The organism is Dehalococcoidia bacterium (genome assembly GCA_041653995.1).
Taxonomy (GTDB): Bacteria; Chloroflexota; Dehalococcoidia; order GIF9; family UBA5629; genus CAIMUM01.
In genome coordinates, this window is record JBAZEK010000001.1 from 346,030 (window position 1) to 403,700 (window position 57,671).

59 protein-coding genes and 3 tRNA genes (2 of these 62 only partly in view) are annotated in these 57,671 nt (G+C 52.6%); 37 read left to right on the plus strand and 25 right to left on the minus strand.

The window, feature by feature from the left end; genetic code table 11:
* A protein-coding gene (locus WC359_01630; protein ID MFA5399132.1) for a glycosyltransferase crosses the window boundary here: on the plus strand, positions 1–250 show its 3' end. Its footprint begins 914 nt before the window's first position; only the last 250 of its 1,164 coding nucleotides appear in the window; its start codon lies off the left edge, out of view; the stop codon is at positions 248–250.
* 22 nt (positions 251–272) lie between these two features.
* Here WC359_01630 and WC359_01635 read toward each other — a convergent pair whose 3' ends face one another.
* Complete coding sequence (locus tag WC359_01635) at positions 273–911, minus strand: TetR/AcrR family transcriptional regulator (protein ID MFA5399133.1); 639 nt, start codon at positions 909–911, stop codon at positions 273–275.
* Between the two features lie 293 nt (positions 912–1,204).
* Here WC359_01635 and WC359_01640 point away from each other — a divergent pair, with 293 nt between their 5' ends.
* The 8 genes from WC359_01640 (at position 1,205) to WC359_01675 (ending at position 8,730) form a co-directional block, all read left to right on the plus strand.
* Complete coding sequence (locus tag WC359_01640) at positions 1,205–2,410, plus strand: acyl-CoA dehydrogenase family protein (GenBank protein ID MFA5399134.1); 1,206 nt, start codon at positions 1,205–1,207, stop codon at positions 2,408–2,410.
* Between the two features lie 17 nt (positions 2,411–2,427).
* The gene (locus tag WC359_01645) at positions 2,428–3,561 is read left to right on the plus strand and encodes an acyl-CoA dehydrogenase family protein (protein ID MFA5399135.1); all 1,134 of its coding nucleotides are present in this window, start codon (positions 2,428–2,430) and stop codon (positions 3,559–3,561) included.
* Positions 3,562–3,719: 158 nt separating this feature from the next.
* On the plus strand, positions 3,720–5,162 hold the full coding sequence (locus WC359_01650; GenBank protein ID MFA5399136.1) for an OB-fold domain-containing protein: 1,443 nt from the start codon (positions 3,720–3,722) through the stop codon (positions 5,160–5,162).
* 28 nt (positions 5,163–5,190) lie between these two features.
* Positions 5,191–6,384, plus strand: coding sequence for an acetyl-CoA acetyltransferase (locus WC359_01655; GenBank protein MFA5399137.1), 1,194 nt, complete (start codon positions 5,191–5,193; stop codon positions 6,382–6,384).
* Between the two features lie 25 nt (positions 6,385–6,409).
* Complete coding sequence (locus tag WC359_01660; protein ID MFA5399138.1) at positions 6,410–6,880, plus strand: MaoC family dehydratase N-terminal domain-containing protein; 471 nt, start codon at positions 6,410–6,412, stop codon at positions 6,878–6,880.
* Between the two features lie 30 nt (positions 6,881–6,910).
* Positions 6,911–7,372 carry a MaoC/PaaZ C-terminal domain-containing protein gene (locus tag WC359_01665; protein MFA5399139.1) on the plus strand — a complete coding sequence of 154 codons (462 nt, stop codon included), beginning with the start codon at positions 6,911–6,913 and terminating at the stop codon, positions 7,370–7,372.
* Positions 7,373–7,488: 116 nt separating this feature from the next.
* Positions 7,489–7,959 (plus strand): MaoC family dehydratase N-terminal domain-containing protein, encoded by a 471-nt coding sequence (locus tag WC359_01670; GenBank protein ID MFA5399140.1) that lies wholly within the window; start codon positions 7,489–7,491, stop codon positions 7,957–7,959.
* 72 nt (positions 7,960–8,031) lie between these two features.
* Positions 8,032–8,730 carry a glycerol-3-phosphate acyltransferase gene (locus WC359_01675; protein ID MFA5399141.1) on the plus strand — a complete coding sequence of 233 codons (699 nt, stop codon included), beginning with the start codon at positions 8,032–8,034 and terminating at the stop codon, positions 8,728–8,730.
* Between the two features lie 8 nt (positions 8,731–8,738).
* On the opposite strand, the gene WC359_01680 is transcribed toward WC359_01675, so the two are convergent.
* Entirely contained in the window at positions 8,739–9,821 is a 1,083-nt protein-coding gene (locus tag WC359_01680) for a radical SAM protein (protein ID MFA5399142.1), read from the minus strand.
* Between the two features lie 68 nt (positions 9,822–9,889).
* Between WC359_01680 and WC359_01685 the strand changes: the two genes are divergently transcribed.
* From WC359_01685 to WC359_01710, 6 genes are all read left to right on the plus strand, one after another.
* Positions 9,890–11,425, plus strand: coding sequence for an FGGY-family carbohydrate kinase (locus WC359_01685; GenBank protein ID MFA5399143.1), 1,536 nt, complete (start codon positions 9,890–9,892; stop codon positions 11,423–11,425).
* A 15-nt stretch (positions 11,426–11,440) separates the two neighbouring features.
* Positions 11,441–12,745 carry a RuBisCO large subunit C-terminal-like domain-containing protein gene (locus tag WC359_01690; GenBank protein ID MFA5399144.1) on the plus strand — a complete coding sequence of 435 codons (1,305 nt, stop codon included), beginning with the start codon at positions 11,441–11,443 and terminating at the stop codon, positions 12,743–12,745.
* Positions 12,746–12,804: 59 nt separating this feature from the next.
* A complete protein-coding gene (locus WC359_01695) occupies positions 12,805–14,262 on the plus strand; it encodes an aminotransferase class III-fold pyridoxal phosphate-dependent enzyme (protein ID MFA5399145.1) in 1,458 nt (485 codons plus the stop codon).
* Positions 14,263–14,290: 28 nt separating this feature from the next.
* On the plus strand, positions 14,291–14,629 hold the full coding sequence (locus WC359_01700; GenBank protein ID MFA5399146.1) for an STAS domain-containing protein: 339 nt from the start codon (positions 14,291–14,293) through the stop codon (positions 14,627–14,629).
* Positions 14,630–14,631: 2 nt separating this feature from the next.
* A complete protein-coding gene (locus WC359_01705) occupies positions 14,632–15,939 on the plus strand; it encodes an acetyl-CoA hydrolase/transferase C-terminal domain-containing protein (protein MFA5399147.1) in 1,308 nt (435 codons plus the stop codon).
* A gap of 495 nt (positions 15,940–16,434) precedes the next feature.
* Positions 16,435–16,845, plus strand: coding sequence for a rhodanese-like domain-containing protein (locus WC359_01710; GenBank protein ID MFA5399148.1), 411 nt, complete (start codon positions 16,435–16,437; stop codon positions 16,843–16,845).
* A gap of 6 nt (positions 16,846–16,851) precedes the next feature.
* On the opposite strand, the gene WC359_01715 is transcribed toward WC359_01710, so the two are convergent.
* The gene (locus tag WC359_01715; protein MFA5399149.1) at positions 16,852–17,229 is read right to left on the minus strand and encodes a hypothetical protein; all 378 of its coding nucleotides are present in this window, start codon (positions 17,227–17,229) and stop codon (positions 16,852–16,854) included.
* A gap of 301 nt (positions 17,230–17,530) precedes the next feature.
* Positions 17,531–17,752 carry a hypothetical protein gene (locus WC359_01720; GenBank protein MFA5399150.1) on the minus strand — a complete coding sequence of 74 codons (222 nt, stop codon included), beginning with the start codon at positions 17,750–17,752 and terminating at the stop codon, positions 17,531–17,533.
* A 118-nt stretch (positions 17,753–17,870) separates the two neighbouring features.
* Between WC359_01720 and WC359_01725 the strand changes: the two genes are divergently transcribed.
* The 3 genes from WC359_01725 (at position 17,871) to gmd (ending at position 20,689) form a co-directional block, all read left to right on the plus strand.
* Positions 17,871–18,452, plus strand: coding sequence for a helix-turn-helix domain-containing protein (locus WC359_01725; GenBank protein MFA5399151.1), 582 nt, complete (start codon positions 17,871–17,873; stop codon positions 18,450–18,452).
* Between the two features lie 116 nt (positions 18,453–18,568).
* On the plus strand, positions 18,569–19,579 hold the full coding sequence (locus WC359_01730) for a GDP-mannose 4,6-dehydratase (GenBank protein MFA5399152.1): 1,011 nt from the start codon (positions 18,569–18,571) through the stop codon (positions 19,577–19,579).
* A 60-nt stretch (positions 19,580–19,639) separates the two neighbouring features.
* On the plus strand, positions 19,640–20,689 hold the full coding sequence (gene gmd / locus WC359_01735) for a GDP-mannose 4,6-dehydratase (protein ID MFA5399153.1): 1,050 nt from the start codon (positions 19,640–19,642) through the stop codon (positions 20,687–20,689).
* A gap of 74 nt (positions 20,690–20,763) precedes the next feature.
* Here gmd and WC359_01740 read toward each other — a convergent pair.
* Positions 20,764–20,840, minus strand: a tRNA-Pro gene (locus WC359_01740).
* 92 nt (positions 20,841–20,932) lie between these two features.
* On the opposite strand from WC359_01740, the gene WC359_01745 reads away from it, so the two are divergent.
* The 5 genes from WC359_01745 to folE are packed head-to-tail and all read left to right on the plus strand — an operon-like array spanning position 20,933 to position 25,754.
* Positions 20,933–22,198 (plus strand): peptidylprolyl isomerase, encoded by a 1,266-nt coding sequence (locus WC359_01745; protein MFA5399154.1) that lies wholly within the window; start codon positions 20,933–20,935, stop codon positions 22,196–22,198.
* Positions 22,199–22,200: 2 nt separating this feature from the next.
* The gene (locus tag WC359_01750; GenBank protein MFA5399155.1) at positions 22,201–23,502 is read left to right on the plus strand and encodes a homoserine dehydrogenase; all 1,302 of its coding nucleotides are present in this window, start codon (positions 22,201–22,203) and stop codon (positions 23,500–23,502) included.
* Position 23,503: 1 nt separating this feature from the next.
* A complete protein-coding gene (thrC, locus tag WC359_01755) occupies positions 23,504–24,559 on the plus strand; it encodes a threonine synthase (GenBank protein MFA5399156.1) in 1,056 nt (351 codons plus the stop codon).
* 29 nt (positions 24,560–24,588) lie between these two features.
* Positions 24,589–25,167: a flavin reductase family protein gene (locus tag WC359_01760; protein MFA5399157.1), complete on the plus strand. Its 579-nt coding sequence runs from the start codon at positions 24,589–24,591 to the stop codon at positions 25,165–25,167.
* A 20-nt stretch (positions 25,168–25,187) separates the two neighbouring features.
* Complete coding sequence (gene folE, locus WC359_01765; protein MFA5399158.1) at positions 25,188–25,754, plus strand: GTP cyclohydrolase I FolE; 567 nt, start codon at positions 25,188–25,190, stop codon at positions 25,752–25,754.
* 1 nt (position 25,755) lies between these two features.
* Here folE and WC359_01770 read toward each other — a convergent pair whose 3' ends face one another.
* From WC359_01770 to pyrR, 13 genes are all read right to left on the minus strand, one after another.
* Positions 25,756–26,994, minus strand: a complete 1,239-nt coding sequence (locus tag WC359_01770; protein MFA5399159.1) for an ABC transporter permease — start codon at positions 26,992–26,994, stop codon at positions 25,756–25,758.
* Positions 26,991–27,659, minus strand: a complete 669-nt coding sequence (locus WC359_01775; protein ID MFA5399160.1) for an ABC transporter ATP-binding protein — start codon at positions 27,657–27,659, stop codon at positions 26,991–26,993. The genes WC359_01770 and WC359_01775 overlap by 4 nt, the downstream gene beginning before the upstream one ends.
* A gap of 35 nt (positions 27,660–27,694) precedes the next feature.
* Positions 27,695–29,317 (minus strand): efflux RND transporter periplasmic adaptor subunit, encoded by a 1,623-nt coding sequence (locus WC359_01780; protein MFA5399161.1) that lies wholly within the window; start codon positions 29,315–29,317, stop codon positions 27,695–27,697.
* Positions 29,318–29,412: 95 nt separating this feature from the next.
* Complete coding sequence (locus tag WC359_01785) at positions 29,413–29,805, minus strand: carbonic anhydrase (GenBank protein MFA5399162.1); 393 nt, start codon at positions 29,803–29,805, stop codon at positions 29,413–29,415.
* Positions 29,806–29,835: 30 nt separating this feature from the next.
* Entirely contained in the window at positions 29,836–30,030 is a 195-nt protein-coding gene (locus WC359_01790; GenBank protein ID MFA5399163.1) for a hypothetical protein, read from the minus strand.
* Between the two features lie 13 nt (positions 30,031–30,043).
* Complete coding sequence (locus tag WC359_01795; protein ID MFA5399164.1) at positions 30,044–30,424, minus strand: hypothetical protein; 381 nt, start codon at positions 30,422–30,424, stop codon at positions 30,044–30,046.
* 33 nt (positions 30,425–30,457) lie between these two features.
* Positions 30,458–30,652, minus strand: a complete 195-nt coding sequence (locus tag WC359_01800) for a hypothetical protein (protein MFA5399165.1) — start codon at positions 30,650–30,652, stop codon at positions 30,458–30,460.
* 38 nt (positions 30,653–30,690) lie between these two features.
* A complete protein-coding gene (locus tag WC359_01805; protein MFA5399166.1) occupies positions 30,691–31,110 on the minus strand; it encodes a secondary thiamine-phosphate synthase enzyme YjbQ in 420 nt (139 codons plus the stop codon).
* Positions 31,107–31,910, minus strand: coding sequence for a dihydroorotate dehydrogenase electron transfer subunit (locus WC359_01810; GenBank protein ID MFA5399167.1), 804 nt, complete (start codon positions 31,908–31,910; stop codon positions 31,107–31,109). Before WC359_01810 ends, WC359_01805 begins: the two co-directional genes overlap by 4 nt.
* A gap of 92 nt (positions 31,911–32,002) precedes the next feature.
* Positions 32,003–35,203 carry a carbamoyl-phosphate synthase large subunit gene (gene carB, locus WC359_01815; protein ID MFA5399168.1) on the minus strand — a complete coding sequence of 1,067 codons (3,201 nt, stop codon included), beginning with the start codon at positions 35,201–35,203 and terminating at the stop codon, positions 32,003–32,005.
* A 112-nt stretch (positions 35,204–35,315) separates the two neighbouring features.
* A complete protein-coding gene (locus WC359_01820; protein MFA5399169.1) occupies positions 35,316–36,647 on the minus strand; it encodes a dihydroorotase in 1,332 nt (443 codons plus the stop codon).
* Positions 36,644–37,654, minus strand: coding sequence for an aspartate carbamoyltransferase catalytic subunit (locus WC359_01825; GenBank protein MFA5399170.1), 1,011 nt, complete (start codon positions 37,652–37,654; stop codon positions 36,644–36,646). The genes WC359_01820 and WC359_01825 overlap by 4 nt, the downstream gene beginning before the upstream one ends.
* Positions 37,641–38,198, minus strand: a complete 558-nt coding sequence (gene pyrR / locus WC359_01830; GenBank protein MFA5399171.1) for a bifunctional pyr operon transcriptional regulator/uracil phosphoribosyltransferase PyrR — start codon at positions 38,196–38,198, stop codon at positions 37,641–37,643. The genes WC359_01825 and pyrR overlap by 14 nt, the downstream gene beginning before the upstream one ends.
* 290 nt (positions 38,199–38,488) lie before the next feature.
* Here pyrR and WC359_01835 point away from each other — a divergent pair, with 290 nt between their 5' ends.
* Positions 38,489–39,991 carry a leucyl aminopeptidase gene (locus tag WC359_01835; protein ID MFA5399172.1) on the plus strand — a complete coding sequence of 501 codons (1,503 nt, stop codon included), beginning with the start codon at positions 38,489–38,491 and terminating at the stop codon, positions 39,989–39,991.
* 10 nt (positions 39,992–40,001) lie between these two features.
* The gene (locus WC359_01840) at positions 40,002–40,649 is read left to right on the plus strand and encodes an MBL fold metallo-hydrolase (protein ID MFA5399173.1); all 648 of its coding nucleotides are present in this window, start codon (positions 40,002–40,004) and stop codon (positions 40,647–40,649) included.
* Here WC359_01840 and rnc read toward each other — a convergent pair.
* Both rnc and WC359_01850 read right to left on the minus strand, forming a co-directional pair.
* Entirely contained in the window at positions 40,646–41,353 is a 708-nt protein-coding gene (rnc, locus tag WC359_01845; protein MFA5399174.1) for a ribonuclease III, read from the minus strand. The genes WC359_01840 and rnc overlap by 4 nt on opposite strands.
* A 22-nt stretch (positions 41,354–41,375) precedes the next feature.
* Entirely contained in the window at positions 41,376–41,735 is a 360-nt protein-coding gene (locus WC359_01850; protein ID MFA5399175.1) for a hypothetical protein, read from the minus strand.
* Between the two features lie 140 nt (positions 41,736–41,875).
* On the opposite strand from WC359_01850, the gene WC359_01855 reads away from it, so the two are divergent.
* From WC359_01855 to WC359_01890, 8 genes are all read left to right on the plus strand, one after another.
* A complete protein-coding gene (locus WC359_01855) occupies positions 41,876–42,793 on the plus strand; it encodes an MBL fold metallo-hydrolase (GenBank protein MFA5399176.1) in 918 nt (305 codons plus the stop codon).
* 58 nt (positions 42,794–42,851) lie between these two features.
* A tRNA-Gln gene (locus tag WC359_01860) sits at positions 42,852–42,925 on the plus strand.
* A 7-nt stretch (positions 42,926–42,932) separates the two neighbouring features.
* Positions 42,933–43,009: transfer RNA gene (locus tag WC359_01865), tRNA-Glu, on the plus strand.
* Between the two features lie 78 nt (positions 43,010–43,087).
* A complete protein-coding gene (locus tag WC359_01870) occupies positions 43,088–43,732 on the plus strand; it encodes a nitroreductase family protein (protein MFA5399177.1) in 645 nt (214 codons plus the stop codon).
* 222 nt (positions 43,733–43,954) lie between these two features.
* Positions 43,955–45,604, plus strand: coding sequence for a diguanylate cyclase (locus WC359_01875; protein ID MFA5399178.1), 1,650 nt, complete (start codon positions 43,955–43,957; stop codon positions 45,602–45,604).
* A gap of 139 nt (positions 45,605–45,743) precedes the next feature.
* Complete coding sequence (locus WC359_01880) at positions 45,744–46,553, plus strand: alpha/beta fold hydrolase (GenBank protein ID MFA5399179.1); 810 nt, start codon at positions 45,744–45,746, stop codon at positions 46,551–46,553.
* 28 nt (positions 46,554–46,581) lie between these two features.
* Positions 46,582–47,187, plus strand: coding sequence for a MarC family protein (locus tag WC359_01885; GenBank protein ID MFA5399180.1), 606 nt, complete (start codon positions 46,582–46,584; stop codon positions 47,185–47,187).
* A gap of 22 nt (positions 47,188–47,209) precedes the next feature.
* Complete coding sequence (locus WC359_01890; GenBank protein ID MFA5399181.1) at positions 47,210–47,818, plus strand: ferritin family protein; 609 nt, start codon at positions 47,210–47,212, stop codon at positions 47,816–47,818.
* A 33-nt stretch (positions 47,819–47,851) separates the two neighbouring features.
* On the opposite strand, the gene WC359_01895 is transcribed toward WC359_01890, so the two are convergent.
* Positions 47,852–49,840, minus strand: a complete 1,989-nt coding sequence (locus WC359_01895; GenBank protein MFA5399182.1) for an NAD(+) synthase — start codon at positions 49,838–49,840, stop codon at positions 47,852–47,854.
* 114 nt (positions 49,841–49,954) lie between these two features.
* Here WC359_01895 and gpmA point away from each other — a divergent pair, with 114 nt between their 5' ends.
* Positions 49,955–50,701 carry a 2,3-diphosphoglycerate-dependent phosphoglycerate mutase gene (gene gpmA, locus WC359_01900; GenBank protein MFA5399183.1) on the plus strand — a complete coding sequence of 249 codons (747 nt, stop codon included), beginning with the start codon at positions 49,955–49,957 and terminating at the stop codon, positions 50,699–50,701.
* Positions 50,702–50,810: 109 nt separating this feature from the next.
* Here gpmA and WC359_01905 read toward each other — a convergent pair whose 3' ends face one another.
* Positions 50,811–51,560 (minus strand): ABC transporter ATP-binding protein, encoded by a 750-nt coding sequence (locus tag WC359_01905; protein MFA5399184.1) that lies wholly within the window; start codon positions 51,558–51,560, stop codon positions 50,811–50,813.
* Between the two features lie 7 nt (positions 51,561–51,567).
* Entirely contained in the window at positions 51,568–52,791 is a 1,224-nt protein-coding gene (locus tag WC359_01910; GenBank protein MFA5399185.1) for an FtsX-like permease family protein, read from the minus strand.
* A 100-nt stretch (positions 52,792–52,891) separates the two neighbouring features.
* Here WC359_01910 and WC359_01915 point away from each other — a divergent pair, with 100 nt between their 5' ends.
* From WC359_01915 to WC359_01925, 3 genes are all read left to right on the plus strand, one after another.
* Positions 52,892–54,130 (plus strand): glycosyltransferase family 4 protein, encoded by a 1,239-nt coding sequence (locus tag WC359_01915; GenBank protein ID MFA5399186.1) that lies wholly within the window; start codon positions 52,892–52,894, stop codon positions 54,128–54,130.
* Positions 54,131–54,239: 109 nt separating this feature from the next.
* Positions 54,240–55,490 (plus strand): glycosyltransferase family 4 protein, encoded by a 1,251-nt coding sequence (locus WC359_01920; GenBank protein ID MFA5399187.1) that lies wholly within the window; start codon positions 54,240–54,242, stop codon positions 55,488–55,490.
* 4 nt (positions 55,491–55,494) lie between these two features.
* Positions 55,495–56,559, plus strand: coding sequence for a hypothetical protein (locus tag WC359_01925; protein MFA5399188.1), 1,065 nt, complete (start codon positions 55,495–55,497; stop codon positions 56,557–56,559).
* Here the strand turns inward: WC359_01925 and WC359_01930 are convergent.
* Both WC359_01930 and WC359_01935 read right to left on the minus strand, forming a co-directional pair.
* On the minus strand, positions 56,512–57,174 hold the full coding sequence (locus WC359_01930) for a class I SAM-dependent methyltransferase (protein ID MFA5399189.1): 663 nt from the start codon (positions 57,172–57,174) through the stop codon (positions 56,512–56,514). The genes WC359_01925 and WC359_01930 overlap by 48 nt on opposite strands.
* A gap of 142 nt (positions 57,175–57,316) precedes the next feature.
* On the minus strand, positions 57,317–57,671 hold the 3' end of the coding sequence (locus WC359_01935; protein MFA5399190.1) for a hypothetical protein. Its footprint extends 2,981 nt past the window's final position; 355 of the gene's 3,336 nt are visible here — the last part of the coding sequence; the start codon falls outside the window, past its right edge; its stop codon occupies positions 57,317–57,319.

The following is a 57,671-nucleotide window of genomic DNA, read 5'->3' on the forward strand; positions in this document are numbered from 1 at the left end:
CAATGCACTGATTGCAGAAGGCTTCGTTATGGATTGGGGTGTCATTGTGCAGGTGCAGGTGGTGGTCATACTGCTGATGAGGGTTATTACGGACATATACTTCAGGGGATCAAAGATCTCGTTTCTATTTCACCCGCTGGGCATCAGCTTCCTTATCCTTGCGGTGATCGTCGGAGCCTCACGCCGGGCCCTGGGTGCGGGCGTGGCCTGGAAAGATAGGGTTTACCAGAGCATTTCGAATATAAAGTAGAAGTTGCAGCCGATATTACCTGCTAAGGATTATCACGTTTCATAAATGGGCAAACGAAGGTTTCATTGCCCGTCTCTTTCACCCTGCTGGCTTCGTAAATAGCCTGGGCGAAACCATCGGCCAGATCCGACAGCCTGTATCTGTCCTGACTATACAGCCAGTGAACTACCATGTGGCGCAGCGCGCCGTGATAAATATGCCCGAGCATATTAAGGTCGAGGTCGCTGCGCAGTTCCCCCTTACGCTGTCCCTCTTCCATGATCCTTAAGAACAGCGAACCGGACGTCCTGGCGGTTTTATACGCCTTTTCAAACTCATACCAGTAGCTCAGGTTTGTCCTCGCATATACCAACCGGGCGATGTGGATATTATCCTGGAAATAATTGAGATAGTAGTGTGTCATTCGATAGATCTTGTTTCGGGTATCGGCCAGGCCGGTCAAATGCATGTCCAGCTCCCTGCTGGTCCTCTCGATTATGGTGCTGATCAACTGCACGTAAAGATCGTCCTTGTTCTTAAAATGCTTGTAGATGATGGATGTGGTGACGTTCGCCTTCTCAGCGATATAGCGCATGGTGGCCTTCTCAAAATCTTCCTTACTGAAGATATCGAGTGCCGCATGCATGATCAGCGCTTTGGTCGATTTCCCTTCAACTTTCATACTGACTTTCTCACTTAAGAAATAGAACGGCCGCTGCCTTTGTTTTCCGTCAGTTTGACAGATTACTATTTCATGTGATATAAAGTGAACGTTGTTCCGACAGATATAATTCCATTATAAGGTACAAGCCCATTTATATAACATTGTTCACTAATAATTAGGTTATACCATTTTGCTCGGGCACAGGTCAATGGGCAGAGGCAGGTAAAGAGAAAAATATAGGACATGCGATAGAAACAGCGGTTATCAGTGCCACTTAGATTACATAATCTTTATTTGTTTAAGGAGCGGGTATGGATTTTAAGTTCGGCGAAAAAGAGGAGAAATTAAGGGCGGAGATCAGGGCTTTTGCCCGGGCGGAATTGTCGGGACACTCCGTCATCAGCGGCCTGGAGGAGGAGGGCAGGGATGAGGATTGGGAATTCACAATGCAGATATCCAGGAAACTATCGCAAAAAGGGTGGCTGACCATGGCCTGGCCTAAAGAGTACGGGGGCCAGGGCGCATCTCCCTTTGAGCAGCTTGTGTACATTGATGAAGCCAGCTACCAGGGTATCCCGGGCACCACCATGGGGGTGAGCGGCATAGGTTGGGTAGGGCAATCACTCATGCTTTTCGGCAGCGAGGAGCAGCGTAAGAAGTATATACCCTCCATTGCGGCCGGTGAGCCGGATGGTGTATGGTGCACCGCCTACAGCGAGCCCAATGCCGGCTCGGATTTTGCCAATATTCAGACTAAGGCGCTAAAAAGCGGCGATGAATATATTCTAAACGGGCAGAAGATATGGACCAGCTGCGCTCATAGAGCCAGGTGGTGCTGGATAGCGGTGAGGACCGACCCCGGCGCCCAGAAAAAGCAGCATGGCATAAGCCTGCTGATACTCGATATGAAGAGTCCGGGCATCACCATTAAACCTATCATAAACTTTGCCGGCGTGCACATCTTCAACGAGTTATTTTTCGACAATGTTAAGGTCCCGGCGGCCAATTTAGTAGGGACGGAGAACCGCGGTTGGTACCATCTCATGCAGTCCCTGGCTTTCGAACGGCACAGCATCGCCCCGCAGTTCGGAGGCATGTCAAGGAAGATACTTGAGGCAATTATTAAGTATAGTCGTGAAATACGTTATAATGGCACGACGCTGGCCAAGGACCCGGTGGTCAGGCACAAGCTGGCTGAGAGGGCGCTGGAGCTGGAGACGCTCAAAATGTTCAGCTATGAGATTACATGGAAGATGAGCAAGGGGGAAATACCCATTTACGAGGCGGCCAGGAACAAGGCTTATTGTGATCTCGTGATGCAGCGCCTCGCCACCACCGGTTCGGAGATTATCGGCGCTTATTCTCAGGTTGATATGTGGTCCAAATGGGCTAAAGTCATGGGCAATGTCACTCGCCTTTACATGATGTTCCCCGGCATCGCCATCGCGGGCGGCACCGACGAGGTGCAGAAGAATATCGTGGGGCAGTTCAAGCTGGGTCTGCCCAGGGCATATTAATACTTAAGGGGTTCGAGATGGATTTTGATTTTAACGAACAGCAAAATATGTTGAAGACCATGGCCAGGGATTTCCTGGTCAATGAGTGTCCCAAAGCCAGGGTCAGGGAGCTGGAGACCGATCAGAAGGGCTACGATCCTGACATGTGGGCCAAGATGGTCGAGCTGGGTTGGCTGGGGTTGATATTCCCTGAGCAGTACAACGGGACCGGCGCTGACTTCCTTGACCTGGTCGTACTGATGGAAGAGATGGGCAGGAACATAACGCCCGGCCCGTTCTTTTCAACCGTTGCGCTGTGTTCCATCCCCATCTTGAAATTCGGCACTGCCACGCAAAAAGCGAAATATCTCACACCCATCGCAGATGGTAAAAGCATCTGGTCGCTGGCCCTTACAGAGAAGTCGGGGCGATTTGAAGCTGCCGACATTACGGCTCACGCAGAATTTGACGGTAAAAACTATATTCTAAATGGCGAAAAATGGTTTGTGCCCTATGCACATGTTGCGGATCATCTGCTGGTGTTATGCAGGACGGAAAAGGCGGAATCGCCCGAGAGTGGCCTGACCCTGTTTGTGGTAAAAACGGCCGGCCGCGGTGTGAAAATAGAGTTGATACCCACGATCGCCGGCGATGGGCAGTGCAGAGTGAGGTTTAAGAACGTGAAGGCCGCCAGGTCCGATACTATCGGTAAAAAGGGAGATGGTTGGAAAGTAATCTCCTATATGGCTCAGCGAGCTACGGTGCTCAAATGTGCCGAAGTAGCCGGCGCCTGCCAGGCGGTGCTGGAGATGACGCAGGCATATGCCAAGGACAGGACACAATTCGATAAGCCGATCGGCTCTTTCATGGCCATACAGCATAAGCTTGTCGATATGCTCACCGACGTCGAGGGTTTACAGTATCTGGTGCACTATGCAGCCTGGATGCTGTCTATCGGCGTAAAGGCCGACATGTACATCTCCCAGGCCAAGGCCAAGGCTAATGATGTATATCAGAGGGTTTGCGTCGACGGCATCAAGATACACGGGGCCATCGGGTTTACCATGGACCACGATATAGGTTGTTATTTCCGCCGCGTGAAATCGTCCGAATTCATGCTGGGAGATACCGACCTGCACCTGGAGAAGATCGCTGCAGGCATCGGCCTTTAATGGACGGGTTGTCAGAAATGATTGATTACGGATCGTGACTGGGGACGCATTTCTTGAACATACCTGATATTGAGATGAAATATGATATGGTGTAAAATCAATCGCTGATGGGTTGGCTGGCACTCTTAAAATAATTAAATCAGATTTAAGGAGGAAAAATGGTAGGTATCAAGTCGTACGGTGCACACATACCCAGGTTTCGTTTGGATCGAAATATCATGCAGATGTCCCTCTTGTTCCTGGGGTTTGCCCCTTTGAGGGGCGAGAAAGCCGTGGCCAACTGGGACGAGGACAGCATAACCATGTCGGTGGCCGCTGCCACGGACTGTTTGCAGGGGGAAGACGCCTCAAAAGTGGACGGGATTTACTTTGCCACTACTTCTCAGACGTATGCCCTGAGACAGAACGCCGGCATTATCGCGGCTGCGCTGGACCTCAATACAGATACCAGGGCGGCGGATTTTACTGATTCCACCAAGTCAGGCACCAGCGCGCTGCTGGCAGCTGCCGATGCGATCGCAGCGGGCTCTCTCAATAGCTGCCTGGTCTGCGCCGCTGACATGCGTGTCAGCAAGGTCGGCGGCAACGGCGATTACACTTATGGCGACGGAGGCGCGGCCTTCTTGATGGGTAAGGATGATGTAATAGCTACTATCGACGGATCTTACTCGACCACGCATGATTTCGTGGACAGACGGCGCCTGGAGGGAGAGCGCCTGGAGCATATGTGGGAGGAACGCTTCATCCGCGATGCCGGCTATATGAAATTTATCCCCGAGGCGTTGGCGGGCCTGACCAAGAAATATAAACTGAACGTGAAGGATTTCTCCAAGGTCATTTACGCTTGCGCCTTCGGCGGCGCGCATGCTGCCCTGGGCAGGACATTCGGGCTTACTCCCGAGCAGATACAGGATCCCATGCTGACAACGGTCGGCGATACCGGCGTAGCCCAGACACTTCTGATGCTGGTAGCCGCGCTGGAAGATGCCAAGGCGGGAGACAAGATTCTGGTGATCAGCTTCGGCCAGGGCTGTGACGCTTTCTACCTGACCGTTACCGACAAGATCTCCAAAGTCAAGGGAAAGAAGGCTGTTAAAAGGAACATGGCCAACAAAGTCGCTCTGGGCAGCTATGAGAAATACCTTGCTTTCCGCAAGCAGATGCCCTGCGAGATAGGCATCAGGGGAGAAGAAGCATTATTCACCTCGTTCTCCGTAGTATCCAGGGACAACAGGGAGCTCTACGGCATGGTCGGATTCAAATGCAAGAAATGCGGCACACCGAGCTATCCGCCACAGAGGATTTGCCCCAATCCGGACTGTGGGGCGGTGGATCAGTATGAGCCGTACCGCTTTACCGACAAGAAGGCCACGCTTTTCACCTATACCAGTGACTTCCTGGCCCCCAGCATCGATCCGCCCGCATCTTACGGTTTCATCGACTTCGATGGTGGTGGACGGGCCGGTGTAGACCTCACCGATTGCGATGCCAATGCCCTGAAAGTCGGCATGCCGGTGGAGTTGACCTTCAGGATTAAATATTCCGATGAGAAGCGCGCTGCTGTAAACTACGGCTGGAAAGCGATGCCCATCGTCGCCTAAGAAAGTAGAAAACAAGGAGGATAATTAGATGGCAGAAGGAATTAAAGATAAAGTAGCCATAATCGGTATGGGCTGCACCAAGTTTGGTGAGCGCTTCGATGCCGGACCGCAGGACCTCATCGTTGAGGCCTTTGTAGAATGCCTGGCTGATGCGGGAATAGAGAAGAATGCCATACAGGCAGCCTGGTGGGGTTGCCACATGCCTGATATCAGCGTTGGCCGTGGCGCTACCGTACTGGGCATGGCCCTCAAGCTCCCCTTTATACCGGTCACCAGGGTGGAGAATTTCTGCGCGACGGGTTCTGAGGCTCTGCGTGGGGCGGTCTATGGAGTTGCCTCCGGTGCCTACGACATCTGCCTGGCGCTGGGCATGGAGAAGCTGAAGGACTGCGGTTACGGCGGGCTTCCCCTGGCTGGCGGGATGGGCTACAAGGCCCCTTTATTCATGTTTAACATGACCGCGCCGGGCGGTTTCGCCATGATGGCGACCAAGTATTTCTCTCAGTACAATATCAGCCCACAGGACGGCAAGATGATGCTGGCCAAGGTCTCGGCCAAGAGCCATGTGAATGGCGCACTCAATCCCAAGGCACACCTGCGCAAAGAAGTTACCGTTGAGCAGATCGTTAATGCTCCCATCATCGCCTGGCCGCTGGGCCTATTCGACTGCTGCGGCGTGAGCGATGGCGCTGCTGCCGCTATAGTCTGCAGGGCGGACATGGCCAAGAAGTTCAGGCAGGACCCGGTACTGGTGAAATCCATGCAGATATCGGTTTCTTCGGGTGAAGAGATGTATTACACCAAGTGGGACGGATCGCACGTGGAGCCGGCTTACCGGGCAGGTGTCATGGCCTATAAAGAGGCCGGCATCAAGAACCCGCGCGACGAGGTCAGCATGGCCGAGGTACACGATTGCTTCTCCATCACAGAGGCCACAGCCATGGAGGATCTGCAGTTCAGTCCCCGGGGTAAAGTTAAGGATGATATAGATGCCGGACGTTTTAATCGTGATGGCGCGCAACCAATCCAGATTGATGGCGGCCTGAAGTGCTTCGGACATCCCATCGGCGCCAGCGGCCTGAGGATGATGTACGAGATGTACAAGCAGCTGCAGGGCAAGGCCGACAAGCGGCAGTTAAAGGATCCGAAGATTGGCCTCACGCACAATATGGGCGGTTTCCCCTCGATGAACGTTGTCAGCGTCTGCATAGTCGGCAAATAAAGGTATATTCGGGAGGTTTTGTTAGATGGCAGTATTTACTGTTACAGATAGTCTGAAACAGCTGATCGGGCAAAAAGAGCCTCCGGTCGTTTTCAAGGTCGAGGAGGGCGCTATCCAGAGATATGCCCAGGCGGTCGGCGATAAAAACCCACAGCATTCAGATGTCGAATGGGCAGCCAACAGCAAATGGGGCCGCGTGATGGCCCCGCCCGGCTTCATGGGGTGGCCTATCTCGACCGGGTTCAATTTATTCAAGCTCTTCGAAAAACTGATGAAGGCCGGTGCCCCCATGGGACTGCTGGACGGTGGCGTTGAGTATGATTTCCTGGCGCCCATCGGCGCGGGCGATATCCTGATTGCGGAGATCATGGTCGCCAGCATTGAGGGTCGCGAGACCAAAATGGGCCCCACCATGGTAACCACGCTTCAATCCACCTATACCAACCAGAGGGGAGCTGTTGTGCTGGTTGTGCGCAATACCTTCCTCAACTTCTAAGACAGCCTGTTATTAATATGTGGAGGAACTATGGCCAAACAGATTTTTTATGAAGATATACAGGTAGGCAGTGAAGTAACGACACTTGAGAAAATAGCTACCACCAGGATGCTGGTACAGTATGCCGGCGCATCGGGCGACTTCAATCCGCTTCATTACGAGGAGGATTTCGCCAAGAACCTGGGCGTGGGCAGGCCCATCGTCCACGGACTGCTCAAGAGGGCATGGCTGGTGAACCTGATGACCGACTGGATCGGCCAGGACGGGACACTCAGGAAGCTGTCGTGTAGATATCGCGGTATGGATTACCCGCGCAAGATGAAGGGCTTCGAAGATCCGGTGGATGGCGACACCTGGTACTGCAAGGGTAAAGTCACTAAAAAGAACGATGCAGACCATACGGTGGAATGTGAGATCTGGGTCGAGAACAGCAAGGGTGAGAAAAATACCACCGGCGCTGCGACCGTGATACTGCCATCCAAGGCAAAATAGTCTCGCGGCTCTAAACAAAACGAAATTGAACATCGCCGGCAGTGCATCGATATTAGATCGTGGCCGGCGATGTTCCGTAATTAATGGGCATATCGCATTGTTCAGGAGAGGGCAAAATGGCTGAATTTGTTTTGACCGAAGCGCTGAAGAAGATGATCGGCAAGGAAGAGCCGCTCCTTATATATAAGGTAGAGGAAGGCTCTATCCATAGGTACGCACAGGCGGTAGGAGACTCAAATCCCATGCACAGCGATGTGGAGTACGCCGCATTCAGCACTTTCGGCCGGCTCAAAGCGCCGCCGGGTTTTGTCGGGTGGCCGGTGACCAGCGGATTTGATATGTTCCAGTTTGTCGAAAAGCTCATCGCTGCGGGCGCCCCCAGGGGCAACCTGGATGGCGGTATGGAATACGAGTTCCTGGCGCCCATAGGAGCAGGCGATATTCTGGCCGCGCGGATTAAAATAGCCGGCATCGTCGGAAAGGAAACCAAGCTGGGCCCGACCATGTCGACCACAGTCGAGATCACATACACCAACCAGCGCGGGGCCGTAGCTCTAATAGCCCGTCACACCTTCCTCAGTTTCTGACGGAAATACGCAATTCTACGTAGTAACATTTCAGGCGTCCGCGTCTTATAATGTTTAGGGTGAATAAATATGATTAATATCGTGCTCGCATATGTCATCGCTGCTATAGAAAGCTACCTGTTGGGCTGTATACCTTCGGCCTACCTGGTAGGCAAATCATTCAAGGGCGTTGATATAAGACAGGTAGGCAGCCACAATATGGGCGCCATGAATACCTTCTATACCATCGGATTCTGGCCCGGCATGCTGGTACTGGCTACAGATATCTGCAAGGCCATGCTGGCCCTCACATTGAGCTATTTCACGACCGTGTGGTTACAGGTGCCGCCCGATGTTGTTGTTCCTGTCGAGATGGTCGCCGGCATCGCCGTCATAGCCGGACACAATTTTCCGGTCTTTCTCAAGTTCAAGGGTGGAAAAGGAGGCGCCACCGCCATAGGCGTGCTGGCCTTCCTGCTGGCCTGGATCAACTGGGTGGATATCGGGGCCGTTAAAATCCCCATTCCCCTGGGCGACCTGATATACCTGGCATCGTTTTTAATTCTCATGGCTATAACGCGCTGGCCGACTATTTCCTACGCGGTATCTTATATCGCTTTCTGGTTAATCGCATGGTTTGTGTATAAGGATACCGGGCTGTTTGTCTACAGCATTTTCTTAAGCCTCGTGCCGATCTTGATGTACATACCCCGTATCAAGGAGATCTGGGGCAAGGCGGGCGGCAACGTAAAGCGTGCTGTTTTCAGGACCAACCTGAAAGACAGATTATAGGCAGCAGGTTATAGAGAAAACGGGTGCCCCTGACGATGGAAATCCGGCAGGTAATGTTCGGCAGAGTCCAGTTGTTGCAACCAGCCGCTTTCCAAGCCAAGATTGTTCATGATATCCACGACTTCGCGGTACTCATCTGCCGTTATTCTCCTCGCCAGTAGAAGCTCATCAGGAGCATGATGGCAGGGGTAGTACTGCGCCATGATGCTCAGGGTTATATCCCGGGACAGGGCCGTTGCCAGCCACTTTAGTGATTCCTCACTTCCCGACAGTCTGTTGGGCAGTATCAGGTGACGGATAATCAATCCCCTTTGAGCGATACCTTTATCGTCTGTTATCAGGTTTCCCACCTGTCGATACATCTCCGCTATAGCCGGCCGGCTGTATTCGACGTATCGGCGGGCGTCGGAGAATTTTCCGGCCCATTTATCGGAAGCATATTTGATGTCAGGGAGATAGATGTCGACAATGCCGTCCAGCATGGAAAGGGTCTTTATGGAATCATAGGCGTTGGTATTGTAGACGATGGGGATATCAAGTCCCAGCGGCACTGCCTGACAGAGTGCCTCCACGATCTGCGGCACATAATGAGTGGGAGAGACGAGATTGATGTTATGGCAATGCAATTCCTCCTGCAGGTAAAGCATCATCTGCGCCAGGCCGCGGCTGTCAACCTGTTCATAGGGGCCGTGTCCCTGGCTGATCTGGCTATTCTGGCAGTATATGCACCTCAGGTTGCAGCTGCTGAAAAATATCGTTCCGGAGCCCCTTGTACCGGAAAGGACCGGTTCCTCTCCGTGATGGGCGCATCGGCTGGCCACCGAGACCAGACTGCCGGATTTGCAGTATCCGCTGTTGCAATCAAGGCGGTTCACACCGCATGAACGTGGACAAATATCGCACGCGCCCAGGCGCTTAATCAGGCTATCGGTCCTCTTTTGCAGCTCGCCGGATGCGTAAAGCGAAGGGTACCTGCGTTTGGAAGCAACACGATCGTTTTTCATGGCAAATCGGATTATTTGATTGTAGCCGAAAAGGAAGTCTTTATCGAATCTGCTGTTGTTGATTCCGTGTAAATAACTGTGTATCATTATCTACGGTTTACATCTTCCAGAGGGAGCAGTTCAACTATAATGAATCATCCGGGGGGAGAGGTTATATGGCTAAGTACATAGTTGCACATGATGTCGGCACCAGCAATACCAAAGCGGTGCTTGTGGATGTGGAAGGGAAGGTACACGGCAGGGTTGTCAGACCCTATGATATAAAGTATCCCAAACCCGGCTGGGCCGAGCAGGATCCGGAGGATTGGTGGAAGGCCATGACCACCTCCACCAAACAGCTGATGACCGAGACCGGCGTATCTCCGGCTGATGTGCTGTGCGTTATTAATTCCTCACAATTAATCGGCATAGTGCCCATGGACGGAGCAGGTACTGCGCTTAGACCAGGCATCATCTGGCTGGACAGCAGGGCTCCCGAGGAGGCCAGGTGGGTTATGAATAAATTCCTCGGCCCCGCCGTTTTCACCGCTATAGCCGGCGCTTCAATCACGGGCAAGGACGGGATACCCAAGCTGCTCTGGATTAAAAAGAACGAGCCGGACGTGTACAGGCGCATGAAATATTTTCTCGATGTGAGCGGCTATCTCAACTATCGCTGCTCAGGCCAGATGTACATGAGCCGAAGCAACGCCTCGGCCTTTGGGCTGGACCTCAAGAAGAAAAACTGGATGGAAATGATTTTTGGCTATGTCGGTTTCGATATCAGGAAACTGGCTCCGCTGTGCGATTCAACGGATAAGATCGGCGGATTGACATCCGAGGCTGCCTCACTTATGGGTTTGCTGGAGGGTACGCCCGTCATGGGTGGAACCGGCGACATACAGTCGGCAGCGGTGGGCTCCGGCGCTATGGGTGAGGGGGGCGGGCATATCAGCATGGGCACCTCGGCCTGGATAGGCGTGGTGACAAAGAAAATACTTTCAGGTAAAAGCGGGGTTGTCAGCACACAATCAGCCGATCCCGGCAAGATTCTCCTGCTTGGCCAGATGGAGCTGGCCGGGGGCTGTCTCCGCTGGCTGGGTGATGAGATGTGCAGGCTGGAGAAAGCCGATGCAACCATGACCAATATATTCGGTTTCATGGACACCAGGGTGGAACAGGTGCCGGCAGGGTCCGATTATCTGATATTTACACCCTGGATGTATGGCGAAAGGGCCCCGGTGGCCGATGCTTTTATACGTTCCGGCTTCTATAACCTGACTCCCGAACATACCCGCGAACATTTGATAAAATCGGTCTATGAGGGTGTGGCCTATAATTTGAGATGGATAATCGAGGTGGTCGAGAAGCAGTTCAAATTCCCTCTCCCATCATTGCGCGTCATTGGGGGAGGCGCACTCGGCCATCCCTGGATGCAGATACTGGCGGATGTGACCGGAAAGAAGATACAACCTGTGCATAATCCGCAGGAAGCCGGGGCGGTCGGAGCCGCGATGACGGCGGCGGTGGGGCTGGGCATCTACAAAGATTTCGAGAGCCTGAAAGATGTGGTTTCCCCCGAGTTCACTTTTGAGCCGCGGGCCGCCAACCGGGATGTATATGATTTTCTCTATGTTCTTTACAAGGAGCTTTATACTGATTTGAAGGGCTTCTACACAAGGATAAATAAAGACCGTTGCGAACAGGTTTAATAAGGGGAGGACGATATGAACAGAGAAGATATGTTGAGCCAGCCTGTAGCACTACCCGACGGGGTGGATTACGACGAATATATTATAGGCACCTACGTTGTCACAGGTCCAGCAGGATTACCCATGGCCAAGGTGGCGCCTTTCCTGGCCGTCGAGCAGAGCACGGGCACCTGGGTGGCTGTGCCGGGCGAGACCCCCGAAGTTCGCAGACAACACGTGGCCAAGGTGATAGGTGTATACGAACTGCCGGATTATGAGTTCGACCTGCCCGCCGGATTGCAGGAAAGGAGCTGGTTTGTCCAGATGGCGTTCCCCTTCGTGAACATCGGCTCGCAGATTCCCATGATGCTGACCGCTGTTGTCGGCAACATCTCCATGGCAGGACAGATCAAGCTGGTCGACGTCAGGTTCCCCAAGAAATATGTGGCCGGCTTCAAAGGGCCCAAGTTCGGTATCGACGGCATACGTAAACTATTGGGCGTCAAGAAGCGTCCCCTGCTCAACAACATGGTCAAACCCTGCACGGGCTATCCGCTGGAGGTGGGCGCCGAGCTATTCAAACTGGCGGCGATGGGTGGATGTGACATTATCAAGGACGATGAACTGATAGCCGATGCCTCGTTCAATTCCATGGTCGGCCGTGTCAAGCGCTATATGCAGATTGAGAAGCAGGTCTTCGAGAAGACGGGCGAGCACACGCTTTACACGGTAAATGTTAGCGACAGCGTTCCCAAGGTCTTCGAGAATGCCCGGAGGGCTGTGGAGCTGGGCGCCAACGCCATCATGCTGAACTACGTGGCCGTCGGTCTGACCGTTCTGCAGGCTCTTGCCGAGGATCCGAAGATCAATGTGCCCATTCTGGCCCACATGGACGTTGCCGGCGCACTTTATATGTCGCCCCTGCATGGTATGAGCTCGCATCTGGTGCTGGGTAAATTGCCGCGCCTGGCCGGTGCGGATATAGTTGTTATTCCAGCCCCGTATGGGAAGGCGCCTGTCATCTCCGACAAATTCGAAATGATGGCCAGGAATCTAACATACCCGCTGTACCAGTTGAAGCCCACCTGGCCGATGGCGTCTGGCGGAATAACGCCCACCATGGTCCCTAAAGTTATGCAGGTGCTGGGCAATGACATCGTTATCGGCTCCGGCGGCGGCATTCACGCCCATCCGCAGGGCCCGGTAGCCGGCGGCAAAGCTTTCCGCCAGGCCATCGATGCTACCCTGAAGGGCATTTCCCTTGAGGAATATGCTAAGACGCACAAGGAGCTGTCAGCTATAGTCAATCTGTGGGGAGACCCGTTTAAAAAGGGTGTATAAAGCCTTTGCTGCGAGGAGAAGAGAAGCCCCGTAATTATGTTTGAACACGGAGGACGATCATGACGGAAGAACAACGTTATGCAATTTCTGAATACCCTGACGTGGATGAGATTTATCGTCGCCTAAATGCTCTGGTAGGCCAGCCTATGAAAAAGGTGCGGTCGGAAAAGATGAAGGACTACCTCGAGTATTTCGAATCTAAATGTAAACGATCGAAAGCTTTAACCGATGAAGCCAAACGGTTCATCCCCGGCGGAGTTCAGCACAACCTGGCCTTTAACCATCCCTTCCCTATCGCCATAGAGAAAGCGGATGGAGCCTACCTCTGGGATGTGGACGGCAACAAGTACATCGACTTTCTGCAGGCGGGCGGTCCCATTGTATTGGGTAACAATTACGCGCCTGTACGCCAGAAAATCATTGAGCTGCTGCAGAACTGTGAGCCCGTGACCGGACTGTTTCACGAATATGAGCTGAAGCTGGCGGAACTGATCAATCGCTTTATGCCCAATGTCGAGATGTTCCGCATGCTGGGCTCAGGTACCGAGAGCGTCATGGCAGCCATCCGGGCGGCCCGCACATTCACTAAAAAGAAGAAGGTCATAAAGGTCGGAGGCGCCTACCATGGCTGGAGTGACCAGATGGTCTACGGCATGCATATTCCCGGCACGGGAAGGTTTGAAGCGAAGGGCATTCCCCCCGGCTGTAGTTCGGGTACCCAGGAGTTCTTCCCCAATGACCTGGGAGCGCTGAAGCGCCTGCTGGCTAGAAATCGACTGTTCGGCGGGACGGCTGCCGTCATAGTGGAACCGGTAGGCCCTGAAAGTGGCACGCGCCCGGTGCCCTTTGACTTTAATAAAAAGGTAAGGGAGCTCTGCACCGAGTTTGGCGCGTTGCTCATTTTCGACGAGGTGGTAACAGGGTTCAGGTTGGGCATGGGTGGTGCCCAGGGTTATTTCAACGTTAAACCCGACCTGACTATCTTCGGTAAATGTGTGGCAGGCGGCTATCCCATGGCCGGCGGCGTGGGAGGAAGAGCTGACATAATCCAATGCTTCGCAGCGGGTATAGGCGGGGCCTCGGCAGAGAGGGCCTACGTGGGTGGAACGCTTTCGGCCAATCCGCTATCGTGCGCTGCGGGCTATTTCAGCCTGCTTGAAATGGAGAGAACCAACGCGCCGGTAATTGCCGGAAGAGCGGGTGACCGGTTGACCAGGGGACTGCAGGATATAATAGTCAAATATAAGCTGCCTTTTGTAGTATATAACCAGGGTTCGATCGTGCATCTCGAGACCTCAGGAGTAATGCTACTTGATTTCCGCAATCCGCTGAAGCTTTTAAAGGAGATGAAACCGCGCAAACATATGATTGAGGAGATGGGCGCGGCATACATGGCTAATGGACTGATAACGCTGGCCGGCTCAAGGGTGTATACGAGCATGGCTGATACAGACGCAGTGATTGATGAGGGGCTTGCCGGCTTTGAGAGAGTATTTTCCAGCGTGGAAGGAGTATAAAAAAAGCAGTAATTAGAAGGAGGCCCCATTGGATCTGGCCGAAAAACAAACGGGAAATGTAAATGTTCTCAGCGTCGGCGGGAGGCTGGATGCCTACAGCGCTGCTGAGGCCGAGAAAAAAATCGACTCGCTGATAGAAACAGGGAAGGTAAAGATCGTGCTGAACCTGGAAGGCCTGGAGTATATCAGCAGCTCGGGGCTGCGTGTATTCCTGGCTCAGCTCAAGAAGGCGCGCAAGCAGCAGGGGGATATAAAACTCTGCTGTATGAAACCGAATATCAAGGAAGTCTTCGATATCGCCGGGTTCACGCAACTGTTCACCATTGCCGGGGATGAAGCTGAGGCCGTTGCCGGCTTCAGCGCCTGACCATGCTGACGCCCAAATCGGAGTACAGGCGCAAGCTTACCACGCCTGAACGGGCAGTAAGCGGGATAAAAAACGGAAGCACCATTGTGCACGGCCTTGCCGCCGCCGAGCCGCCCGCTCTTCTGCAGGCCATTGCCGACCGGTTGCGCGTGGGAGACCTTTACGATCTCAAAGTGCACTCATTATTGCCCACAGGTAATGTTTCTAAAAGCTTGCTTTCCCCCGACCTCAGCGATTGCGTGCAGGCCTTCTCATGGTTCGTCAGCAAATCCTCACGTTCAGCCGTCAAGGTAGGACTGAATTATTACGTACCAAACCATTTCCACCAGGTGCCGAGGCTGATGCGTGAAAACCTCGATATAGACGTAACCGTTACCATGGTATCGCCCATGGATAAATCGGGCTTCTTCAGCTTTGGTACAGCCAACGACTACACTTCCACTGTGGCCAGGTGCTGCAAGCGTCTCATTGTTGAGGTAAATAAGAACCAACCGCGCGTATTCGGCGATTCCCTGCTGCATGTCTCAGAGGTGGATGCCATTGTGGAGCATACATCGCCTTTGATCGAATTCAAATGGCCCGGCCCCAGGCCCGAAGACGAAGCCATCGGCAGCCTGGTTGCCGACCTTGTTCCTGATGGAGCAACCCTCCAGTTGGGATTTGGCGGCTTGCCTAACGTGATCGCCATGAAGCTGGTCGATCACAAGGACCTGGGCGTGCACACAGAGGTTTTCGGCCCGGCCATGGTAGAGCTGATCAAAAAAGGCGTGGTCACCGGTCGACGAAAGAACATGCACACCGGGAAGCATGTTTTCACCGTGGCTGAGGGCACTCGTCAGATGTACCGCTACATGGACGATAATCCCAGCATGGAGAGTTACCCGGTCAGCTATACTAATGACCCCTCGGTCATCGCCAGGAACGATAACATGATATCTATCAACTCCATTATACAGGTTGACCTGCTGGGACAATGTAATGCCGAATCTCTGGGGGGATCACAGTACAGCGGTGCGGGCGGACAGCTTGATTACGTGCGCGGGGCATATAACTCGAAGGGAGGGAAATCCATACTGGCCTTTTATTCCACAGCCAAAAGCGGCCAGGTTTCAAGGGTTGTGCCGAGATTGGGTAGTGGAGCGGCTATAACTACACCCAGGATGGATGTGCACTATCTGGTGACTGAGTATGGTGTGGTCAATCTGAAGGGGAGATCGACCAGGGACCGTGCGCTGGACATAATAAGCATAGCCCATCCACGCTTCCGCGAAGCATTGCTACGGGAAGCCGAGAATATGTACCTTCTTTAGCGGGCTGACCGCCCCGTCCTTCAAATCTGAAGCAGAGCATACCTTATTCCATTCAATTTGCGGTATTTACAATACTGCATAAAACAATAAGTCCAAAGGATGTTGGGGGTGGTGGTGGCCTGTCCTTTCAACCGGTTACTGTGGCAAATGGCTATATCGTATAATCCCAAAATAGCTACGATAAAATCGATTTGATAAGGTAAATAATGGAAACCCTTGCCGCAACTAAGCATTTTGCGGTACGCCTTTTCCTTACTGATTTCTGTAAAAAAATAAAGGCTGCAACCGATGTTTCAAAGGCGTTCATATGATTTACTTTAATAAAGACACCGGGACGGGAAACAAAGGATTTTCTGCTTGCCCGATGTAAATTGCCCGGATGTCAGACAGCAGGTACTCGCCAGACCGGTTGTTGCATGGAAAAAGGCGCCTGGTCCCCCGGTTGAAAAGTTAATTGTGGTCGAAACAGCGGAAATAATATTAAGGAGCACATCAGTGAAGGCATCACATGCAATGGTTTTCTACGCGATCTTTTTCACAATCGTGGCTGTGGTGATTGCAGGCTTTACATATAAACAGACCACGTCAGGTGTCTCATCTTTGTGGCTTACTCCCCAGGAAGCCAAGGAACTACTTGACGAGACTACTGACGTGGTTGTTATTGATCTGTCGAGCCGTTTTTATGATAAGGGCCATCTGCCCGGCGCAATCAATTATCCTAAATGTACTATTCCAGCGGCGATGTCGGATTGGGACAGGAACGCAACATATTTAGTTTACAGCCACTGGACGGGTGCTCCGCTGTCAGCCGCCGGCCTGCTCAAGGACGCAGGTTTTAAGAATGTGTATGCCCTCAAGGGCAATTTCGGCGCCTGGGTAAACGCAGGCTACCCGGTAGAAGAATGAGATGTCTTATTTACCTCCCTGTACGGAATATGGCGTGACGAAGCCGGCGCGCGGGACGGATGGTTTCGGCTGTGAAGCCGTTTCTGAGATCTCCGACCTGCTGGTGACCAGGCTGTCGGAATATGACTTAACCGGTTGTTCAACTGGTGCGGGAACCGCCTTGTGTCCGGCCTGGAGAAGCAGGGCGGTGAAGAATAAGCCCACCAGCGAACCGACGAAAGGCATGATGAACTTAAGCAGGTGGATATTGAGGGCGGCATCAGCCTGTACCCCTATCCAGAAGCATCCGCCCATGCAAATCGGCATGATAATGAACAGCACCAGAAGGAACTTGTACAGGAATTCCAGAGTGCCTATTTTTATGGTTGTTAATCGCTTTAGCATTGCCCTAACACCCAGGTCAGCATTGAGAACGCTGCTATGATACCAGTAAGGACGGCTACGGCAATGAACGCAGATACCAGCCCAATGGTCCAACCTTCACTTTCCATGAAAAACCTCCAACAAATTATTTCCACGGTTTCCGGGCCGCCCCAGCCAGGTCGCGGGCCCGGGGCCGTTGGATCACACCCTTGTCAGACCGGGGTGATTTGCCCCGCTGTAATAAACCCATTCACTTTAGTAAAGACACATCCGGGTAAAGAAATATGCCGCCTTGTTGCAGGGAGATATAAGTTCATGTTTTCTAACCGCCCTGTGGTTTGGCCGGTGTTTGATCCCGTAAATATTTCAGGCAGATATCGGGGTAATGTGTCGCCAGCCCCTGCAGGAAACGCCGCCCCGGCTTTTTGTCTCCAATCAGCACCAGACACAGCATCGATGGAGATATACCAAGCTTGGATGCCAACCTGGCATTGGTCAGCTTCTCCTGCTGCATTATCCTGTAAAGCTCGGCCTGAAGTTTCATTTTTACTATATTAAACGAATAATTTACTAAAATCAATAGGTTTTCGGACCTTTTTGGTTCGTTGCATAAAATATTTACTATGGTAAACAGATAATCTTGTGGAGGGTGGAAAAGAGATATGTTAGGTGAATATGTAAAAGAGACGCGCTCAAAGAGGGGATTATCGCAGGCCGAACTGGCCAAGCTGGCCGACCTGTCCCCGTCGTTTATCTGCCGTATCGAGAAGGGCGACTATAAGTCGGTCACGCTGGCGTCGTTGAGCAAGTTATCGCGCGCACTCAAGGTTCCCATCAACGAGTTGAGCAATTTTGTACTTGAAAAGGGTCACAGGGATGATTTGCTAAAGAAAACACCCTATGAGATAATGAATGAACTACAATTATCGCTGCCGGCCGTGGTTCCTGTTTACGCGACGATCGACAGCAGGCAAATAATTGAATATGTATTCGTGCCGAGGGAGTTGGCCTTAAGCGGAGGTAGAGAGATGAAGCTGATAGGCATTAAATCCAGCGACCTGGAGTACGATAATGTTGTACACAAGGGTGACATCATTATCTGCGGTAAAGACATGGAACCTGCGCCCGGCGACCTCTGCCTGAAGATGGAGGGTGGCCGGATGACAATAGCCCCGTACAAAAAGAAAGAGGATATCTTTGCCTTGATTGTGCAGGTGGTGCGGGTAGTCAAGAAGCTGAATTAGAGCTTTTCGGGACTGCATGGGGACGGTATATACCGTCCCTTTTTTTATTTAAGCGGGTTTCCCTTTTGAATCGCTCGTGATATGATAGGCCGCGTCCGCATATATTGAAAACAGCTATGATAAAACGGGCTTTGATAACAGGCGTCGGCGGTCAGGATGGGGCCTATCTGTCCCAATTGCTGCTTGAAAAAGGCTACGAGGTATTCGGCCTGGACATAGCTATCGATACGCAAACCTGCTGGCGCCTGCGTTATCTGGATATATACGATAAGGTCAATTTGATTAAGGCCGATATGACCGACGGCAAAGCCCTGCTGCGTGCGGTGAAAAAGAGCACTCCCGGCGAGATCTACAACCTGGCTGCGCACAGTTCACCCGGCAGTTCTTTCCGGCTTCCTGTTGAGTGTGGAGATATAACCGGTCTGGGTTTTATCCGCCTCCTTGAAGCCGCCAGGGAGGGCAGTCCGCATACCAGAATATTCCAGGCATCGTCGCGAGAACTCTTCGGCGCTGGCGACGGCAGCGCATATAACGAAGATCGGCCTTTCACACCATCCAATCCTTATGCCGCTGCCAAGCTGTACGCCCATTGGATGGCTCGTATCTATCGCGACAGCTACGGCATGTTCATCTGCAACGGTATCATGTTCAACCATGAATCGCCGTTGCGCGGGATCGAGTTCGTCACCCGCAAGATCAGCGATGCCGTGGCCAGAATATCGCTGGGAAAGGAGAGAAAGCTGAAGTTGGGCAATATCAGAGCAAGGATAGACTGGGGATATGCTCCCGAATATATGCAGGCTGCCTGGCAGATGCTTCAGCAGGATGCACCGGATGATTACGTTATAGCTACCGGACAGGTACACAGTGTGGAGGAGTTCGCGAGCAGGGCTTTCCAGGTCGCCGGGCTGACATGGTCGGAACATGTTGAGTCCGACGCCGGTTTGCTTCGGCCGTCCGACATCGTGATGCAAAAAGGTGATTTCGCTAAAGCGCAAGCCCGACTGAATTGGAAGCCGCAGGTCAAATTCAACAGGCTGGTGGAAATCATGGTAGAGGAGGATCTGAAGCGCTGGAAGCGCCATCTCAGCGGCGAACGATTTCCCTGGGACGTAAGCGAAATATAGGGATGGGCCTTGAGGCCCGTCCGGGAAATGAATAATCGCGGGCATACATTAAGGAGAGAAATGGCTAAGAAGGCGTTTATCACCGGTATTACCGGTCAGGACGGATCTTACCTGGCCGAGCTGTTACTGTGCAAGGGATACGAAGTACACGGCATAGTACGCCGCGCCAGCACCTTCCATACTACACGATTGGATCATATAAAGTTCGGCGCCGATGACAGGAAGGAGCGGCTTTTCCTGCATTACGGGGATATGACCGATTCCTCCAATCTCAACCGTGTGCTGGAGAAGGTGCAGCCGGAAGAAATATATAACCTGGCTGCCCAGAGCCACGTGCAGATATCGTTCGAGGTACCGGAGTACAGCGCTGAGGTTGACGGTATCGGTGTACTGAGGCTGCTGGACGCCATCCGCGAGACCAAGCTCAAGACCAGGTTTTACCAGGCCTCCAGTTCGGAGCTCTTCGGCAAGGTAGCCGAGAAAATTCAGAGTGAGAGGACGCCTTTTTACCCGCGCAGCCCGTATGCCGCGGCCAAGCTTTTCGGATACTGGATCGTGGTTAACTATCGCGAAGCATACAACCTTTTCGCCTGCAACGGCATTCTGTTTAATCACGAGTCCCCACGGCGGGGCGAGAATTTCGTCACGCGCAAAGTAACCAGCGGTATCGCCCAGATACTGGCCGGCAAAACGGATCATATATCCATGGGCAATATGGATGCGCAGCGTGACTGGGGTTATGCCCCTGAGTATGTCGAGGTGATGTGGAAGATGCTGCAGACCGAAGGGCCGGCGGACTATGTGGTCGGTACAGGCAGTAAACACTCTGTGAAAGAATTTATCGAGAGTGCGTTCGCCTATGCAGGCCTCGACTGGCACAAGCATGTCCGGCAGGACGCGCGCTTCCTGCGACCTACCGAAGTGGATGAGTTGCAGGCCGATCCGTCAAAAGCGGCCAGGGAGTTGGGCTGGAAGCCGAAGGTGGGTTTTAAGGAATTGGTCATGATCATGGTGGATGCCGACATGCGTGCCCTCGGCCTGAAGCCTGTTGGCAAGGGCGACAGATTCCTTAAAGAAGCCTTTCCTTCCCGCTGGTGGGGGATCGACTGATAGACGATACTCCACTTCGCGTGCTCTCTGCGTATATATAAAGTAGATTAAGGGCTTCGTTTAGTGTGGGTGGTTGGTCGGGGTGGTCGGATTTGAACCGACGACCACCTGAACCCCATTCAGGTGCGCTACCAGGCTGCGCTACACCCCGTGTCTGAGAAACGAAAATATGTTATCATACTTAGGCTTCAGCGGGCAATGTGAATTGCCTTAATTTTATTTTATAGACGAGAGGTTTCAGAATTGGCTGGAAAACACCGTAAAGCAAATATCACCAGAACCCCAACTAAACGACAGGCCTCCAGGTGGAAAAAGGAGAAAAGGCTCTCGCAAATCATCGGGATCGTCACGGGCGTCGTCATTGCCGCTGTGCTCGGCATTATCGGCTTCTGGTATTACAGCGAACAGGTCATGCCGTATCAGCAAACCGTGCTTAAAGTCAATGATAAGTCGTACAGTATGGACTACTATATAAAGACGCTGGACTTTTACTCGAAAGGCCAGTCCAACGATGTAGTCAAGCTCTTTCCCGATATAGTCGCCCGGGGTATAGCGCAGGGTCAGGTTATAATCGAAGCGGCAGCCGCAGAAAATATTACTGTCAGCGACGATGAGATGACCAAAGAACTGGAAAATATGAAACTGGATAAAAACGATATCGGCACCGATATCGTCAGAGCCAGAGTAATTGCCCGTAAACATTCGGAGATGCAATGCGTGCCAAACCTGCCCGGACCGGTTGAGCAAGTGGAGGCGCAGGCCATGTTGATCGAGACCAAAGCCATGGCTGATGACCGCAGACAGAAGTTGATACTGGGAGATAATTTCTCCAACATGGCGGGGCTTCTTTCGCTGGACTCGTTTACACAGGGGAAAAGAGGCTACCTGGGATGGGTGCCTAAAGGCTATGAAGACAGGGTACTTGGCACTCTCAAGGACTCGGCCTTGAAAAATGTGCTTTTCAACCTGAATGTAAAAGAAATAAGTGATCCCATATATGATGCTGGTGCGGAGAAACCTTTCGGCTACTGGGTGTTGGAAGTGCTGGAGAAGGACGATACCCGGGGCGTGCATGCCAGGGGCATACTGTTCTCCTCAGAGGACGATGCTAAAGTGGTGAGGGAAAAGCTGGTAGATGGGGGAAGTTGGGATGATCTGGCAAGGCAGTATTCGCAGCACACCAGCAAGGACAGCGGCGGAGACCTGGATTGGATCGTACCCGGCGTGGATGATACCCAGCTCGGACGTATGCTCAGCACGCTCGAAGTGAAACAGATGAGCCCTGTTATGCGTGACGACAGTGTTAAAACAGGTGGCGGGTACTGGATCGTGCAGGTGCTCGATAAGCAGGTCCGTCCGCTCGATGGTGCCACAATGCAATCGCTTGAAGAGGAATGTGTGAGCAGCTGGATGCAGGAGTTGATGAAAGAAGCGAAGGTTGAGGACTTGTTGGATCAGAAACAGAAGGACTTTGCTGTTGATAAGGTGATAAAGAACAGGAGCCAATAAAGTTGCAAAAAAAACGGCCCGTCAATATAGGCCTTTTAGGTATAGGCACCATCGGAGCCGGTGTGGCCAAAGGGCTGGTTGCGCGGAGCCAGATACTGGCGCGTCAGGCGGGTTGCCCGCTTGTCCTTAAGGCGGTGGTCGAGAAAGACATGTCCAGGCACGGCTCGGCCGGGCTGGACCGCGCCATCTTTACCGATAATTACCGCAGGGTGGTCTACGGGGCCGAAATCGATATAGTCATCGAACTGATCGGTGGGGAATATCCGGCCTTCGACTATATCAAGGAAGCGCTTTCCAACGGTAAACATGTTGTCACTGCCAATAAGGAGGTCATGGCCAAACACGGCACTGAGTTGCTGTCGATCGCCAAGGAACACCGCGCAGGGCTGCGTTTCGAGGCCAGCGTGGGCGGCGGCATCCCGCTCATCTCTCCCTTCCAGAGGGACCTGGTGGCCAATGACATACAGGCCGTTTATGCCATTGTTAACGGCACGACCAACTATATCCTTACGCGCATGGCGCACGACAAGCTTGACTTCAACATGGCGCTCAAACAGGCTCAGAAACTGGGCTATGCCGAAGCCGATCCTGCCAACGACATAGGGGGATTGGATGCGGCATACAAGCTGGCCATTTTAACCTCGCTGGGATTCGACATGGATGTGAACTTTGACGAGATCTTCTACGAAGGCATATCCCGGCTCAAGCCGCAGGATTTCAGCTATGCCGAGGAGTTCGGCTACGCCATTAAACTGCTGGCCATAGCCAAGAGATCCGATAATCTGGTGGAGGCCAGGGTGCAGCCGGTACTGATACCGGCCGAATCGCTGCTGGCCAAGGTAGACGGCGTCTATAATGCCATCTACGTTTCAGGCGATCTGGTGGGCAACGTGCTCTTTTATGGACAGGGAGCAGGCCCTTCGGCAACCTCCAGCGCGGTTCTGGCGGATGTTATCAATATTGCGCAAAATATCAGCGCCGGACGCGACAATGCGCCGCGCTTCATACCTGAGAAGAAGTCGGGCATCAAACCCATGTCCGAAATCCAGACACGCTACTATTTTCGTATGAAGGTGCAGGACAAGGCCGGTGTGCTGGCGCGCATTGCCAACGTGATGGGAGACCACAGCATCAGCATCTCCTCGGTCAAGCAGCAGGAATCGGATGCTTCGACCAACACTGCGGAGATTGTAATTATGACGCACCCTGCCCGTGAGAGCGCAGTTCAGGATGCCATTAAAATTATTAACAAGCTGCCTGTGGTCAAGGAGATCAGTAACTTCATCAGGGTGGAGGCTATCTGAGATGATAAGAGGTGTTCTGCATCATTACAAAGACCATCTGCCGGTCACCAATAAAACGCCCATGATTTCAATGGGCGAGGGAGATACCCCGCTGGTCAAGTCTGTCAATCTGGCCAGGGAGCTGGGTGTGGGTGAGTTGTATTTCAAGCTGGAGGGCTGCAATCCCACCGGCTCGTTCAAAGACCGCGGCATGGTTTTTGCCATCGCCAAGGCTTTGGAGGACGGCAGCAAACAGGCTATCTGCGCGTCGACCGGCAATACCAGCGCTTCGGCGGCCGCTTACGGGGCGCGGTTCGGGTTGAAGGTCATAATACTGGTGCCCAAGGGCAAAATCGCCATGGGCAAAATGGCGCAGGCCATTGCATATGGCGCGGAGATTATTGCTATTGAGGGCAACTTCGACCAGGCGCTCAAGGTAACGCGCACTCTGGCCGAGAGATATCCCATAACCCTGGTAAACTCGCTCAATCCTTACCGTATCGAGGGGCAAAAGACCGGGTCGTTCGAAATCATCGAGGATCTTGGCGGTCCTCCGGATTATCTCTTCATACCGGTGGGCAATGCGGGCAACATCACCGCTTACTGGAAGGGATTCAAAGAATGGAAGGATAAGGGAAAGGTCGACAGGTCGCCCGTAATGATGGGATTCCAGGCGGAGGGCGCAGCGCCGATTGTGAAAAACATGATCATCGAAGCGCCGCAGACCATTGCTACTGCTATCCGCATCGGCAATCCGGCAAGCTGGAAAGGCGCTACGGCGGCCAGGGATGAATCGGGTGGCATAATTGATTGTGTAACTGACGATGAGATTCTGGCAGCATATAAAATGATGGCCGGCAAAGAGGGTGTATTCGGCGAGCCGGCATCCGCCGCGCCGCTGGCAGGCCTGCTCAAGATGATAAAGCAGGGTAAGAGCTACAAAGGAAAGAGAATCGTCTGCATCGTGACCGGCAACGGACTGAAAGACCCGGATATACCGGTGCGCTATGTGGAACCCTTCCCCGAATTGCCGGCTGAACTGGCGGTCATCGAAAAGCATCTGGGTTTGAAGAAATAAGCGCGCTTCCCGGGAGGAGGGCTGAGGACATGTTAAAGGTTGTTGCCGAGGATATCGGGGCTTTCTATCACCACTATCCCAGGACAGCTGCCATAGTGACGGTCAGTCACGATGGCAGGCGAAATGCTATGGCTGTAGCCTGGCACTGCCCGGTGTCTTTTAAACCGCCGCTTTACGGCATTGCTGTCGCTCCCAAGCGCTTTAGCTATAACATGATCTGCGGGGCCGGGCAGTTCGCCGTAAACTTCATGCCGTTGGATAGGGCGGAGACCATCGCCGCTGTGGGGGGCAGCAGTGGAAGCTCCAGTGACAAGTTCACCCAGTTTGATCTGCAGGAAGCCCCTGCGATTAAAACAGAGGCTCCGATATTAAAGGAAGCTTACGCGGCTTATGAATGTATGGTATTCGACAATCGGATTTTCGGTGATCATGCATGGATCATCGGAAGCGTCGTGGCCGTACACGCCGACGGTGAAGTCTTCAAGGCGGACGGAACCCTGGATCTGGATTTGCTGCAACCGGCGCTGTATATGGGAGCCGAGATCTATTGCGCAGTGGACAAAATCACAACCAGGGTACTGGAAAGACAAAAATATGGCGGCGGTTAACCGGCCGATAGGACGACATAATGTTAGACGCTGAGAAAATCAAGAAGACGGCCCGGGAATTCATAGAGGCCATAGGGGATGATCCCTCGAGGGAGGGATTGGTGGATACGCCGCAAAGGTTGTCGGAGATGTATGCCGAACTATTCTCGGGATTGGATATGGATGCAAAGGAAGTGCTCTCCACTGGTTTTTCAGCCGGGCATCACGAGATGGTTATTGTGCGCGACATCCCCTTCTATTCGATGTGCGAGCATCATTTTCTCCCGTTTTATGGTGTCGTACACATAGGATACATACCCAATGCCAGGGGATGGGTGGTGGGTGTATCCAAACTGGCCAGAGTGGTGGAGATATATTCGAGGCGGCTGCAATTGCAGGAGCGTATGACCAAACATATCGCGGATGTGATCATGGAGTCGCTCAAGCCGGATGGAGTAGGTGTAGTGATCCAGGCGGAACACCTCTGTATGGTGATGCGTGGCATTAAAAAGCCGGGCAGCAATGTGATTACGTCTGCCATGCGCGGCATTTTTGAGAAGAGGGCGGTTACCAGGGCGGAATTCCTCTCTTTGGTGCAGGGTAAATAGACTATTCGTGCCGCAGAGATTCGATGGGGTCCAGCCTGGCTGCACGGAAGGCGGGATAGGTTCCTGAGACGATTCCCGTACAAATGGCCACCAGCAGCGCCATGGCCACGATATCCAGAGAGATAGGCGCGCTTACCGGCATATTATTCATCATCTGACCCCTGATGGCCAGGGAGCCGATGCCCGCCAGACCGAGTCCCAGGATGCCGCCGGACAGGCTGAGCAGCGCCGATTCCACCAGGAACTGAACCAGGATATCACGCCGTTTAGCCCCGATGGCTTTGCGTATACCGATCTCCCGCGTGCGCTCCGTTACCGATACCAGCATGATGTTCATGATACCGATACCTCCCACGATGAGAGAGATGCTGGCCACACTGCCCAAAAATACCTGGAAGATGGCCATGGACTCGTTCATGCGTTTGAGAATCTCCTGCATATCGATAACGTTGAAATCGTTATCCTCTTCTTCTCTGATGTGGTGGCGCTGTCGCAGTATCTCGGTGATTTGATCCCTGGCCGTATGGATGGCGTCCGTTTTAATAGCTTCAACTACGATGGTCTGGACGGGGTGTCCCAGGGGTCCGGCCTCAACGCCAAAATGGGATTGCATGGTGCTGAGGGGGATCATGATGAAATTGTCGGCGCTGGTGCCCATGAAACCTCCGCGCGACTCGCATACTCCTATCACCTCGAATTTGCGGCCTCCGATGCGCAGAGTTTCCCCCACCGGATCGGCCGTACTGAAAAGATCCTTGGCTGCCTGTGCGCCTAAAATGGCTACGCTGTTGCTTCTGCGGATATCGCTGTCGCTGAAGAAGTTACCCCTGGCAATTTTATAGTTCAGTATCTTTTGTATATCCAGAGTGGATCCCATGATATTTATGGTCCTGATCTGGTTTCCGTAAACGGTCTTGAGCATTTTGGAATACATGGGAGCAACGGCCGCGACTGCGGGAGCCTTGCTGCTGTTGGCTAAAGCCTCCGCATCCTCCTGTGTGAGCGTGCCCTCAGCCCTCATACCGCCCATCGTTTGCCTGGTGGAGCCGGAAACGTAAATAGCATTGGCGCCCATGTTTTCAAAGACGGTTGCCATCTGCTGTTGCTGGCCGCGTCCGAAGGAAACTAAAAAGACCACGGCGCCCACACCTATAACGATACCCAGTATAGTCAGGGAAGAGCGCATCTTGTTAGAGATGAGGGCCTGCCAGGAGGACAGCAGGTATTCCAAAAAGCTCAACGGACTTTCTCCTGGACGATGCTTCCATCGCGCAGGTAGATGGTGCGTCCGGTGTAGGAGGCTATGTCCTCTTCGTGAGTGACTATTACTATGGTTATTCCTTTCTTGTTAAGCTGCTGCAGAAATTCCATAATGCTGTGGCTGGTGCGCGTATCGAGGTTGCCAGTGGGTTCATCGGCCAGAATCAGGGGCGGATCATTAACCAGGGCGCGTGCTATGGCCACGCGCTGTTGTTCGCCTCCCGACATTTCGCTGGGCCTGTGGTGGGCGCGGTTGACGATGCTGACCGCCTCCATAGCCGCCATGGCGCGCTTGTGCCTGTCGTGTGCCCCGCTATAAATAAGAGGCAGCTCCACATTCATGACGGCATTCAACCTGGGCAACAGGTTATATGACTGGAAAACGAATCCGATCTTTTTATTGCGCACCGCGGCCAGCTCATCATCGCTCATGCGGCTTACGTCAATGCCGTCCAGTTCGTACTTGCCCGCGTTGGGACGATCCAGGCAACCCAGTAAATTCATCATGGTTGATTTGCCGGACCCTGAAGGCCCCATGATCGAGACCATCTGGCCGGCCTCGATATCCATGCTGACGTAGTTTAGCGCATTGACCTGTACATCCCCTATTGTGTAGATCTTGACGATGTTCTCAAGATGGATCATGGACATGATGACTCAATCCCATTTGAATAAGGTATTTATTTGATCGCTTCGATAAGGACCTGTTCGCCTTCTTTCAGACCCGATATGATCTCGGTGTTTTTCTTGTTCTGCACACCGGTCTTCACGGGACGTTTCTCCGTTTTAGCCGAGGAGGCGTCTATGACGATGTCCACCCAGTAGTCACCGGACAGGCCTTTTATAGCGCGATTTGGCACCTGCAGAACGTTTTCACGCATTCCCGTGATGATATCTGCTGTGGCCGTGAGGCCGCCCCGCAGCCCCGAAGTATCCTCGTCCTTGTCCATGTATATCTCGACGGGGAAGTTGACCACGCCCGACTGCAGCGTGCCGAAGGGCGATACAAAGCGCACGTGTCCTTTGAGATCCCGTCCGGGCAGGGCGTCAACCTTGATAATTGCCGCCTGCCCTACCGATACCTTGGTGATGTCGATCTCATCGATAATGCCTTTCATTCTGATGGTTTTTGTGTCCACCAGATATACGGCCGGCTTGGAAGCATAGTCAAATTGAGAAAGCTGGTCATTGCTCTTGACGTCGACAGATACGACGGTGCCGTCGAAAGGTGCGATGATCTCTGTTTTAAGTAGGTCCTGCTTGGCCTGGTCAAGGTTGATCATGGCGGTCTCTATGGCTATATTGTAGTTTCGCAGTGTTTGAGGGTTGAGGCCGGCGCGGTATATCGTCTCACTCTCGTCGAGTATCATGTTGCTCATGCGCAGGTCGTGCTCTGCCATTCGCAGCATTTCGGCGGCCTTGACCCGGTCGAAATCATCCTGATAAAACAAATCCTGTAGCTGGTAGAGGGAATCAAGCACCTGACGTGAGATGGCCAGTGCGGTGGAAGTGTCGGGATAGGTGTAAGCACCCGGCAAGCGCGAGTTCTGTTTAACGATACTATGAGCATCTTCCAACGTCGTGGACATGCCGTCCAGTGCCTGCAACACTGCAGCGTAGTCTCCTTCCTCCAGCAGCTTCTGGATACTATCAAGGCTGGCGATCTGGACATCCAGCACGGTCACGATCTTTTTCAGCTCGGGATAGGACTCTATAGGCTGATTGAGGTAATCATCATACTGCGTCTGGAAAGTGTCCAGCTTGGGATCGGCGTAAACAGACCTGGCGGCATCGAGGTCGTACCTGGCCAGTGATATATTTGAGGCGGCATCGGCGTATTTTTCCGCTGCCACGTATTCCTCGGCTTTTGCAATCTCGCTCTGGGCCTGCTCGAAGCGCATCAGGGCGGTGGCCAACGTATAAAAAGTAGGATAATGCGGTCCGCAGCATCCTTGAACGACGCTGTTAATGGCCTGCTCCAGGGCATACTGCCTCGCCTTGACGTTAAGTAAAAAACTGGTATTGTCAAGCCTGGCCAGCAGTGTTCCGGCCTTAACCGGTTTGCCTTTCAGCTTATACTGCTCGGCGGGGATATCCTTGACAGTGCCGGGAGTGCCGAATTTAAGCTGTACCTGGTTGGGCATGTCGAGGTTGCCGTCGGAGGAAACCGAGAGTATCAGGTCGCCGCGTGTAACCGGGGCCATCTGGCTGGGCAGTATCTCTTTTTTCTGCTGAGCACAGGACGGTAGCACGAGGGCCAGTACAATGACCAGCGTGAGGGCCAGTATTATTTTTTTACTCATAGCGGTTCTCCATCTTAACGTTTCTATCGCATTAGGGCGACAATCCCTTAAAGTTCGCGTAATTCTACATCAGGCAGTCCAGTCAAGTAAATCGTTCACTTAATAGCGTCGATAGTCTCAATCGTCCAGCGGTCGTTTACCCATACCCCGATGATATCATTAACGGGCAGACCCCACGATTTAATCAGTTTAAGGCAGTCCCTGACCTGGAGGATATGTTCCTCTTTAGAAACAGGGTTGCCTGCGCAATCGTGATGCGCAACGATCACAATGATCTTCGAGCCGTGAGCATTGACCGATATCTCAACGCGGGACTTGATTGATCTGACATGTTCGGGGCTGCCCTGAGACATTAGTTTTTCTGGGCCCGGCTCGGTAATCATATCCACGTAATCCAGGCTGTATTTTTTCTTCATCCAGTCCGTCACCGGCAGTTGAGTGCGTCCGTCCATACAATTGATGGCTGTGCCGAATTTTCCCGTGTGCATCGATGTGTATAACCTCCGGTAATGTCGTAATTAAAGCTGTCCGCTGATTCCCAGATAGGCGAAGTAGATGGCGAATACGATGATGGTCACCAGTGCCACGGCAGCTGCGAAGATGACCACGCGAAAAACCTCGAATTTTTTCCCCAGAAAACCGCCCAGCGATAGTGTGAGGCAGGCCAAAAGCACAGCGGCGAAGATGTAAGTCACAGTCTTCGGATCGGGCATAACTACCTCCTGGCTATTTATTGATTAATCCATCTGCGATTAAAAGCAGGGCGATGAGGACAGCGCAGATTACGATGAGTATGATCCAGAACATCGGCCTCTGAGTAAAACCGGCGGTCCTGGGTTCCTCCCTGCGCGTTGGTGATAGCTCTTGAGAAGGTTGCGGCTCAAATGCTCTACGCGAAGTAGTGGGGTTGGCGGCCTCCACAACAGCGCGGGGTGATGCGCCCCAGTTAAAGACTGTATGGCAGTTCGGGCAGGCAGGATAGCGGTTGTTCAGCGGGCTGCCGCAAACCGGGCAGTTATAGACGAAGGCCTGGCCGCATTCACTGCATTCGGGCTCACCCAGTGCATTGAGAGCGCCGCAGATAGGACACTGAAAACTTTGAATCATGATTGCTCTATTTCCATGTATTCCGGGCAATAATTATTGCGCAAGGGTAATGAAGTAATAGGCCGAGTACATGGCATAGCAGACCACCGCCACCAGGGCGATTACACCGGCAAAAGTGACCACTTTGCCCGTGTCGGTCTTCTTGCCCACAAAGGCGCCCAACGCCAGAAAGATGCAGAAGCCCAGAATGCTGAACAGTATAATGGCCAGCGACTGCGCATTAGGCATAAAATCCTCCTCTCAAGCGAATGATCGAGGTTACTATATTATTCTCCCATGATCTGCAAAATAATTTCACGTGACCTGGGGCGTGTGTCGAAATCAATGATAATGATCTGTTGCCACGTGCCCAGCGTCAGCCGTTTATTGATAAACGGGATGGTTATGGAAGGGCCCAATAACGAGGCACGCACGTGCGAATGACCATTGCCGTCCCCCCAGGCCTTATTATGCTCATAGTTGATCTCTTCGGGTATAATGCGTTGCCACATATCCTTCATATCGGCAACCAGGCCCGGCTCGAACTCCACGGTTGTAATCCCCGCCGTAGATCCCGGAATAAAGACCGTGACTACACCGCTGTTGATCCCCGAATTATTTACCTCACGTGCGATCTCCGACGTGACATTAATGGTCTCGCCCCGGCCGCCGGTGCTCACCTGTATCCTCTTGCAGCTGACAGTCATATAATAACCTCCTGCCATATTATATCCTTTATATCGAAAACCGGCCCTTCCCGGCAAACCCTTTTCATTCCGTGTGTTGTCCTGATGCTGCATCCGTAGCAGGCGCCGGCGCCGCAGCCCATGCGTACTTCCAGCGAAACCTGAACATGTTTGGCCCGGAGCTCTGGAATCGCGGCCATCTTACTCAGCATGACCTGCGGGCCGCAGGCAAAGATCTGGTCCGTCCCTTCCAGGTATTCCGGCAATATGTCAATCACAAGGCCTTTCTTACCCGCACTACCGTCATCGGTGGTGATCACGAGTGTAGCTCCTGATGGTATCATATTTTCAGGCAGTATACTTGCTGCATTGCGGGCTCCTAATAGCAGTGTTACCTGCCTGCCCTGTGACAGCCCCTGCCCGATCAGGAATCCCAGCGGTGCAATGCCGATGCCCCCCGCTACTATCAGCAATTTTTTTGCATTATGAGTTATCCGAAAACCGTTGCCGAGAGGGCCGATAACGTTCACGTTATCCCCTTTTGTTCGCTGTGACAACCAGTCAGTTCCTTTGCCTGACGATGTGCCGTCTATTGGCTGGCTGACCCGGTACAGCAGTTGTATCCTGCTGTCGGCGCATATGCCGTGTATGCTCAGGGGACGGCGCAGAATGCAGTCATCCCCGCATTTAAGCATGAGGAACTGTCCTGGTTTTGTAGCGGCAGCTATTGGGGCAGCTTCGAGTTGCATCACGAAATAGGCTGCGCCGGGATAGCGCAGCACCTCCGTGTTGGATATTACTTCGGCGTCAATCTGGTTCATTATTTACTCAATAGTCGTCTTTATAAAGGCTGATTTCTATCTCCTTTAATTAATGACATGCCACTCAAATCGGCCCTGTTGAAAATAGTGCCTCATTTTATGTCTTTGTGATAGTCCTGCAGCGATTTAACATCAGGCCTGTGGTTCTGGTAAGCCTCTATACCGAGCACAGCAGCAGCGGCGGCGGCAAGGGTGGTGATATAAGTAACTTTATACTTGATGGCGGTCTTGCGGATATAAGAGTCGTCGTACTTACTGAGCTTGCCGCTGGGTGTATTGACCACGAGTTGTATCTCTCCGTTCATGATGCCGTCGATGATATTGGGTCGGCCTTCATGTTGCTTATTGATCACCTCGGAGTCAATCCCATAGCCGGCCAGGAAGTCGTGAGTGCCTCTCGTAGCTTTGATACGGAAGCCGAGATCCCTGAATTGCTTTGCCACATTGAGAGCTGTGGGCATCTCCTTGCTGTTTAGGCTGAGGAGAACGGTGCCGCCGTCCGGCAGTCGCTGCCTGGCCGCCTCCTGTGCTTTGTAGAAGGCCATGCCGAATGAATCGGCCATGCCCAGCACCTCGCCTGTGGATCTCATCTCGGGACCGAGCACGGGATCTACCTCAGGGAACATATTGAAGGGGAATACGGCTTCTTTAACGCCGTAATGCGGTATTTTACGATGTGTCAGCCCCAGTGTCTCAAGCTTCTTACCCAGCATAATCTGTGTGGCGATGCGGGCCATGGAAATATTGCAGACTTTGGATACCAGGGGGACGGTCCTGGATGCTCTGGGATTGGCCTCCAGTACGTAGACGGTATCCTGCGCGATAGCGTACTGCATATTCATGAGGCCGACCACGTTGAGCTCACGGGCTATGCGGGAGGTATAGTCGAGAATAATTTGCTTGTGCTTGTCCGCTATGCTTAACGGCGGGATGATGCAGGATGAATCGCCTGAGTGTATGCCGGCCAGCTCGATGTGCTCCATGATGGCCGGGACAAAGGTGTTGGTGCCATCGGAAATGGCATCGGCCTCGGCTTCGATGGCGTGCTCCAGAAATTTGTCGATCAGTATGGGACGGTCGGGAGTTACACCGACGGCTGCGCTGACGTATTCGCGCAACATCTCTTCGTCGTGTACCACCTGCATACCGCGACCTCCCAGCACGTAGGACGGGCGTACCATGAGGGGATATCCGATGCGGCCTGCGACCTTGAGGGCCTCTTCTATGTCAATGGCCATACCCGACTCCGGCATAGGTATTTTCATCTTGATCATCATCTCTCTGAACCTGCCGCGGTCCTCGGCCAGATCGATTACCTCAGGAGTGGTGCCGAGTATATTCACACCGCACTGGCTAAGTTCCCCTGCTATATTGAGCGGCGTCTGGCCGCCGAATTGCACGATCACGCCTTCCGGCTTCTCTTTCTCGTAGATACTGAGCACGTCCTCAACGGTCAGTGGTTCGAAGTACAGTTTATCGGAGGTATCGTAATCGGTGGACACGGTCTCGGGATTGCAGTTGACCATGATGGTCTCATATCCCTCATCCTTCAGTGCAAAGGCGGCGTGCACGCAGCAGTAATCGAATTCTATACCCTGCCCGATGCGGTTGGGCCCCCCGCCCAGCACCATAACTTTTTTACGTCTGCTGCTCTGCGTCTTATCCGGGGCGTTATAAGTGGAGAAGTAATAGGCCGCGTTCTCCACTCCGCTTACAGGGACAGGTTCCCAGGCTTCCTTCATGCCGAGCGCCAGCCTCTGTTCGCGTATCGTTTTCTCGGGGACCATCAGAAGCTGGGCGAGGTATTTATCAGCGAATCCATCCTTCTTTGCCCGCCTTAGCAGGTCGTCCGGCGGCAACTTGCCTTTGAATTTCAATAGCTCTTCTTCAAGTTCGACCAGTTCTTTCATCTGCTGGATAAACCATTCCTTAATGTAGGTCAATTCATATAGGGCGCGAACACCGGCTCCTTTGCGCAGGGCTTCGTACATTATGAACTGGCGCTCGCTGGAGGGCTCCTTCAGCATGGCCGTCAGCTCAGACAGCGTTCTATCATTAAAATCTTTGGCAAATCCCAGACCGTGCCTCCCGGATTCGAGCGACCTGATGGATTTTTGCAGGGCCTCCTTGTAGTTTTTACCGATGCTCATAACCTCGCCCACGGCGCGCATCTGGGTACCCAGCTTGTCCTCGGCATCCTTGAATTTTTCGAAAGCCCAGCGGGCGAACTTGACCACAACGTATTCGCCTGAAGGCGTGTATTTCTCCAGGGTGCCGTCGCGCCAGTAGGGAATCTCGTCCATGGTCAGCCCGGCCGCCAGCCTGGCGGATATAAGCGCGATGGGAAAGCCCGTGGCTTTGGAAGCCAGCGCTGAAGAGCGCGAGGTGCGGGGATTGATCTCAATTACAACCACACGCCCGGTTTTGGGATCATGGGCGAACTGGATGTTTGTGCCGCCGATGACGCGTATGGCCTCGACGATTTTATAGGAATAATCCTGCAGTCTTTTCTGCAGCTTGGGATCTATGGTCAGCATGGGCGCCACGCAGTATGAGTCACCCGTATGCACGCCCATGGCATCTACATTTTCGATAAAGCAAACGGTGATCATCTGGTTTTTTGAATCGCGCACCACCTCGAGCTCGAGTTCTTCCCAGCCCAGCACCGATTCTTCGATGAGCACCTGTCCGATTAAACTGGCCGCTATGCCGCGGCCGGCAACGGTGCGCAGTTCCTCCACGTTGTAGACCAGTCCGCCTCCTGTGCCGCCCATGGTATATGCCGGCCTCACCACCACGGGATATCCCAGCTCGGAAGCCACCCTCTCGGCTTCCTCGATGGAATAAACCGCCTCGCTCTCAGGCATATCGATGCCCAGCCGGTTCATAGTATCCTTGAAGGCTATGCGGTCCTCGCCACTGCGTATAGCGTCGACGTCAACACCTATCACCTCGACCCCGTATTTTTTAAGTATTCCCTCTTTGGCCAGCTCGGCACTGAGGTTGAGTCCTGACTGACCGCCCAGGTTGGGTAAAAGGGCGTCCGGCCTCTCTTTTTCGATGATCTTCTCCATCATGGCCACAGTCAGAGGTTCGATATATGTTATGTGGGCCATGCCCGGATCGGTCATGATGGTGGCCGGGTTTGAGTTGACCAGTACGATCTCGTAACCCAAACCTTTGAGGGCTTTACAGGCTTGAGTGCCGGAGTAATCGAATTCGCAGGCCTGGCCTATGATGATGGGGCCCGATCCGATGATCATTATTTTCTTTATATCGTTTCTTCGCGGCAAGTATGTCCTCCCTGTGTAATTTCAGTCAACTCTTATACTCGTACCGGGCATACCGGGACTCGCTCAAGGGCGCTATCCACGAGTATGAAGATAGCGTTCAGGGCCGCAGCCGTCAGGATATCCTGAGAGAATTGTGACGGAAGGATAAACATCCGCCACTGATGGTGGCCACGACCACCCCCTTCAGTTTACATCCTGCGAACGGCGTATTCCTGCCTTTGGAAAGGAAATCATGGACGTTCACTGTCCATTCGTGATCGATATCCAGCAGAGCCAGATCGGCGCAGGCGCCCGGTTTGAGCGTTCCTGCGCCGTTTCTCAGGATGCTTGCAGGACCTGCCGTCAGGCAGGTCAGAAGGGCATTCAGGCTGATCCTGCCTGTATGCACCAGGGACATGAGAACGCCGAATGCGGTCTCAAAGCCGCTGATGCCGGATACGGCATTCTCAAATTCGCAGAGCTTTTCTTCGATCGTATGAGGAGCATGATCTGTGGCGATGGCGTCGATAGTTCCGTCCGTTATTCCCTGGATCAACGCTGCTATATCGGCGGGCGACCTCAAAGGAGGGGTAACCCTGGCGTTGGTGTCGTAGGCCAGTGATGTTCGAGGATCGTCCTGAACCTTCATTACCCGCTCGTGTGTCAGTGTGAGATTGTGCGGCGTTACATCGCAGGTCACTTTCAATCCTCTCTGTTTGGCATCACGTACAAGCTGTGTCGAGCCGGCGGTGCTTATGTGGGTAACATGCAGTCTCGCGCCGGTCAGTTCACACAATGCAATATCCCGCGCCACCATTATTTCCTCGGCAGCCGCAGGTATTCCTTTTAACCCCAGCCTGACGGCTACCCATCCGTCGTTCATATGGCCTCCCTGCGACAGACTGATGTCCTCGCAGTGATCGATAACCGGCAGGCCAAGCACGGCGGCGTTCTCCATGGCCAGGGACATGATGCGCGAATCGCTCACGGGACTGCCGTCGTCACTGAAGCCTATGCAACCGGCGGCGGACAACTCTATCATATTGGCTAGTTCCCTGCCTGCCCTGCCTGCAGTTATGCAGCCGACCGGCAGAATTTTAACGAGTGGGGCATCTCTGGTGGCTATATCATTGACATAACTAACTGTGGCGGCGCTGTCCAGCGGGGGATTGGTATTGGGCATGCAGCATATCGTGGTGTAACCTCCGCGCGCGGCTGCTGCCGCACCCGTGGCAATGGTCTCCTTATTCTCGTAGCCGGGCTGACGCAAATGGCAGTGAAGGTCGATAAAGCCAGGACAGGCAATTAATCCGGATGCGTCAATAACAGCGGCACCGGCTGCAGAGATGTTTTTACCGGTTTTTGATATCTTTCCTTTGGTGATGAGGATATCACCGGTCTCCTCGATACCGGCTGCCGGGTCGATAATGCGGGCGTTTTTTATCAGGAGGCGATCATTGGTCATCTGTTTTTACCCCCTGCGATCAGGTACAGCAGCGCCATACGAACCGCCACTCCATTGGTGACCTGCTGTTCGATCAACGATCTGGTTCCGTAGGCCACATCCGGACTGATCTCGGCGCCCTCGTTCATGGGGCCAGGATGCATCACCAGGACATCAGGTTTCGCCCCGGCCAGGCGCGCCGCATTGATTTGATAGCCTTGAATATACTCGCGCAGAGAGGATATCAGCCCGCTTTGCTGCCGCTCCTTTTGTAGCCTCAGCGGCATGACGATGTCGGCGTTTTTAATTGCAGAGTCGAGGTCGTACTCTATGGTCACATGGCCAAGGGAGCACTTCTCCAGCATCTCCGGCAGCCCGTGGGGGATAAGGGTAGGGGGTGCGCAGAGTATCAGCTTCATGCCGTAATGGCGGGTACCCCAGATATTGGAGCGGGCCACCCTGCTGTGTAAAATATCGCCGACGATCACGGCTTTACGGCCTTTCAGGTCTCCTAGCTGCTGTCTCATCGTGAATATATCCAGCAGCCCCTGTGAAGGATGGGCATGCCAGCCGTCACCTGCGTTGATGATGCTGGTATCCAGGTTGTGCGCTGCTATATAGGGGGCGCCGGAGCAGGGATGCCTCATGATAATGGCGTCCACCTCCAGGGCCTGCAGCGTACGCAGGCTGTCTATGAGAGATTCGCCCTTGGCTACGCTGCTTCTGACGGCATCCAGGCTGATGGTATCGGCGCCCAGGTATTTAGCCGCCATCTCGAAGGATGCGCGGGTGCGGGTGCTGGGTTCGAAGAACATGGTGGCGATGGTTTTGCCGCGCAGGGTGGGCACCTTCTTGACATCGCGATCCAGTATTTCCACCATGCCTTCGGCTATCTCGAAAACAAGGTCGGTCTCCTCCCTGCTGAAATCATCCAGATCGAGCACATGACGATGTTTCCAGAAATCAATGGATGGGCCGGGTAGTGTTTCCCGTGTAGCTGTGCCCGGTCTCGGCTCACTTAAGCTCATTTTTGCCTCCCTCCGTCCTCATAACCGTGACTTTGTCCACAGCATCGACCTCGCTCAGGTATACCTTGATCTCTTCGTTACGCGCAGTTGGGATATTTTTGCCTACGAAATCAGCACGGATGGGCAGCTCGCGGTGACCCCTGTCTATGAGCACGGCGAGCTGTATGGTCTCGGGCCTTCCCAGGTCTATCAGGGCATCCAGTGCGGCACGTATGCTGCGCCCGGTATAGAAAACGTCATCAACCAATATAAGGTGTTTGCTGGTGATATCGAAAGGCACATAAGTCTGTTGTACAACGTGTTTGAAGCTCAGTGACGAGACATCGTCGCGGTAAAGGGTTATATCCAGAGATCCGACGGGGATATCTACCTGCTCCATGCCGCGGATGATGGCGACCAGACGCTGGGCCAGCGGGACACCGCGTGTCTTGATACCTACAAATACAATATTGGTGGCGCCCTTGTTGCGCTCGAGGATCTCGTGTGCTACGCGTACAAGCGCCCTTTCGATGTCGGAAGAATTAAGCAGAATTTTTTCTGGCATAAAAAAACCTCTTGCCTGCGCTGGCAAGAGGTCTGTTACAAGCACATCTGCCCGGACCGGATTTGCGGCGAAGTAACTTCACTGTTCCCTTGCCAGCCTCACTGGGCTGACTTAAAGGTTTATTTTATATTATTATACCATTGTGCGCCCAGGCAAATCAATTATCAGATTGCCTGGTGGTGAAAAGGTGGTAATATAATCAGGCACGGCCGTCACAGTGGGCTTCGATAACTTTTAGTGGTATCGCAGTGCCCCCATGTTGACATAAAAATAATCTCTTGGAGGGAAAAGTGAAATTTGAGGTCAGGCCAGGTGGTGTGACCACCATTGCAACTGACGCGGTAATCGCCGGCGTTTTCGAAGGTGATGGGGGTCTGGCAGGAGCGGCCGGCGAGCTGGACACAGCACTGGGGGGGATTATAAAGGATCTCATCAGCTCCGGTGAGGTAAAAGGAAAACTAAATGAGCTGCACGTGCTGCATACGCTGGGAAAGATCCCGTCCCGCCTGGCTGTCGTGGCCGGTATGGGTAAACAGGTTGAATGGGATAGCGATAAATTGAGGGACCTGGTTGGGGAGTCTGTGCGCGTCCTGCGCAAGCACAAGGCAAAATCTGCTGCCTTTGCCCTGCGTGCTGGAAATGAAGGCGGCCCGGGATATGCCGATTTTTCATGTGCGGTAGCCGAAGGTTGCCTGCTCGGCGCTTATCAATACAAACGCCATATGACCAAGGATGAAAACGGACATGAGACCGGTGAGATCGTTTTGCTTGAAAACGATGAAGCCATGTTTGAGATGATAGGCAAAGGTCTTGAGATGGGCAGCATTACGGCTGGCGCAGTGATGATGGCGCGAGATATGGTCAACGAGCCGGCCAACCATATGACACCCTCTCACATGGCCGAGAAAGCCAGGGAGGTAGCATCCAGGCATAACCTGGGCATCACGGTTATGGACCGCGCTCAAATGGAAAAGGAGAAAATGGGCGCCCTGCTGGGTGTGGCTCAGGGGACCTCCGAGCCCCCCAATATTATTATGCTGGATTATCGCGGTGATCCGGCCAGAAAAGAGGTTGCCGGCCTGGTGGGCAAAGGTTTGACCTTTGACTCGGGCGGCATATCGCTTAAGCCCCAGGAGTTTATGTCGGATATGAAGGGAGACATGGCGGGCGGAGCTGCGGTTATCGCGGCCATGGACGCAATAGCGCAGATGAAGCTGGATGTAAACGTGATAGCGCTTATTCCGGCCACGGAGAACCTTCCCGGAGGCAGGGCTCTGAAGCCCGGGGATGTGCTGAAGGCATCCAACGGCAAGACTATTGAGGTCGTCAATACCGACGCTGAGGGCAGGTTGATACTGGCCGATGCGCTCTCCTATGCAGTTAAAAACGGGCTCAGCCCTATCGTTGATCTGGCCACTTTGACCGGGGCCTGCCATGTCGCGCTGGGCGATTTATATGCGGGTCTTTTCTCTAACGATCGTGGTCTGGCCGAGCGGCTGGTGAAGGCGGCAGACAAAGGTGGTGAAAAGCTATGGAAATTGCCCATGCCTGAAGAATACAGGGACCTCAATAAAAGCGACGTTGCCGATATCAAGAACTCCGGAGGCAGATATGGCGGGGCTATTACAGCGGCCCTCTTCCTGCAGGAGTTTATAGGCGAAACGCCCTGGGCTCACATCGATATAGCCGGTCCTTTCATGACGGACAAGACCAAAGGGGCGCTGGTGAAAGGCGCTACCGGCTTTGGCGTGAGGACGCTGATCCGCTTCATAGCAGATTTAAGTGAAAGATAGGAGGTTGAGCGTGAAGATAAAATGGTTCGGTCAATCATGTTTTCTGCTGACAGCAGGCGATGGCACGAGGTTATTGATGGATCCATTTAAATCAGACAGCCACCTGAGCTATAAACAGGTTAACGAGAAAGTTGACCTTGTTACCGTCAGCCATGAGCACGCAGACCATAACTGCACGGATGCCCTGCCGGGCAAGCCCGAGATTGTGAAGGGGAGTGTAGATATGGCTATTAAAGGTGTAAAGGTAAGAGGCATAGATGTTTTACACGACGACGCCGGAGGCAAGAAGCTGGGCGCCAATACTGTATATTGCGCAATGATAGATGGAATCAGGATATGCCACCTGGGTGACCTGGGGCACAGGCTATTGGAAAAGCAGCTGGCTTCAATAGGGAAGGTGGATGTGTTGCTGGTACCGATAGGCGCCGTATTCACCATCGATGTTGAAGCTGCCAACGCAATCTGTGAAGATATCAAGCCGCGTATAGCCATCCCCATGCACTACAAAACGGACAGGTGCCAGTTCCTGCAGTGGAACGCTGAGGACTTCGTCAAGGGCAAGAGTAAAGTCAGGAGGATTGCGGGCAGCGAGCTTGAGATATTATCTCACAACCTGCCGACTGAATTTGAAGTGGTTGTGCTGCAATATGCAGATTAACTGCCTGCATCCGGCTTTGCGATCAGCTTGTTGTAGGCGGCCCTGGCTGCCTCGGACTCGGCGTTTTTCTTAGTCTTGCCCGATCCAATCGCCAGCAGAACATCTCCCATTGAAACGGATACGCAGAAGATCTTATCGTGATCGGGCCCGGTCGCCTCGATAACCTCGTACTCGGGGAGTGTTTTGAACTCGGACTGTGTAAGTTCCTGCAGCAGCGCTTTGTAGTTAAGGCTGTGTTTGCCATCTTTGATGGCCTGGATATCAGCAGCGAAGCCGGACATAACGAAGCCCTTTGCCGATTCAATACCCCGGTCGAGAAATACTGCCGCCGTGAGGGCCTCGTATGCGTCCGCCAGATTATTGCGTTTTATTCTCCCGCCGGACGCGTCTTCCCCTTTGCCCAGCAGAAGGTGATCGCCCAGTTCAAGCTGCAGCGCCTTTTCAGCCAGATTTTCCTGCCTCACCAGGGAGACACGGAGCTCAGTCAGCTTGCCCTCGGGCAGGTCGGGAAAATCACAGTAAAGCTTTTCAGCAACAAAGAGGTTGAGCAGGGCGTCGCCCAGGAATTCCATACGCTCGTTGTCGCCCGTAGCGGCCGCAGGATTCTCATTGATATAAGAAGCATGTGTGACCGCCTGTTGAAGGATATCCGGATTGTTGAACTTGATCCCGATAGACGACTGCAGTTTATTGAGAGAGGACAATGTGGTTACCTTCAGCTCCTCTTTAGTTAAACTCCTCCTGTGCAAGTCCCGTGATGATGATGGAAGGAAGTCCGAAAATAGGGAAGACTATGCATGAGCAGATGGACCCCGCCAGGGCCAATACCCAAATTCTGCGCTGGAGAGCGTAAACTCCCCCTATAATAGCTATAATGCCGATAAAGACCAGCACAAAGGGTATGGCGAAGAACCTGGTTATGAGCTGTTCGGTCTGTTCGATGACCAGTGGATCGACGTTCAGAATCTCGTACATGCTGCGGAATATCGAAGTCAGCACGACGAAATATACGCCGCCTACCATACCGATAGCGCCTGACACAATGTCCAATATGCCGGCCATAATAGGTTTCCAGGTGAGTTTCATGATATGCTATTCTCCAGCAAGAAATTAATATTTATACCTTAAACAGGTATAACTCATTGTAACAGTCACTGTCAAATCCGGATTTTCACATCGACCACAGATGATTTCGATATAATGCCGCCGACGGAGGAGATGAAAGAATGTACATAGACCGGCCGGGTAAGATTTGCGAGGGGCTCTATATGCTGGGAATCAAGCAGAGCCTGATATACCTGGTGCAGGGGCGGAAGTCCATGCTTATCGGCGGCGCCATGAACTGGATCGTCCCGCAGCTTGAACAGCAATTTAAAGAGTTTGACATCGATACCGGCATAATCGAATATCTGGTGATCCCCCATCCTCACTTCGACCACTTTGGGGCGGTGCCGTACTTGAAGAGGAAGCTACCGCATATGCAGGTGCTGGGCACCGACGCTTCGGTCCGGGTGCTTTCCAAAGAGAAGGTCATCAACTACTCTGAGATGGTCAACAAATTGATGATCGATCTTTACAAGTTGCAGGATGAGTATGAAAGGATGAACCTGAAGATCGATGCCGTAACAATCGATAAAATAGTTGATGATTCCACTATGATCGACCTGGGAGATGGCCTGGAAGTCAGGTTCATTGAAACTCCCGGTCATTCGCCGGGTGACGTTACAGTGTACGTGCCGGGACTCAAGGCTGTTTTCCCCAGCGATGCCGTCTCCTGCCCGATAGATGGTGTTGACAGGCTGGCGTGGCCCTCGCCTCAGTTCGACTTTACACTATACAAAGAATCGATCAACAGACTGTTGCCCCTGGACGTTGAGATATGTTGCTTCGATCATTATTCGACCGTGACCGGCGCCGATGCCCGGCAGGTACTTTTAAATGCAGTTAAAGTCTGTAAGGAATACGAGTACGACATTGTAGAACAGTACCGTCTGGTCGGCGACCTGGAAAAAGTTGCCGGGCAGGTCGCAAAGAAGAAGCTTGAGGTGGAAGACTTCGGTTTTCTCAATCAGGAGTTGATGATGCCGATAGCCCGGGCCGAGGTACGCAACGTATTGAAATCGGCAGGTTTGCTAAGTAGCTGAGGCACGAGGCATGCAGGTTTGCCTCAGGTACAGCAGCGATGTTATAATTTTGAAACTCTGGGGATTAGTCTAGCGGTAGGACAGCGGACTCTGAATCCGTGAGCCCTGGTTCGAATCCAGGATCCCCAGCCATTTATCTGGCGCATTCGTCTAGGGGTTTAGGACGCTGCCCTCTCAAGGCAGAGATCACCGGTTCGAATCCGGTATGCGCTACCACTTTTTTCACCATTTTGTTGCCGATAGCGTATCATTTATCAGGCATAGAAGCTATTTGATGGGTTGCAGGAGATTATAATGCTGATTGTTTCTGAAGCTATAAGGCAACGCAGGAGTATACGCAGCTTTCGCAGTGACCCTGTATCCGATGAAACTATTCTCGCTATGCTGGAGGCGGCGCGGCTGGCGCCATCAGGCAGCAACCGCCAGCCCTGGCGTTTTATCGTTGTGAACGGCAAAGAGGAGAAGAGAAAGCTTCGAAAGGTATGCTTCGATCAGGCCTTTATAGAAGAGGCGCCGGTGGTATTTGTCTGCTGCGTGGACCTCTCTGCATATGCCCGGGCAGCGCGGGAGAAACGCTCCCAGGAGTTTATAGATTACGGAGTTATTGAAACGCTGTCGGGCTATTTCGCCGATCCTGCAGTACGTGAACTTTTTTTAAAGGCTCCGGATGACGACCTGAGCGTGCATTTCATGACGGCTATGGCGAATACCTATATCGCGGTCGAGCACATGGTGCTGACCGCAACTGCCCTCGGATTGGGTTCCTGTTGGGTGGGCGCAATCGGCAGCGCCGAGGAGCTGAATTCGATTTTCCACTTTCCGCCAAACATATTTGCGGTAGCAGTGTTGCCGGTTGGATATCCAGCTGAGGTCCCTCCTCCCCGCCCGCGTATTCCTCTGGATTCTATTTTGCTGCGGCCTCTGCATGACAGGTTGTGACAGGTCACTAATTCTTGTTCTCCATGTATATTTTTCTGGATTTGACTGCTGCGGAGAAAAAAGCAGTAATATTACCCTGCCAGACCGGATAATTGTATAATTAAGCACAGCCAGTAGTTAATTAACGTCAATAAAACTCGTAAAGGTATTGCAGTAAACCATATCTGTCGTGATTTATTTGCAAGTTAATAAATTATTCGGCCCGGTAGTGGATAAGAGCCTGTGTCGCTCCGCCTGAAAGCGCTATTACTTATCATCGGTGCTACAGCTTTAATGCTGGGCATCGTTTTCGCCGCATCCCAGTATTTCTTCTTGAGCAGCTTTCAACGGATCGAGGAACAATATGCGCGGGAAATGGTTCAACGCACGACCAATGCTTTCAATAATCAACTTGAAAGTTTAAACAGGCTAAATCTGGACTGGGCTTCCTGGGATGATACTTACGCCTACGTCCAGAATCCATCCGATCACCAGGGCTATGTCAAGAGCAACTTCACCGACTCAACTTTTACAAACAACAAACTAAATTTCATATTTGTCATCAACAACGAAGGTCAGACGGTTTACGGGAAGGGCTTCGACCTGGATAGCGAGACGGAGATGGACATACCTTCCGAACTACTTGAACATATACTGAGCAAAGCCCTGACATTCCATGGGGATGTTGAGGAGTATACTGCTGGAATCATTCTCCTGCCCCAGGGACCCCTGTTAGTCTCCTCTCAGCCCATCCTCACCAGCAACGATGAAGGCCCGATTAGGGGAACATTTGTCATGGCACGATATTTCGATGAGGGTATGATCAACGGCATCTCCGACACGGTGCACCTGCCACTCACCATCGCAAGAGTGGACGATACAGATATGCCGGCAGCCTTCAGTGCTGCGCGTCCGTCATTATCAACAGAGTCGCCGTTATTTATCAGCAGGGAAAGCGAAAAAACCATCGCGGCATATGCATTGCTCAAGGATATATTCGGAGAGCCGGCGCTGATGTTCCGGATTGAAATGCCGCGCGATATCTACGCCCAGGGCCAGGCGATGATGATATATTTCGTACTAGCTGTGTGCGGGCTTGCCATTGTATACGTATATATAGTCAACGTGTTTGTAGGCAGGGTGGTAATAGCGAGGCTGGAGCGCGTCGGCCATTTCGTAAATAAAATAAGCATATCGGGGGACCTGTCAACCAACCTGCCGACCAAAGAGAACGATGAATTAACCGTGCTTGAGAGAAATATAAACAGGATGGTTGATAAGCTGCAGGAGCAGCAGGAGGAGCTTAACCAGGAGTTGGAAGAGCGCAAGAAGATGGCGCAAAAACTCAAGGAGATGGCGACTCACGACTTTTTAACAGGGTTGCCGAACAGGTTGTTGCTGGTAGATCGTTTCAATATAGCTGCGGCGCTGGCTCACCGTAATCAGGACAGGCTCGCCGTTATGTCGCTGGATATCGATCGCTTCAAATCGGTTAATGATACTCTTGGGCATGATGTGGGTGATAAAGTACTGAAGGCATTTAGCGATCAACTTTCAGGGATAATACGCGCCAGCGACACGCTGGCCCGGGTTGGCGGCGATGAGTTCATCCTTTTAATGCTTGAGACAAACCACATGGAGGATGCCACTGTCATAGCGCATAAAATACTTGAATCCTTTAAAGAGCCTGTTTGTATTGACGATCACTGGATATATCTATCCACCAGTATCGGTATCTCCATCTATCCGGAAGACGCGACAGACCTGGAAACGCTGGTCAAAAAATCAGATGCCGCCCTGTACTATGCCAAAGGCCACGGCCGCAGCAAATTCAAGTTCTTTCACGACGGGGATGTCTGGATCAGCGGGGACCGCAAGAGCAAAGTTAATTGAAGCTCTGACATCTTATATTTACCGATCCAAATCATCGCTTAGATTTGCTGCCGGTTCGTATTAAGCTGTAATACGGCGGTTAATGCAGAGCTTAAAGGCTATGGGGCAGGCCGAGATCTAATGGAGGGAGGTTAACGATATGCCTCTGATAAAAGCAGGCGATATCAAACTTCATTATGAGATGAGCGGGGAGGGACCGCCGCTGCTGCTCATCAATGGGTATGGCGACCACACCGGGCACTGGTTTTGCATGCGGCCTGTTTTAGATCGACATTTCACAGTATTGGCCTATGATAACCGTGGTTCGGGGCGCAGCGATAAGCCGGACCTTCCTTATACAATGAAAATGCTGGCAGGCGACGCCGCAACGCTGCTTGATGAATTGGGAATCTCCCGGGCACATGTATTCGGTGTCTCAATGGGTGGTATGGTAGCCCAGGAACTGGCGCTGGGCTACCCGCGAAAACTCAATAGTCTGGTACTGGGATGCACCATACCCGGCGGAGTAAATACGGTATACCCGGAGCCCGAGGTGCTGGCATTTCTGCTGGATGGAGAGCGTAGCAAGCACCTCAAGCCTGCGGAGATGGCACGCGAGATGTGGACTTACACTTGCACGGCCGCTTTCAGACAAACGCATCCGGAGGTGGGCGAGGAGTATATAAAGATCACAACCATGTTCCCTGCACCGCAGCATGGACTGCAGTGGCAGGGGGATGCAATCGCCGCACATGATACATGGGACAGGTTGCCTGATATTAATGCTACCACGCTGGTCATCGCTGGATCTGAGGATAGACTGGTTCCTCCGCGAAACTCGCAGAATTTGGCTGCTCGCATACCTGGAGCCAGAGCGATAATATTGGAGAATGCCGGACACGGCTTCTTCTATGAAGCTGCCGATAAGGCCGGCAAAATCATAACTGACTTCTTGCTGGACCGGAGTTAACGGGGTATCCTATTAAGGAAAACGCTATATGGATACGATACTTAATTTACTCAGGGACTTCGGGCTGACTTTTGTCCCGCTGTTCGTAGCGATGGACTCTATCAGTACCGTGCCTATATTACTGTCTTTAACACACGATTTATCAGAGAAAAAAAGAAGCAGTGTGATACGTAATGCCCTGATTACCGCTCTGGGCCTGGGCCTCATTTTTATAGTTGTGGGTAAAGGGATCTTCCTTTTCCTGGGTATAACGGTTAACGATTTCCTGGTTGCGGGCGGGCTGATACTATTCATTTTGGGCGCCAAAGAGCTGGTGGTAGGCAAGATGTTCGAGGCGCAGGCTGCTACAGGAGAGGATGTGATAGCGGTGGTGCCGCTGGGCACACCGCTGGTGGTAGGGCCTGCTGTGCTCACCACATTGCTGATCCTGACCGATCAGTATCATATTGTAATGGTCACGTTCTCATTCGTAGTTAACCTGCTCATTACATGGCTGATGTTTGCACAGGCTAACAGGCTGGTCAGGGTGCTGGGACACGGGGGAGTTCTGGCGCTATCCAAGGTCTTCGCGCTATTGTTAGCGGCCATTGCCGTAAGTATGATCCATAGGGGCATAACGGCATTTATCGGTTAAACAGGCAATAAGGAGAAGTGATATGTGGTTATGTACACATTGCCGCCATCTTGAGTTTTCAGAGCAACAACCGGAACGCTGCCCCATCTGCGGCGCTGGCGCAGACAAATTTGTAAAACACGAAAGCTCTAGGGTCAAAGGCGTTGCGACGCTGAAAAACCTGAAGGAAGGATTCGAGGCTGAATCGAAGGCAAATATAAGAGACCTGGCCTTCGCCATAAAAGCTGAACAGGAAGGTTTTCCTGCTATCGCGGGGCTGTTCAGGGCAGTGGCTGAGTCCGAGGCCATACACGCCTTCCATCACCTGAGGTTGCTGGGGGTGATCGCAGATACACAGGAAAATCTGCAAGCGGCCTTTGAGAGGGAGAACTATGCCACCGATGCCTATCCGGAGTTCATTAAAACAGCCAATGACGAGGGTGATCCCCAGGTGGCTACGATTTTTAGCTACCACAGGGATGTGGAGAAAGGGCATGCAAAGCTGTATGAGAAAGCTCTTGACCGCCTGATGGATCCGCAGGGTGTTGACTATTACGTGTGCAGCGTTTGCGGCTATGTGAGCGTGGGTTCTGCCCCGGACGAATGTCCCATCTGCGGTGCGCCCAAAGACAAGTTCAGGCGTATTGATTAGCGTCCATCGGCCGCAGGCCGGCTGGTAATCGGATCAGCCTCGCAGCTTTGAGAACATCTTTTCAAGGTCTTCCAGCCATAGGGCTGGTTCTGCATCCGAAGGCATCCTCCAGTCGCCCCTGGGGGACAGGCTGACGGAACCGATCTTGGGACCCTCCGGCAGGCAGGTCCGTTTGAACTGGTTGGCAAAAAAGCGTTTGATGAAAACGGACAGCCATTTATTGAGGTCTTCCAGAGTATAACGGCCGTCGAAAAGTTTGCGCTTCCTGGCCTCGTTAGCCATAAATAGTATTTTGCCCGGGCGCATGCCGAAGCGGACAAAGGGGTATAAATAGAAGTCGGCCAGCTCAACTGGGCCGATGACCTCCTCGCTTCTCTGCGCTATCTGGCCTCTGACAGGCCTTCTTAGCTCCGGTGAGATGGGCGTATCCAGCACGTCTCTGAGTATTTTCTGAGCGGGTGAACCTGGCAGTTCCTCATCCGCTACCCAGCGGATGAGATAACGAACCAGCGTCTTGGGCACTGAAACGTTGATGTCGTAATGCGACATATGATCACCCGAGAAGGTGCTCCAGCCGAGAGCCACCTCGGTCAGGTCGCCCGTGCCCAGCAGTATGGCCCCGAGCCCGTTAGCCCTGTTGAACAGGAACTCGGTGCGGTACCGCGCCTGAATATTCTCGAATACCACATCCTCGCTGCCGTCATGCCCGAGATCGTCCATGTGCGCCTTGCAGGTGCGCGTAATATCGACACGTTCAAAGCTCACGCCAAGAGCTTTGCATAATTCTGTAGCATTGTCCCTTGTCCTGCGTGTCGTGCCAAAGCCGGGCAGGGTAAAGGCGGCAACGTTCTTCGCAGGCAGCTTAAGATAGTTCATAGTCCGGACGGCTACGAGAAGAGCCAGAGTGGAGTCGAGTCCGCCGGAAACACCCAGTACAATCCGGTCAAGTTTGGCGCCGGACAACTTTTTAGCCAGCGCGGCAACTTGCATATCGAAGATGTCCCGGCATCGCTGCGCACGTTTTTCGGGATCCCCGGGGACGAAGGGGTGCGGGTCTATCTCCCTCATCAATCCGGTTGCCGGCACGTCGGCCACCTTCGCCTCGATAATGCGGAAGGGCTTGATATGACTTGGCGACTGGCGGAAGCTTGTCATCGATATGCGGTCGTGAACCAGCCGATCTATATCAAGGTCGGATACTGTCAGGCCTGATTTCTGCTTAAAGACATGTGATTCCGCCAGCAGTCTGCCGTTCTCGGCGACCAGCGTGTGGCCTCCGAAGACGATGTCGTTGGATGATTCTCCTGTTCCGGCTGAAACATAGCAGCAGGCCGCCGCGCATCTTCCCGATTCGGAGGCGACCATGGTACGGCGCCACTCAGCCTTGGCCAGTACTTCATTGCTGGCTGAGATATTGAGTAGCACCGTTGCCCCGGCCAGCGCCTGGTACTCATGTGGGGCCAGAGGAACCCACATATCTTCACATATCTCGATGCCCAGCATAGCCGGTGTGAAGCCACGCAAAGAGATCAATATATTTGTGCCGAAGGCTATAGCCCTGTCTCCCAGATGAACAACATCGGAACAGGCGTCATCCGCGGAAACAAACCACCTGTTCTCGTAATACTCCTTATAGGACGGCAGATATGTTTTGGGTATGATAGCCAGCACCTGGCCCTCGTTGAGTACCGCAGCACAGTTGAATACTTTCTGATCGATACACACAGGCAGTCCGGCCACTATCAGCATGCCGCTGTCTGCCGTGCTCGCCGCCAGTCGTAAAATCCCTTCCTCGGCCTTTGCCAGCAATGACTGCTGGTGTACCAGGTCGGCGATGGTATAGCCCGTGACCGACATCTCCGGGAAGGCCAGCACCTGTGCCCCTTTTGATTTAGCTTCTTTGGCCATACCGAGCATGGCTGCGACATTGAAATCGACGTCAGCCACCCGCAGCTCGGGGACAGCCGCCGCTACCCTGAGAAATCCCAGGTCCCTGTTTAATAAAATCTTCTGTGCGGCCATGGCTTATCTCACCGAATAGTGCAGCGCCTCCGGGCTTTGGCTATAATAAATCGTTGCCCGAATAAAATCAAAACATACCATAACATATTTTAAGGTTTTCCAGGAGAAATTCATATGTTTAAACTCGTTTTACTGCGCCACGGCGAGAGCACCTGGAACAAAGAGAACAGGTTCACCGGATGGACCGATGTGGACCTTTCTCAGAAAGGGATGCGGGAGGCCAGGCAGGCCGGGAGGATACTCAAACAGAAGGGATACACATTCGATCTGGCATTCACATCTGTTTTGAAGCGGGCAGTACGCACGTTGTGGATAGTGCAGGACGAAATGGACCTGATGTGGATACCCGTGAAAAAATCCTGGCGTCTGAACGAGAGGCACTATGGCTCATTGCAGGGTCTGAACAAGTCGGAAATGGCCAGGAAATTTGGGGAGGATCAGGTGCTGGTCTGGCGCAGAAGCTATGATGTCCCTCCTCCGCCGCTTAAAAAAGGCGATCCGCGCGGTCCGAATGGGGATCCGCGCTATCTGAGCCTGAAACCGGAACAACTTCCTCTGACAGAGAGTCTGAGAGATACCTATCGGAGATGTTTACCTTACTGGTATAAATCGATTGCACCGGCAGTGAGGGCCGGCAAAAAAGTGATTATCTCCGCTCATGGCAACAGCCTGAGGGCGCTGGTCAAATACCTTGACAATGTGCCGGACAGCGAAATAGCCGGCCTGAACATTCCCACAGGTATCCCGCTAATCTATGAACTGGACAGGGACCTGAAGAAGATCAATAGCTATTACCTGGCGAGCGAAGCGGAACTTGAGCAGGCCAGGAAAGCCGTGGCCGACCAGGGGAAAGCCAGGTAAGCGTACCGGCCAATATTTCAGGAGTTGTTTAAGCCTCGGGCAATAAAATGTAGGGGCGGATTTTCAAGTCCGCCCGAAAGCGGGCGCAGCTAAAGCAACGCTCCTACTGCTATGTCCCTTCATCGACCGGTTCCGATATATCGGTGCGGTAGCTGTTGTGGAGAGCGTCTTGCCGCACCTCTTCACTGATGTTTTCCTCTCTTTCCAGCCGTCCGTCACGTAAATACAACACACGATCGGTGAATTCCCTCTGTTCCGGCTCATGGGTGACCATAAGAATAGTCTGTCCCAGGTCATCGCACAACTTTCTCAGCAGTCTGAGTACGATGCCCTTATTCTCGGTATCAAGGTTGGCGCAGGGTTCATCGGCAAAAAGAATCTTGGAATTATTAACCAGGGCACGGGCAATTGCCACCCTTTGCTGCTCGCCGCCGGAAAGCTGACTGATGAGGTGGTGCACGCGGTTGCCCAGCCCCACCTTCGACATCATTTTCCCGGTTATTTTCAGGTATTCTTTGCGTTTATATCCCAGCAGCAACAGGGGAAGGAAGGCATTCTCCAGGGCATTGAGCTCTGGTATGAGGGCATATTCCTGAAAAACGTATCCCAGGTATCTCAAACGGAAATCCGTTTTCTTATTGTCGGAAAGATGGGAAACATCGACTTTGTCCAGCAGAATGCGTCCTGATGTCGGTGTATCAAGAAGGGCCAGTTGATGAAGCAGCGTCGATTTACCCGAGCCGCTCGGCCCCATGATGGATAAAAACTCGCCGGTCTGTACCTCGAAACTCACCTCTTTGAGCGCATGCACGGGTACGTGGCCTTCATAGGTCTTTACCAGATTAGTAACATGGATCATTTGTGGATCATCCCCAGATTGCCTTGATTATGTTCTCGCGGGTGACGCGCCAGGATGGTATCAGCCCGGATACTATGCTGACCGCAAACATACTGGACATGCTGCTTATCAGATCCGACGGCACAACCAGCAGGCTCACCAGGCCCATGGGCAGCATCAATGGATGGCTTATGAAATACGGTTTCATTACGTACTCCATGACCAGCATGCCCAGGCACATGGCCATCAAGGTATAGAATAATGCCAGGAAAACATATGACATTATCACTATTTGTTCTTTCATACCGATGGCTTTCATGATGCCGATCTGTTTTCTGCGGCTTGAAGTCGCAATGAAGATGACGATGAATATGGTGACCCCCGCTACTACCAGCCCGATGAAATAGACTATGCGTTTAATGATATCGAAACTCTGCGTTATCCCGCTGATAAGGCCGATAAAATCCATCCACGGCCGAAGCTCCTGTTTTTCGAGGCCGGCCAGCCTGATCTCTCTCATATAGTAGTCCTCGGGATAAACAGGGTCCGTTTTCACCAGAATTTCAGATGCCCTGTTGTGCACGCCCAGTACCGATGCCATCTCTTTCTCTGTGACAAATACGCCCATGTCGGAGAGGGGAAAGATCGTGGAATAGATTCCCTTGATCTTATAAATACGTTTGATGCCATTGTTGTATCTCACCGTTACCTCATCGCCGAGGTTGGCGCCCCGCAACGATTGCACTTCGAGGCTTGCACCGAAGCCTCCCGATATCTCCCTCCCCATGATGATCTCATCCCGATCCCCTTCTTCGAGGTAATGCCCGACGACCATGTGATCCTGGATATTGGTCACTTTTATTTCTTCGGCAGGATCGATCGATTTGATGGTCCAACCGATGGATTTTACATCTTTGCCGTTTTTATCCGGATCGTAGGAAATGCTGGCGCCCATGGCATATCTGGACGAGCAGCTTATTACGCCCGGGATTGCGCTGATCTTGTTTTTTACCAGCGAAGCCTGGGTAATGTAATCCTCATCCGGCGAGGGTTGAATAACTATATTGGATACGTAATTGTCTTTGACCTGCTTATAGGCAAGGTTGATAGCTCCGTTGAAAATACCTGTTATCAGATTGATTTGAAGGAAGGCCAGCATGGTTACCATGATGGTTAAGACAGTCGTTCCTTTGCTGCCCCGCGTTATGTATTTAAATACCAGGAATAATGCTGCCTTAAGATCGTTCCACATTACACGCAACTAACCACGGTAATCCTATGCAACATTATACGCCAACTGCTTAAGTCTGATATCATATTTAGCGCAAATTTATGCTTGAAAGAAGAGTGAAATGCGAATCTGTATCTTGAGCTATCGCAGCTATCCCTATTCGGGCGGACAGGGCATCTATATGCGTTATTTAAGCAATGCCCTGCGAGACCTCGGCCACGAGGTGGACATGATGTCCGGCCCCCCTTATCCTATCGTAGACGATGGTGTCGGACTGATCAAACTGCCGAGCCTCGACCTCTACAGGTTTGGCTCCTGGCAGCGGCTGTTTATTGATCCCCGCAAGCTGAATACGCGCGCCAACTTCATGGAGTGGGGTGGCATCATGACAGGATATTTCTCAGAGCCGCTGGCTTTCGGCATGCGCGCTTATCAGTATCTGTGCAGCGATAATGCAAAGAAGTACGATGTAATACATGACAACCAGACCATGTCATGGGGTATTGCAGATATCCAGAAGGCCGGTTATCCCGTGGTGGAGACCATACACCATCCTGTTACTATCGACCGCGATCTGGCCATCCAGTCAGCCAAATCACTCAAGGACAAACTTGGATACCGCCGCTGGTTTTCTTTCACGGGCATGCAGATCAAGGTCGCGCGGCAGTTGCCCTTCATAATAACAGTATCAGAAATGGCCAAACACCATATCCACGAGATATTCGGTATTCCGGAATCCAGAATGAAGGTCATTTATAATGGCATCGACGTAGAGTTGTTCAGCCCGTCCGATGCCGTGCCCAGGTTAGATAATCAAATACTCATGGTCATGAGCCGTGATACGGCGGTCAAGGGGCTACGTTTCCTGTTGGAGGCGCTGGCCGAGCTCAGAAAAGAATGGGATTTGAAGCTGGTGGTTGTGGGCAGGACACTGGGCGATGGAATGACCGAAAAGTTGATGGACAGGCTGGGCGTAACGGATGCTGTGGCTTTCCGTAACCAGATAGACACATCGGAACTCATAGAGCTATACAGATCATCAACACTGGTTGCCGTACCTTCCACTTACGAAGGTTTCGGTTTGCCGGCGGCGGAGGCTATGTCATGCGGCGCACCGCTTGTGTCGACTACTGCAGGAGCATTGCCCGAGGTTGTGGGCGATGCCGGTATCCTCATTCCCCCAGCGGATTCAGCAGCACTCGCCTCTGCCATTGCCCGGTTGATGGAGAGCCCTGCCAAACGCCGCGAATACAGTGTGCTGGCGAGGAAACGCATACTGGAGAAATTCAACTGGAACAATGCAGCCCGGCTGACCGCCGAAGTTTATATGGAAGCTATAGAGGCCAAACGAGCTAAATAACGGCATAAGGCGGCTGAATTCAGCACAGTCTTGATTAATATCGCTAATAAATGTAAAATGTGTACGTGTTTTCAGCGCTTTTTACGGGTGCTTTTACGGGCTAATATTCATGCGGATATGTTTATTAAGCTACAGGGCTTATAAATACTCTGGCGGACAGGGTATTTACGTAAGATATCTCAGCCGTTCTCTGCAAAAGCTGGGGCACAGTGTGGATGTAGTGGCGGGGCCGCCTTATCCCGACCTAGCTGAAGGGATCAACCTGATCAGACTGCCAAGTTTAGACCTGTACAGGTTGCCCGAGAAGAGGCGCTACCTGATCAACCCTATGCTGCTCAACACCTGGCCCAACTTCGTCGAATGGCTGGGCGAATGTAGCGGCTGTTTCACTGAGCCGCATACCTTTGCCATAAGAGCCTACGATATGTTCCGACAGGACGGGCACAGTAAAAAATACGATATCGTGCACGATAATCAGTGTGTGACCGAAGGTATACTCAAAATCAGGCAACTGGGGATTCCTATGGTGACCACCATTCACCATCCCATAACGATCGACCGCATGCTGGCCCTTAAGGCCAGTAATTCCGCTTACCGCTCCTGGGGAATCAGGCGCTGGTACTCCTTTGCAGATACACAGATAAAGGTGGCCCGGCATTTGTCTCATTTTATTACGGACTCCGAGCATTCATTGCAGGAGATCATGAGCAGCTTCGGGTTGCCACGCGAGCGTTTTAAAATAATTTACTGCGGGGTGGATACGGATGTTTTCAGGGAACAACCGGATTTGAAACGTTCCGCTAATCGAATTTTAGTGATCAACAGCGGCGATACGCCACTCAAGGGGTTAAAATTCCTGCTGGAGGCAGTAGCGGAGTTGCGCAAGACACGCTCGGTCGAATTAACAATTGTTGGTGAGCCTCTGGTCAATGGTTATACCGAGGGATTGATCGAAGCACTCTGTCTCGGCGACTGCACACAATATACCGGCAAGATAGACACGGACAGCCTGGTCAGACACTATGCCACGGCAACCATGCTGGTTGTGCCCTCGATATATGAGGGATTTGGACTGCCTGCAGCGGAAGCTATGGCCTGTGGGACACCGGTTATCTCCACGACTGCCGGCGCCCTGCCGGAGGTGGTTGGCGACGCCGGTATCCTGGTGCCGCCCGGGGATAAAGACGCTCTGGTGAGATCCATTACATCGTTGCTGGATGATGAGGCGCGACGCAAGGAACTGGGTGCAATGGGTGTCGCGAGAGTAAAGAAATTGTTTAACTGGGACCGGGCAGCCGGGCAAACGGCGGATTACTATCGGGAAGCAATCGAGAGCCAAGTTAAGATAAAGGTTGGATAAGCTAATGGTTTTGGATAACAGCAGTACATTTGAGATGCCGGAACTGGAGGAGCTGTTATCTGATAAGTTTCTGAAGCCAACCTTTGAGAGCATAGTCAGCTTACAGGAAAATCGGGGCTCTGTACCCGAGGTCGAAGGCGGACTGGTAGAACCCTGGACACATGTGGAATGTGCTATGGCCATCGACGCCGGCTGTTACCATGATGAAGCAGAGAAAGGTTATGAGTGGCTGGCCGGCATGCAGTTGCCGGATGGAAGTTGGTATGCCAATTATCAGAACGGCAAACCCAAGGATAAATATAAGGTCTCGCACGCTATATCTTATATGGCCGTAGGCGTCTGGCACCATTACCTGATTACTGGAAAAAAGATGTTCCTCGATGATATGTGGCCGGTGGTAAAAAAAGCTATAGATTATGTGCTGGATATGCGTGGGCCAAAGGGAGAGATATATTGGGCCAGGGATGTGTCCGGCAGCGTTTATCCTACTGCCCAGATTGCCAGTTGCAGTTCTTCCTACCTGAGCATTAAGTGTGCGTTGAAAATGGCGGAGCTGGTGGGTGAGGAGCGTGAAGATTGGAGACAGGCCAACGAGGTTTTACGCACTGCCATTCTCGGTATGCCGCTGCCTTATGGCGATCCGATCGATGAGAAAAACATATCGGCCTTTGCCATGGATTGGTATTATCCGGCACTGTGCAGCGTCATTAACGGGCAGGAAGCAATTAATAGGATCTACGATAGCTGGGACAAGTTCATCGTGCATGGCAAGGGGTCCGTCTGCAACCTCGAGAAGCAGTGGGTTACTGCAGCCGAAAGCAGCGAACTGGCCATTTCTCTGGCCGTCCATGGCGAGTACTGGCAGTCGGCCATGGTTTATTACTGGGTTCACCAGATGCGAGATGAGGACGGCGCTTACTGGTACGGCGTAGCGTTTCCCGAGCACGAGATATGGCCTTTGACGAAACCTACCTGGACTTCCGCTGCGGTCCTGCTGGCGGCTGATATGCTCAAACCCCTGTCAGCGACCAACCTTCTTTTCGACCACCACGATATCGTTCTTCCTTAAGATGCCCAGGCTGTTTACCATGGGCAATTCCCGGTAATCACCGCTCCCCATAGCAAGCTTGTAAACTTCAAAAGGTGCCTGTCCCCCTTGGGTTGGATCGGGGTAGATGTCGTGAAATATCAAAAATCCTCCCGGCAGCAAGTACGGTGACCAGAATTCATAGTCCGAAAGCGCGGTTTGATAGCTGTGACCGCCGTCGATAAAGACCAGTCCCAGCGGTGTTGCCCAGTTCCGGGCGGCTACACCGGACCGCGTGACCATGGGGACGACGTTATCCTCAAGGCCTGCTCTGTGCAGAGTTTCCCGTAAAAGGGGGAGGCTGTTTATGACGCCCTTATTGCTGTCGAAAATCTCCGGATCGAAATACAACTGGCCCGGCTGCTGTTCCTCCGATCCGCAGTGATGGTCTATCGTAAAGAGCGTGCTATTACTTTTTTTGCAGGCTGATCCCAGATATACTGCTGACTTACCGCAGAAGCTGCCTATCTCCAGGCAGGGGCCGATTTTGCAGGCTTCAATGCCCATTTCATAAAGCTTCAGGCCTTCGTCCTCGGCCAGAAAACCCTTGACTTCCGAGGCAAGAGCTGCAATCGTTTTAGTGATCTTATCCACCATTTATTTTACATCTTTCCGGGCGCATCTGAAGGTACGCCCCTACAGTAAATACGTGTAGGGGCGGGTTTTTAAACCCGCCCGCGAATCCATACTGATTTCATCTATATTTTCCATGTTGCCCCCGGCTATTGTTTCATCAACATCACTGGTTTCTCCTGCGAGATATAAAGACGAAGGCATTGATGAGGAGCAGCAACACAACCACTATAACGATAATGATCCATATCCAGAAATTGGAAGCGGCGGGAACGGCGTCGGGCTGTTGTTTGACCGCCGGCTGCTTCTGCGACTGCATGATGTTCTCAACCAGTGTAAATGTGCCCACCGGGCTGGGGTCGCTGACTACAGGAGCGACGGCTTTAACCTGCCAGTAATATGGAGTCGATAATGCCAAGCGGCTTTTTAACTCGAAAGCTGTGGTCGTAGTCGTCTCCTGGACGATCACATCGGTGAGCTGCGCATCCCTGGCTAGAGTGAACTGATACGTATCGGCATTT

What these genes read in the sequence shown, in the direction of transcription:
- WC359_01850 (MFA5399175.1), bottom strand. Translation starts at nt 41,735, where the DNA reads ATGAAACTCACCTGGAAACCTATTATGGCCGGCATATTGGACATTGTG.
- WC359_01645 (MFA5399135.1), top strand. Translation starts at nt 2,428, where the DNA reads ATGGATTTTGATTTTAACGAACAGCAAAATATGTTGAAGACCATGGCC.
- WC359_01720 (MFA5399150.1), bottom strand. Translation starts at nt 17,752, where the DNA reads ATGAAACTTCAGGCCGAGCTTTACAGGATAATGCAGCAGGAGAAGCTG.
- WC359_01795 (MFA5399164.1), bottom strand. Translation starts at nt 30,424, where the DNA reads ATGATTCAAAGTTTTCAGTGTCCTATCTGCGGCGCTCTCAATGCACTG.
- WC359_01665 (MFA5399139.1), top strand. Translation starts at nt 6,911, where the DNA reads ATGGCCAAACAGATTTTTTATGAAGATATACAGGTAGGCAGTGAAGTA.
- pyrR (MFA5399171.1), bottom strand. Translation starts at nt 38,198, where the DNA reads ATGCCAGAAAAAATTCTGCTTAATTCTTCCGACATCGAAAGGGCGCTT.
- WC359_01790 (MFA5399163.1), bottom strand. Translation starts at nt 30,030, where the DNA reads ATGCCCGATCCGAAGACTGTGACTTACATCTTCGCCGCTGTGCTTTTG.
- WC359_01670 (MFA5399140.1), top strand. Translation starts at nt 7,489, where the DNA reads ATGGCTGAATTTGTTTTGACCGAAGCGCTGAAGAAGATGATCGGCAAG.
- WC359_01695 (MFA5399145.1), top strand. Translation starts at nt 12,805, where the DNA reads ATGACGGAAGAACAACGTTATGCAATTTCTGAATACCCTGACGTGGAT.
- WC359_01635 (MFA5399133.1), bottom strand. Translation starts at nt 911, where the DNA reads ATGAAAGTTGAAGGGAAATCGACCAAAGCGCTGATCATGCATGCGGCA.
- WC359_01885 (MFA5399180.1), top strand. Translation starts at nt 46,582, where the DNA reads ATGGATACGATACTTAATTTACTCAGGGACTTCGGGCTGACTTTTGTC.
- WC359_01730 (MFA5399152.1), top strand. Translation starts at nt 18,569, where the DNA reads ATGATAAAACGGGCTTTGATAACAGGCGTCGGCGGTCAGGATGGGGCC.
- WC359_01855 (MFA5399176.1), top strand. Translation starts at nt 41,876, where the DNA reads ATGTACATAGACCGGCCGGGTAAGATTTGCGAGGGGCTCTATATGCTG.
- WC359_01890 (MFA5399181.1), top strand. Translation starts at nt 47,210, where the DNA reads ATGTGGTTATGTACACATTGCCGCCATCTTGAGTTTTCAGAGCAACAA.
- WC359_01880 (MFA5399179.1), top strand. Translation starts at nt 45,744, where the DNA reads ATGCCTCTGATAAAAGCAGGCGATATCAAACTTCATTATGAGATGAGC.
- WC359_01680 (MFA5399142.1), bottom strand. Translation starts at nt 9,821, where the DNA reads ATGATACACAGTTATTTACACGGAATCAACAACAGCAGATTCGATAAA.
- WC359_01820 (MFA5399169.1), bottom strand. Translation starts at nt 36,647, where the DNA reads ATGACCAATGATCGCCTCCTGATAAAAAACGCCCGCATTATCGACCCG.
- WC359_01785 (MFA5399162.1), bottom strand. Translation starts at nt 29,805, where the DNA reads ATGCACACGGGAAAATTCGGCACAGCCATCAATTGTATGGACGGACGC.
- WC359_01805 (MFA5399166.1), bottom strand. Translation starts at nt 31,110, where the DNA reads ATGACTGTCAGCTGCAAGAGGATACAGGTGAGCACCGGCGGCCGGGGC.
- WC359_01655 (MFA5399137.1), top strand. Translation starts at nt 5,191, where the DNA reads ATGGCAGAAGGAATTAAAGATAAAGTAGCCATAATCGGTATGGGCTGC.
- WC359_01775 (MFA5399160.1), bottom strand. Translation starts at nt 27,659, where the DNA reads ATGATCCATCTTGAGAACATCGTCAAGATCTACACAATAGGGGATGTA.
- WC359_01910 (MFA5399185.1), bottom strand. Translation starts at nt 52,791, where the DNA reads ATGTGGAACGATCTTAAGGCAGCATTATTCCTGGTATTTAAATACATA.
- WC359_01660 (MFA5399138.1), top strand. Translation starts at nt 6,410, where the DNA reads ATGGCAGTATTTACTGTTACAGATAGTCTGAAACAGCTGATCGGGCAA.
- WC359_01690 (MFA5399144.1), top strand. Translation starts at nt 11,441, where the DNA reads ATGAACAGAGAAGATATGTTGAGCCAGCCTGTAGCACTACCCGACGGG.
- WC359_01825 (MFA5399170.1), bottom strand. Translation starts at nt 37,654, where the DNA reads ATGAGCTTAAGTGAGCCGAGACCGGGCACAGCTACACGGGAAACACTA.
- gmd (MFA5399153.1), top strand. Translation starts at nt 19,640, where the DNA reads ATGGCTAAGAAGGCGTTTATCACCGGTATTACCGGTCAGGACGGATCT.
- WC359_01800 (MFA5399165.1), bottom strand. Translation starts at nt 30,652, where the DNA reads ATGCCTAATGCGCAGTCGCTGGCCATTATACTGTTCAGCATTCTGGGC.
- WC359_01650 (MFA5399136.1), top strand. Translation starts at nt 3,720, where the DNA reads ATGGTAGGTATCAAGTCGTACGGTGCACACATACCCAGGTTTCGTTTG.
- WC359_01905 (MFA5399184.1), bottom strand. Translation starts at nt 51,560, where the DNA reads ATGATCCATGTTACTAATCTGGTAAAGACCTATGAAGGCCACGTACCC.
- WC359_01915 (MFA5399186.1), top strand. Translation starts at nt 52,892, where the DNA reads ATGCGAATCTGTATCTTGAGCTATCGCAGCTATCCCTATTCGGGCGGA.
- WC359_01725 (MFA5399151.1), top strand. Translation starts at nt 17,871, where the DNA reads ATGTTAGGTGAATATGTAAAAGAGACGCGCTCAAAGAGGGGATTATCG.
- WC359_01870 (MFA5399177.1), top strand. Translation starts at nt 43,088, where the DNA reads ATGCTGATTGTTTCTGAAGCTATAAGGCAACGCAGGAGTATACGCAGC.
- WC359_01920 (MFA5399187.1), top strand. Translation starts at nt 54,240, where the DNA reads ATGCGGATATGTTTATTAAGCTACAGGGCTTATAAATACTCTGGCGGA.
- WC359_01705 (MFA5399147.1), top strand. Translation starts at nt 14,632, where the DNA reads ATGCTGACGCCCAAATCGGAGTACAGGCGCAAGCTTACCACGCCTGAA.
- WC359_01640 (MFA5399134.1), top strand. Translation starts at nt 1,205, where the DNA reads ATGGATTTTAAGTTCGGCGAAAAAGAGGAGAAATTAAGGGCGGAGATC.
- WC359_01810 (MFA5399167.1), bottom strand. Translation starts at nt 31,910, where the DNA reads ATGAACCAGATTGACGCCGAAGTAATATCCAACACGGAGGTGCTGCGC.
- WC359_01930 (MFA5399189.1), bottom strand. Translation starts at nt 57,174, where the DNA reads ATGGTGGATAAGATCACTAAAACGATTGCAGCTCTTGCCTCGGAAGTC.
- WC359_01760 (MFA5399157.1), top strand. Translation starts at nt 24,589, where the DNA reads ATGTTAAAGGTTGTTGCCGAGGATATCGGGGCTTTCTATCACCACTAT.
- gpmA (MFA5399183.1), top strand. Translation starts at nt 49,955, where the DNA reads ATGTTTAAACTCGTTTTACTGCGCCACGGCGAGAGCACCTGGAACAAA.
- WC359_01685 (MFA5399143.1), top strand. Translation starts at nt 9,890, where the DNA reads ATGGCTAAGTACATAGTTGCACATGATGTCGGCACCAGCAATACCAAA.
- WC359_01895 (MFA5399182.1), bottom strand. Translation starts at nt 49,840, where the DNA reads ATGGCCGCACAGAAGATTTTATTAAACAGGGACCTGGGATTTCTCAGG.
- WC359_01715 (MFA5399149.1), bottom strand. Translation starts at nt 17,229, where the DNA reads ATGCTAAAGCGATTAACAACCATAAAAATAGGCACTCTGGAATTCCTG.
- WC359_01780 (MFA5399161.1), bottom strand. Translation starts at nt 29,317, where the DNA reads ATGAGTAAAAAAATAATACTGGCCCTCACGCTGGTCATTGTACTGGCC.
- WC359_01925 (MFA5399188.1), top strand. Translation starts at nt 55,495, where the DNA reads ATGGTTTTGGATAACAGCAGTACATTTGAGATGCCGGAACTGGAGGAG.
- folE (MFA5399158.1), top strand. Translation starts at nt 25,188, where the DNA reads ATGTTAGACGCTGAGAAAATCAAGAAGACGGCCCGGGAATTCATAGAG.
- thrC (MFA5399156.1), top strand. Translation starts at nt 23,504, where the DNA reads ATGATAAGAGGTGTTCTGCATCATTACAAAGACCATCTGCCGGTCACC.